Origin of the sequence: Nonomuraea sp. NPDC050022, from assembly GCF_044460705.1 — a bacterium.
Classification (GTDB): domain Bacteria; phylum Actinomycetota; class Actinomycetes; order Streptosporangiales; family Streptosporangiaceae; genus Nonomuraea.
The window spans coordinates 398,198-455,016 of sequence record NZ_JBITKE010000002.1; the positions used below are offsets into that span (position 1 = coordinate 398,198).

General features: G+C 68.9%; 50 protein-coding genes and 3 pseudogenes (2 of these 53 running past the window's edge). 32 read left to right on the forward strand and 21 right to left on the reverse strand.

Annotation, left to right across the window (positions count from 1 at the left end):
- From ACIBO2_RS08350 to ACIBO2_RS08380, 7 genes are all read left to right on the forward strand, one after another.
- On the forward strand, positions 1–688 hold the 3' portion of the coding sequence (locus ACIBO2_RS08350) for a TIGR01777 family oxidoreductase (RefSeq protein ID WP_358538723.1). The gene continues 206 nt to the left of window position 1, outside the view; the window shows 688 of its 894 coding nt (coding positions 207–894); the start codon falls outside the window, past its left edge; it ends in the stop codon at positions 686–688.
- Positions 689–737: 49 nt separating this feature from the next.
- Positions 738–1,475 (forward strand): Type 1 glutamine amidotransferase-like domain-containing protein, encoded by a 738-nt coding sequence (locus tag ACIBO2_RS08355; RefSeq protein ID WP_397295996.1) that lies wholly within the window; start codon positions 738–740, stop codon positions 1,473–1,475.
- A 38-nt stretch (positions 1,476–1,513) separates the two neighbouring features.
- Positions 1,514–2,206 (forward strand): lipoyl(octanoyl) transferase LipB, encoded by a 693-nt coding sequence (lipB, locus tag ACIBO2_RS08360; protein ID WP_358538728.1) that lies wholly within the window; start codon positions 1,514–1,516, stop codon positions 2,204–2,206.
- A gap of 59 nt (positions 2,207–2,265) precedes the next feature.
- Positions 2,266–3,300: a hypothetical protein gene (locus ACIBO2_RS08365; RefSeq protein ID WP_397295999.1), complete on the forward strand. Its 1,035-nt coding sequence runs from the start codon at positions 2,266–2,268 to the stop codon at positions 3,298–3,300.
- 87 nt (positions 3,301–3,387) lie between these two features.
- Positions 3,388–4,317, forward strand: coding sequence for a lipoyl synthase (gene lipA / locus ACIBO2_RS08370; RefSeq protein ID WP_358538733.1), 930 nt, complete (start codon positions 3,388–3,390; stop codon positions 4,315–4,317).
- Between the two features lie 275 nt (positions 4,318–4,592).
- Positions 4,593–5,273, forward strand: coding sequence for a DUF4191 domain-containing protein (locus tag ACIBO2_RS08375; protein WP_357944837.1), 681 nt, complete (start codon positions 4,593–4,595; stop codon positions 5,271–5,273).
- A gap of 35 nt (positions 5,274–5,308) precedes the next feature.
- The gene (locus ACIBO2_RS08380; protein WP_397296002.1) at positions 5,309–6,073 is read left to right on the forward strand and encodes a class I SAM-dependent methyltransferase; all 765 of its coding nucleotides are present in this window, start codon (positions 5,309–5,311) and stop codon (positions 6,071–6,073) included.
- A gap of 60 nt (positions 6,074–6,133) precedes the next feature.
- On the opposite strand, the gene ACIBO2_RS08385 is transcribed toward ACIBO2_RS08380, so the two are convergent.
- From ACIBO2_RS08385 to ACIBO2_RS08400, 4 genes are all read right to left on the reverse strand, one after another.
- The gene (locus ACIBO2_RS08385; RefSeq protein WP_397296004.1) at positions 6,134–7,072 is read right to left on the reverse strand and encodes a hypothetical protein; all 939 of its coding nucleotides are present in this window, start codon (positions 7,070–7,072) and stop codon (positions 6,134–6,136) included.
- A gap of 11 nt (positions 7,073–7,083) precedes the next feature.
- Positions 7,084–7,704 (reverse strand): TetR/AcrR family transcriptional regulator, encoded by a 621-nt coding sequence (locus ACIBO2_RS08390; protein ID WP_397296006.1) that lies wholly within the window; start codon positions 7,702–7,704, stop codon positions 7,084–7,086.
- 59 nt (positions 7,705–7,763) lie between these two features.
- A complete protein-coding gene (locus tag ACIBO2_RS08395) occupies positions 7,764–12,080 on the reverse strand; it encodes a GH92 family glycosyl hydrolase (RefSeq protein WP_397296008.1) in 4,317 nt (1,438 codons plus the stop codon).
- A gap of 63 nt (positions 12,081–12,143) precedes the next feature.
- The gene (locus ACIBO2_RS08400; RefSeq protein WP_358538745.1) at positions 12,144–12,605 is read right to left on the reverse strand and encodes an RDD family protein; all 462 of its coding nucleotides are present in this window, start codon (positions 12,603–12,605) and stop codon (positions 12,144–12,146) included.
- Between the two features lie 87 nt (positions 12,606–12,692).
- On the opposite strand from ACIBO2_RS08400, the gene ACIBO2_RS08405 reads away from it, so the two are divergent.
- The 6 genes from ACIBO2_RS08405 (at position 12,693) to ACIBO2_RS08430 (ending at position 18,514) form a co-directional block, all read left to right on the forward strand.
- Entirely contained in the window at positions 12,693–13,742 is a 1,050-nt protein-coding gene (locus ACIBO2_RS08405; protein ID WP_358538748.1) for a hypothetical protein, read from the forward strand.
- A gap of 95 nt (positions 13,743–13,837) precedes the next feature.
- On the forward strand, positions 13,838–15,262 hold the full coding sequence (gene glnA, locus ACIBO2_RS08410; protein WP_225298326.1) for a type I glutamate--ammonia ligase: 1,425 nt from the start codon (positions 13,838–13,840) through the stop codon (positions 15,260–15,262).
- A 120-nt stretch (positions 15,263–15,382) separates the two neighbouring features.
- A complete protein-coding gene (locus ACIBO2_RS08415; RefSeq protein WP_397296011.1) occupies positions 15,383–16,273 on the forward strand; it encodes an RNA polymerase sigma-70 factor in 891 nt (296 codons plus the stop codon).
- Between the two features lie 63 nt (positions 16,274–16,336).
- Entirely contained in the window at positions 16,337–17,083 is a 747-nt protein-coding gene (locus tag ACIBO2_RS08420; RefSeq protein WP_397296013.1) for an SDR family oxidoreductase, read from the forward strand.
- Positions 17,080–17,499 carry a hypothetical protein gene (locus ACIBO2_RS08425; RefSeq protein WP_397296015.1) on the forward strand — a complete coding sequence of 140 codons (420 nt, stop codon included), beginning with the start codon at positions 17,080–17,082 and terminating at the stop codon, positions 17,497–17,499. The genes ACIBO2_RS08420 and ACIBO2_RS08425 overlap by 4 nt, the downstream gene beginning before the upstream one ends.
- A gap of 31 nt (positions 17,500–17,530) precedes the next feature.
- Positions 17,531–18,514 (forward strand): hypothetical protein, encoded by a 984-nt coding sequence (locus ACIBO2_RS08430; RefSeq protein ID WP_397296017.1) that lies wholly within the window; start codon positions 17,531–17,533, stop codon positions 18,512–18,514.
- 49 nt (positions 18,515–18,563) lie between these two features.
- Here the strand turns inward: ACIBO2_RS08430 and ACIBO2_RS08435 are convergent, their stop codons facing one another.
- Complete coding sequence (locus ACIBO2_RS08435) at positions 18,564–18,824, reverse strand: winged helix-turn-helix domain-containing protein (RefSeq protein ID WP_358538762.1); 261 nt, start codon at positions 18,822–18,824, stop codon at positions 18,564–18,566.
- 93 nt (positions 18,825–18,917) lie between these two features.
- Between ACIBO2_RS08435 and ACIBO2_RS08440 the strand changes: the two genes are divergently transcribed.
- Both ACIBO2_RS08440 and ACIBO2_RS08445 read left to right on the forward strand, forming a co-directional pair.
- The gene (locus ACIBO2_RS08440) at positions 18,918–19,106 is read left to right on the forward strand and encodes a hypothetical protein (RefSeq protein ID WP_358538764.1); all 189 of its coding nucleotides are present in this window, start codon (positions 18,918–18,920) and stop codon (positions 19,104–19,106) included.
- A 159-nt stretch (positions 19,107–19,265) separates the two neighbouring features.
- Positions 19,266–19,601 carry a hypothetical protein gene (locus tag ACIBO2_RS08445; RefSeq protein ID WP_358538766.1) on the forward strand — a complete coding sequence of 112 codons (336 nt, stop codon included), beginning with the start codon at positions 19,266–19,268 and terminating at the stop codon, positions 19,599–19,601.
- Between the two features lie 96 nt (positions 19,602–19,697).
- Here the strand turns inward: ACIBO2_RS08445 and ACIBO2_RS08450 are convergent, their stop codons facing one another.
- Positions 19,698–19,940: a hypothetical protein gene (locus tag ACIBO2_RS08450; protein ID WP_397296019.1), complete on the reverse strand. Its 243-nt coding sequence runs from the start codon at positions 19,938–19,940 to the stop codon at positions 19,698–19,700.
- A gap of 1,570 nt (positions 19,941–21,510) precedes the next feature.
- Entirely contained in the window at positions 21,511–22,893 is a 1,383-nt protein-coding gene (locus ACIBO2_RS08455) for an MFS transporter (protein WP_397296021.1), read from the reverse strand.
- An 84-nt stretch (positions 22,894–22,977) separates the two neighbouring features.
- Here ACIBO2_RS08455 and ACIBO2_RS08460 point away from each other — a divergent pair, with 84 nt between their 5' ends.
- Positions 22,978–23,925: a LysR family transcriptional regulator gene (locus ACIBO2_RS08460; RefSeq protein ID WP_358538774.1), complete on the forward strand. Its 948-nt coding sequence runs from the start codon at positions 22,978–22,980 to the stop codon at positions 23,923–23,925.
- A gap of 33 nt (positions 23,926–23,958) precedes the next feature.
- Here ACIBO2_RS08460 and ACIBO2_RS08465 read toward each other — a convergent pair whose 3' ends face one another.
- The 3 genes from ACIBO2_RS08465 to ACIBO2_RS08475 form a co-directional block, all read right to left on the reverse strand.
- Positions 23,959–24,501 carry a GNAT family N-acetyltransferase gene (locus tag ACIBO2_RS08465; protein WP_358538776.1) on the reverse strand — a complete coding sequence of 181 codons (543 nt, stop codon included), beginning with the start codon at positions 24,499–24,501 and terminating at the stop codon, positions 23,959–23,961.
- 21 nt (positions 24,502–24,522) lie between these two features.
- Positions 24,523–25,521 carry a hypothetical protein gene (locus tag ACIBO2_RS08470; protein WP_397296024.1) on the reverse strand — a complete coding sequence of 333 codons (999 nt, stop codon included), beginning with the start codon at positions 25,519–25,521 and terminating at the stop codon, positions 24,523–24,525.
- A gap of 107 nt (positions 25,522–25,628) precedes the next feature.
- The gene (locus tag ACIBO2_RS08475; RefSeq protein ID WP_397296026.1) at positions 25,629–28,568 is read right to left on the reverse strand and encodes a bifunctional [glutamine synthetase] adenylyltransferase/[glutamine synthetase]-adenylyl-L-tyrosine phosphorylase; all 2,940 of its coding nucleotides are present in this window, start codon (positions 28,566–28,568) and stop codon (positions 25,629–25,631) included.
- 75 nt (positions 28,569–28,643) lie between these two features.
- On the opposite strand from ACIBO2_RS08475, the gene ACIBO2_RS08480 reads away from it, so the two are divergent.
- Positions 28,644–29,165: an HXXEE domain-containing protein gene (locus ACIBO2_RS08480; RefSeq protein WP_358538784.1), complete on the forward strand. Its 522-nt coding sequence runs from the start codon at positions 28,644–28,646 to the stop codon at positions 29,163–29,165.
- 79 nt (positions 29,166–29,244) lie between these two features.
- Here the strand turns inward: ACIBO2_RS08480 and ACIBO2_RS08485 are convergent, their stop codons facing one another.
- Positions 29,245–29,955 (reverse strand): type 1 glutamine amidotransferase, encoded by a 711-nt coding sequence (locus ACIBO2_RS08485; RefSeq protein ID WP_397296028.1) that lies wholly within the window; start codon positions 29,953–29,955, stop codon positions 29,245–29,247.
- A 54-nt stretch (positions 29,956–30,009) separates the two neighbouring features.
- Between ACIBO2_RS08485 and ACIBO2_RS08490 the strand changes: the two genes are divergently transcribed.
- Positions 30,010–33,426 carry a protein kinase gene (locus ACIBO2_RS08490; protein WP_397296030.1) on the forward strand — a complete coding sequence of 1,139 codons (3,417 nt, stop codon included), beginning with the start codon at positions 30,010–30,012 and terminating at the stop codon, positions 33,424–33,426.
- Between the two features lie 9 nt (positions 33,427–33,435).
- Complete coding sequence (locus ACIBO2_RS08495) at positions 33,436–34,281, forward strand: alpha/beta hydrolase (RefSeq protein ID WP_358538790.1); 846 nt, start codon at positions 33,436–33,438, stop codon at positions 34,279–34,281.
- 24 nt (positions 34,282–34,305) lie between these two features.
- Here the strand turns inward: ACIBO2_RS08495 and ACIBO2_RS08500 are convergent, their stop codons facing one another.
- Positions 34,306–35,025 carry a hypothetical protein gene (locus tag ACIBO2_RS08500; protein WP_358444275.1) on the reverse strand — a complete coding sequence of 240 codons (720 nt, stop codon included), beginning with the start codon at positions 35,023–35,025 and terminating at the stop codon, positions 34,306–34,308.
- 233 nt (positions 35,026–35,258) lie between these two features.
- On the opposite strand from ACIBO2_RS08500, the gene ACIBO2_RS08505 reads away from it, so the two are divergent.
- The 3 genes from ACIBO2_RS08505 (at position 35,259) to ACIBO2_RS08515 (ending at position 39,540) form a co-directional block, all read left to right on the forward strand.
- Complete coding sequence (locus tag ACIBO2_RS08505; RefSeq protein WP_358538855.1) at positions 35,259–36,515, forward strand: serine hydrolase domain-containing protein; 1,257 nt, start codon at positions 35,259–35,261, stop codon at positions 36,513–36,515.
- Positions 36,516–36,675: 160 nt separating this feature from the next.
- Positions 36,676–37,023: a hypothetical protein gene (locus tag ACIBO2_RS08510; RefSeq protein ID WP_358538793.1), complete on the forward strand. Its 348-nt coding sequence runs from the start codon at positions 36,676–36,678 to the stop codon at positions 37,021–37,023.
- Positions 37,024–37,206: 183 nt separating this feature from the next.
- Complete coding sequence (locus ACIBO2_RS08515) at positions 37,207–39,540, forward strand: hypothetical protein (RefSeq protein WP_358538795.1); 2,334 nt, start codon at positions 37,207–37,209, stop codon at positions 39,538–39,540.
- Positions 39,541–39,637: 97 nt separating this feature from the next.
- On the opposite strand, the gene ACIBO2_RS08520 is transcribed toward ACIBO2_RS08515, so the two are convergent.
- Both ACIBO2_RS08520 and glnA (ACIBO2_RS08525) read right to left on the reverse strand, forming a co-directional pair.
- Positions 39,638–40,117 carry a peptidoglycan-binding protein gene (locus ACIBO2_RS08520; RefSeq protein WP_358538797.1) on the reverse strand — a complete coding sequence of 160 codons (480 nt, stop codon included), beginning with the start codon at positions 40,115–40,117 and terminating at the stop codon, positions 39,638–39,640.
- Positions 40,118–40,371: 254 nt separating this feature from the next.
- Entirely contained in the window at positions 40,372–41,733 is a 1,362-nt protein-coding gene (gene glnA, locus ACIBO2_RS08525; RefSeq protein ID WP_358538799.1) for a type I glutamate--ammonia ligase, read from the reverse strand.
- Between the two features lie 152 nt (positions 41,734–41,885).
- Between glnA (ACIBO2_RS08525) and ACIBO2_RS08530 the strand changes: the two genes are divergently transcribed.
- Together ACIBO2_RS08530 and ACIBO2_RS08535 are read left to right on the forward strand one after the other, a co-directional pair.
- Entirely contained in the window at positions 41,886–42,431 is a 546-nt protein-coding gene (locus ACIBO2_RS08530; RefSeq protein WP_358538801.1) for a hypothetical protein, read from the forward strand.
- Positions 42,428–43,408 (forward strand): terpene synthase family protein, encoded by a 981-nt coding sequence (locus ACIBO2_RS08535; RefSeq protein WP_358538803.1) that lies wholly within the window; start codon positions 42,428–42,430, stop codon positions 43,406–43,408. Before ACIBO2_RS08530 ends, ACIBO2_RS08535 begins: the two co-directional genes overlap by 4 nt.
- On the opposite strand, the gene ACIBO2_RS08540 is transcribed toward ACIBO2_RS08535, so the two are convergent.
- Positions 43,399–44,451: a DUF5937 family protein gene (locus ACIBO2_RS08540; protein WP_397296035.1), complete on the reverse strand. Its 1,053-nt coding sequence runs from the start codon at positions 44,449–44,451 to the stop codon at positions 43,399–43,401. The two genes, ACIBO2_RS08535 and ACIBO2_RS08540, sit on opposite strands and share 10 nt — an antisense overlap.
- Positions 44,452–44,512: 61 nt before the next feature.
- On the opposite strand from ACIBO2_RS08540, the gene ACIBO2_RS08545 reads away from it, so the two are divergent.
- Positions 44,513–45,724, forward strand: a complete 1,212-nt coding sequence (locus ACIBO2_RS08545) for an MFS transporter (protein WP_358538807.1) — start codon at positions 44,513–44,515, stop codon at positions 45,722–45,724.
- Positions 45,725–45,782: 58 nt separating this feature from the next.
- A complete protein-coding gene (locus tag ACIBO2_RS08550) occupies positions 45,783–47,555 on the forward strand; it encodes an NAD+ synthase (protein ID WP_358538810.1) in 1,773 nt (590 codons plus the stop codon).
- 559 nt (positions 47,556–48,114) lie between these two features.
- Here ACIBO2_RS08550 and ACIBO2_RS08555 read toward each other — a convergent pair.
- Positions 48,115–49,005: an aldo/keto reductase gene (locus ACIBO2_RS08555; RefSeq protein WP_358538813.1), complete on the reverse strand. Its 891-nt coding sequence runs from the start codon at positions 49,003–49,005 to the stop codon at positions 48,115–48,117.
- Positions 49,006–49,175: 170 nt separating this feature from the next.
- Positions 49,176–49,871 (reverse strand): hypothetical protein, encoded by a 696-nt coding sequence (locus tag ACIBO2_RS08560; RefSeq protein ID WP_358538815.1) that lies wholly within the window; start codon positions 49,869–49,871, stop codon positions 49,176–49,178.
- A gap of 397 nt (positions 49,872–50,268) precedes the next feature.
- On the opposite strand from ACIBO2_RS08560, the gene ACIBO2_RS08565 reads away from it, so the two are divergent.
- Positions 50,269–51,261: a S66 peptidase family protein gene (locus tag ACIBO2_RS08565; protein WP_397296038.1), complete on the forward strand. Its 993-nt coding sequence runs from the start codon at positions 50,269–50,271 to the stop codon at positions 51,259–51,261.
- Here the strand turns inward: ACIBO2_RS08565 and ACIBO2_RS08570 are convergent.
- Entirely contained in the window at positions 51,215–51,682 is a 468-nt protein-coding gene (locus tag ACIBO2_RS08570) for an ATP-binding protein (protein ID WP_358538819.1), read from the reverse strand. The genes ACIBO2_RS08565 and ACIBO2_RS08570 overlap by 47 nt on opposite strands.
- Before the next feature lie 211 nt (positions 51,683–51,893).
- On the opposite strand from ACIBO2_RS08570, the pseudogene ACIBO2_RS08575 reads away from it, so the two are divergent.
- From ACIBO2_RS08575 to ACIBO2_RS08585, 3 genes and pseudogenes are all read left to right on the forward strand, one after another.
- Positions 51,894–52,016: pseudogene (locus tag ACIBO2_RS08575) on the forward strand (helix-turn-helix domain-containing protein); the annotation flags it as partial.
- Positions 52,017–52,128: 112 nt separating this feature from the next.
- Positions 52,129–52,716, forward strand: a complete 588-nt coding sequence (locus tag ACIBO2_RS08580) for a DUF5753 domain-containing protein (RefSeq protein WP_358538821.1) — start codon at positions 52,129–52,131, stop codon at positions 52,714–52,716.
- Complete coding sequence (locus tag ACIBO2_RS08585) at positions 52,703–52,927, forward strand: DUF397 domain-containing protein (protein ID WP_397296621.1); 225 nt, start codon at positions 52,703–52,705, stop codon at positions 52,925–52,927. Before ACIBO2_RS08580 ends, ACIBO2_RS08585 begins: the two co-directional genes overlap by 14 nt.
- Before the next feature lie 98 nt (positions 52,928–53,025).
- Here ACIBO2_RS08585 and ACIBO2_RS08590 read toward each other — a convergent pair.
- The 3 genes and pseudogenes from ACIBO2_RS08590 to ACIBO2_RS08600 all read right to left on the reverse strand — a co-directional run.
- Positions 53,026–53,550 (reverse strand): annotated as a pseudogene (locus tag ACIBO2_RS08590) (ISAs1 family transposase); the annotation flags it as partial.
- Positions 53,511–53,669 (reverse strand): annotated as a pseudogene (locus ACIBO2_RS08595) (transposase family protein); the annotation flags it as partial. The pseudogenes ACIBO2_RS08590 and ACIBO2_RS08595, both read right to left, overlap by 40 nt.
- A 292-nt stretch (positions 53,670–53,961) precedes the next feature.
- Positions 53,962–54,573 carry an RICIN domain-containing protein gene (locus ACIBO2_RS08600; protein ID WP_358551216.1) on the reverse strand — a complete coding sequence of 204 codons (612 nt, stop codon included), beginning with the start codon at positions 54,571–54,573 and terminating at the stop codon, positions 53,962–53,964.
- A gap of 175 nt (positions 54,574–54,748) precedes the next feature.
- On the opposite strand from ACIBO2_RS08600, the gene ACIBO2_RS08605 reads away from it, so the two are divergent.
- On the forward strand, positions 54,749–55,858 hold the full coding sequence (locus ACIBO2_RS08605) for a class I SAM-dependent methyltransferase (RefSeq protein ID WP_397296041.1): 1,110 nt from the start codon (positions 54,749–54,751) through the stop codon (positions 55,856–55,858).
- A gap of 164 nt (positions 55,859–56,022) precedes the next feature.
- Positions 56,023–56,819: the 5' portion of an ATP-binding protein gene (locus tag ACIBO2_RS08610; protein WP_358551212.1), read on the forward strand. 475 nt of this gene lie beyond the right edge of the window; 797 of the gene's 1,272 nt are visible here — the first part of the coding sequence; it begins with the start codon at positions 56,023–56,025; the stop codon falls past the right edge of the window.

Genomic DNA, 56,819 nt, shown 5'->3' on the forward strand with positions numbered 1-56,819 from the left:
CGCCGACCGGCGCTGGAGCGAGTCGTACAAGCGCGAGCTGGTGCGCAGCCGGGTCGACGGGACTCGGGTGCTCGTCGACGCGTTGCGGCAGTTGTCGAGGCCGCCTGAGGTGCTCGTGTCGGCCTCCGGGGTGGACTTCTACGGTGATACCGGGGATCGGGTCATCGATGAGTCCCAGGGGAAGGGCACCGGGTTTCTGGCTGATCTGTGCGAGCTCTGGGAAGGTGCCGCCAGGGCCGCCGAGGAGGTCGGTGTCCGGACCGCGCAATTGCGTACCGGGCTTGTATTGAGTGGGCGGGGTGGGGCGCTTGGGCGGATGCTGCCCATCTTCAAGATGGGGCTCGGCGCGCCGCTCGGGAGTGGGAAGCAGTACTGGTCCTGGATATCCGAGGACGACTGGGTTCAGGCAGTACTACATATCCTGAAAAATCGGGAATTGGTGGGGGCGGTTAATCTGACTTCGCCCAATCCGGTGAGCAATGCGGAGTTCACCACCACGCTCGGGAAAGCCCTGCGTAAGGGCACCGTACCGATGCCTGTCCCGGCCTTCGCGCTGAGCATCGGCCTGGGAGAGTTCGCGCGGGAAGGGCTGTTGCCCAGCCACCGGGTTCTGCCCGGGAAACTGTCCGGAAGCGGCTACGGATTCACCCATAGCCACCTCGACGAGGCCTTGAGCGACATAATCTAGCGCCATATTCTTAGGTGCTGTTCATCCTTTACCACGCGGGAGATGCAACATGACCAGGTCAGGCCAGTCGCACATTCTTGCCATCGGCGGTGGGTCGTTCCGCCAGACGGCGCGTTACGGCTTTCTGGAGGCGAGCCCGCTGCTGCGCTACGGCCTCGACCTGACCGGCCAGGACCGGCCGAAGCTGGGGCTGGTCGCCACCGCGATGGGCGACGACGCCGACTGGCTGCTGAAGATGTACGGCGCCTTCGCCGGATGGGACGTCGAGCTGAGCCATCTGACGGTGTTCCCGATGCCCAACGTCAAAGATCCCCGGGCGTGGATGCTCGAGCAGGACATGATCTATGTCAGCGGTGGCAGCGTGGCCAACCTGGCGGCCCTGTGGCGGCTGCACGGCTACGACGAGGCGTTCGAGGAGGCGTGGCGGTCGGGCGTGGTGCTGTCCGGGCAGAGCGCGGGCGCCCTGTGCTGGCACGTCGGCGGCAACACCGACTCCTTCGGTCCCGAGCTCAACGTGTGGGCCGACGGCCTGGCCTTCCTGCCCTACTCGTGCGGAGTCCACTACAACTCCGACCCGCAGCGCCGGCAACTGCTGCACCAGTCGGTGGCCAGCGGCGAGCTGCCCGAGGGCTACGCCGCCGACGAGGGGGTGGCACTGCACTACGTGGGCACCGATTTCATTCAGGCCGTAACCACCGATCCAGCCGGATACGCCTACAAAGTCGAGCATGACGGGGCCGAGGGGGCAAAGGAGTTCCGGATCGAGCCTCGGCTGCTCACCTCCTGAATTACCCTGGATGGGTGAGGGAACGGCACAATGGACACATGCGCCCCAAGCACGGGGTCGACCCCCACGCATTGGCCATCGTCCGTCTCGGTGTCGACGTCCCCTACGAGCAGGCTTGGCAGCTGCAACGCTGGGTGCACGGCAAACGGGTGGCCCGGGAGCTGACCGACACGGTCCTGCTCCTGGAGCACGCTCCTGTCTACACGGCGGGCAAGCGCACCGCCCCGCACGAACGCCCCTCCGACGGCACCCCCGTGATCGACGTCGACCGCGGGGGCCGCATCACTTGGCACGGTCCCGGCCAGCTCGTCGCCTACCCGATCGTCGAGATCGACGACGTGACCCGCTACATCTGCCGGCTCGAAGACACGATGATCCAGATTTGTGCGGACTTCGGCGTCACGGCCAGGCGGATACCGGGCTGGGCCGGGGTCTGGGCCGCGGGCGACCCCATCCTCGGCCTGCCCGACCGCCAGCTCGGCGCCGTGGCCATCCGCGTCTCACGCGGCGTCACGATGCACGGCTTCGCGCTCAACTGCGCCAATGATCCGCGGTGGTTCAGCCGGATCGTCCCGTGCGGCATCCCGGACGTGGGCGTCTCCTCACTGTCCGCCGAGACGGGCAGGCGGATCGTGGTCGAGGAGGTCATGCCGATCGCCGAGAAACGGCTGGCCGAAGCGCTGGGCCTGGAGCCGTACGACCTGCACGAGGAAGACCTCATGCGCCGCTGACCCACTGCCGGTCGCCGAATCACGGTGAAATCTGGCATTCGCCTGTTTACGATCAGCCTGTGAAGCGGTCTGTGCAGCAGTCTGCGACGTGGCTCGCGGCCCTGGTTCTCGCTCTCGTCGTGCACACCCTGACGCTGGCCTTCGTCGTGCTGGGCGGGTGGACGATCGTGGTCAACGCCCAGTTCGCCGCGGCGTGGGCGCTCGGTGCCCTGCTGATCGCCATCGGGTGGATGCTGCGGCCGCGCCTCGGCAGCCTGCCCGCCGATGCCGAGGTCCTCGATCCTTCCTCGGCCCCGCAGGTGTACGGCATGGCGGAGCGGGTGGCCGACCGGATCGGCGTCAAAGGCCCCCAGAAGGTGGCGGTCAGGGATCTGATCCTGGGCACCACGTACGCGCGCACCGGTCCGCTGCGGGTGCCCGTGCTGGTCATCGGGCTGCCCTCGTGGCTGGCCCTTTCGCCGCGGCAGCGGGTTGCGCTGCTGGCCAGGGCGTACGCGGAGCTGCCGACCAGCAGCGAGCTCATCGTGGACGGCGCGCTGGCGACGCTGGGCGCATGGCGAGAGGCGCTCATCGGAGCGGCGCCGCTGCGTGCGCGCGAGGCGGCCCACACGCAGATGGCCACCTCCCTCGGCGTGCTGAACTCCAACAGCACCGGCTACGAGGCGGTCAGCTTCCTGGGCCGGATCGTCGGGCGGGTGCTCGGCGGTCCGGTGCTGCTCACGGAGTACTGCCTGAAGCGGCTGGCCCGCTCCGACGACGCCCGCAGGCACGAACGGCGGCAGGCGAGGGCCCTGCGCGTCCTGACGGCCGAGGAACTGGCCGAGATCGACGGGCTGCTGGCCAGCGGCAGGTACGTAGCCCCCATGCAGGCGGCGGCCCTGCGCGGCGAGAGCGTGGCGTCGATCAGGCGGACCGCGCTGCTGGCCCCCGACAGCGCCCCCGACGGCGTCCGCGCCGCCGCGCCTGGCCCGGCGCTGTCCGGTTCCGTACTGTCCAGCTCGGAGCTGCTCGGCGCGGCCGAGTCGGACCGGATCGACGACGAACTGCTCCGCCACTACACCCGCGCCATCCGCGGCTTCGGCCTGATCATCTGAGCCGGCCAAGCCAGCCGAATCATCCGATGACCCGGCGAATGATGCCCCTGGGAGTGGGACAGGTTGGGCGAGACGTAAGCTGGGGCGGTGACCGTTGCTCCTGAAGGCCGAAAGCTCCTCCGCCTGGAGGTGCGCAACGCCGAAACCCCTATCGAGCGCAAGCCCCCGTGGATCAAGACCAAGCTGAAGACGGGCCCCGAATACACCGAGCTGAAATCGCTCGTGCGCCGGGAGGGCCTGCACACGGTCTGTGAAGAGGCGGGCTGCCCCAATATCTACGAGTGCTGGGAAGACCGCGAGGCGACGTTCCTCATCGGCGGCGACCAGTGCACGCGCCGCTGCGACTTCTGCCAGATCGACACCGGCAAGCCCAAGGAGTACGACCGGGACGAGCCGCGCCGCGTGGCCGAGTCGGTCGAGCAGATGGGCCTGCGCTACGCCACGGTGACCGGCGTGGCCCGCGACGACCTGCCCGACGGCGGCGCCTGGCTCTACGCCGAGACCGCGCGGCAGATCCACGCGCTGCTGCCCGGCTGCGGGGTCGAGCTGCTGGTGCCCGACTTCAACGGCGACCGTGAGCAGCTGGAAGAGGTGTTCTCGGCCAAGCCCGAGGTGTTCGCGCACAATGTCGAGACCGTGCCGCGGATCTTCAAGCGCATCCGGCCCGCGTTCCGCTACGAGCGCTCGCTGGGCGTGATCACGACGGCCCGTGAGGCCGGGCTGGTCACCAAGTCCAACCTGATCCTGGGCATGGGCGAGACGCGCGAGGAGGTCGTGGAGGCGATGCGCGACCTGCACGCCGCCGGCACCGACCTGCTGACGATCACCCAATACCTGCGCCCGACGCCCCGCCACCACCCGGTCGAGCGCTGGGTCAAGCCGGAGGAGTTCGTCGAGCTCCAGGCGGAGGCCGAGGCGATCGGCTTCGCGGGTGTCCTGTCGGGCCCGCTCGTCCGCTCCTCCTACCGCGCGGGCAAGCTCTACAAGCAGGCCATCGAGGCCCGCCAGAGCGCCTGAAGTTCCCTGGGCCGCCTCCGCCACGGAGGCGGCCTGGCCGCGTGACATCGGCTCCGCTGAATGGACGTGCAATACCGGTTTGGTAACGCACGTAGGCCGGGGTCTCACCGTCACGTCACGGCGCCCGGCCCCGCATCACCGGAGGAGCGTGCCCCTGGACAGGGCCCGGCCCCGTACGGCGGGTGGGGCCCACCGTGCTCTGCCGTAAAAGAAAAACCCCCGAACGACCAGAGGCGTTTTCGTATCCCGCTCGGTTGGTTTGTATTCTTCGAAGCATGGCAAAGTCCGAGGACCCAGAGAAGCCGGGACGCATCAAGCAGTTCCGCATGATCGCGCAGATCATCAAGCAGGCCAACCCCAAGGGGTTGCCGATCGTCTTCCTTTCGGCGGTCGGCACGCTGGCTGTGATCGTCGTGATCGGGCTGGTCACGGACTATCTGTGGTATTCGGTGTTCCTCGGCGTGCTCGCCGCGCTCACCGTCGGCCTCGTGGTGTTCGGGCAGCTGGCGCAGCGCGCCCAATATTCGATCCTGCACGGCCAGACCGGCGCCGCCGCCGCGGTGCTGCAGGGCATGCGGGGCAACTGGCAGGTCACCCCGGCCATCGCGGTCAACCGTGACCAGGACCTGATCCACCTCGTGATCGGGTTCCCGGGGGTCGTGCTGGTGTCCGAGGGGCCCGGCAACCGGGTGGCGAAGATGCTCGCGGCCGAGAAGAAGCGGGTCGCGCGGGTGGTGCTGGGCGTCGAGATCTACGACATCCAGTGCGGTGACGGCGAGGGGCAGGTGCCGCTGGGCAAGCTCCAGCGCCACATCATGAAGCTGCCGCGCAACCTGAAGAAGCCCTCGGTCAACGAGGTCAAGGACCGCCTGCGCTCGCTCCCCAAGAACATGCCGATGCCCAAGGGCCCGATGCCCAAGGGTGCCCGGGTTCCGCGCGGCCCCAAGATGCGCTAGTGCCGTCAGGGAGCGCACTGTCCGGGGATGAGTCGATGATGTCGGACTCCTCGCGGGCCAACCGCGGCTGGTGGGACGGCAACGCCGACGACTACCAGGTCGAACACGGCGAATTCCTGCGCGACACCGGCTTCGTGTGGTGCCCGGAGGGCGTCGACGAGGCCGAGGCGCACCTGCTGGGCGACGTACGCGGCCGGCGGGTGCTGGAGATGGGCTGTGGCGCGGCTCAGTGCGCGCGGTGGCTGGTCGGGCAGGGGGCCGAGGTCGCCGCGTTCGACCTGTCGCACCGGCAGTTGCGCCACTCGCAGCGGATCGACCTCGACACCGGCCTGCACGTCCCTGTGGTGCAGGCCGACGCCGAGGTGCTCCCGTTCGCCGGCGGGTCGTTCGATCTGGCGTGCTCGGCGTTCGGGGCGCTGCCGTTCGTGGCCGATCCGCTGGCGGTCTTCCGTGAGGTGGGCCGGGTGCTGAGGCCGCGCGGGCGGTTCGTGTTCTCGGTCAGCCATCCGATCCGGTGGGCGTTCCCCGACGACCCGGGGCCGCGCGGGCTGACCTCTGACCGGTCCTACTTCGACCGTTCGCCCTATGTCGAGACGGACGAGTACGGCACAACCACCTACGTCGAGCACCATCGGACGATGGGCGACTGGATCGGCCTGATCGTCGCCTCAGGACTGACCGTGACGGGCCTGCTGGAGCCCGAATGGCCGGCGGGCCACGACCGGGTGTGGGGCGGCTGGAGCCCGCTGCGCGGCAACCACATACCGGGCACCGCCATCTTCACCTGCACACGCCACTGACCCACCGCGCCTCCGCCGACCCGCCACGCGGACTCGCGCGACCGACCGGCCGCGCGGGGTTCAGGCGCGCCCGTACCGGGCCGCCATCGCGTGGAAGGCCGCCTTGGGCTCCCAGCGGGTCTCATCCAGCATCCGGACCACGCCGTACGCGCCCAGGTCGTCGTCGCCGAGCCGGTTGTAGGAGGCGAAGGTGAACCACAGGGCCGTGTCGACCCCCTCCTGCTCGAAGACGTCGAGCAGCTCGTTCAGGTAGCGGACCTGCTCGCCCTCGTCGCGTTCCGAGCCGTCGGGCACGTCCCAGGCCATACCCCCGCGCTCCCCCGCCCCCGTATAGGCGCAGGTGCCGAACTCGGTCACCACGACGGGCTTGCCGTGCTTGAAGTGCCCGCGCAGCTCCTCCACGAAGCTCCCGGCGTTGTACGCGGCCCGGTAGGCGTCCACCCCGACCAGGTCGAACGGCGTCCAGTCGACGAACTCCCACGGTCCGGAGGCGTACGTGATCCGGCCCCCGAACAGCGGCCGCACCGTCTCGGCGACCTCCCCCAGGAAGCCGTTGAAGCGCCCCATGATCGCGCCCAGCGACTGCCACCACTCCATGTCGGCCGACATCATCGCCCGCATGCGCTCCATGTAGTCGGCACCGGGCATGAACCCGTCGCAGAAGGCGCTGGTCTCGCAGCCGGCGACCAGCACCACCTCGGCGCCGCCGCGCCGGACGACCTCGGCTCGTTCGGCGCAGTCGGCGTAGAGGGGGATCACCTGCTCCGGCGTGAGGTCGACGGGGAACGGCGCGAACCAGACCTCCAGCCCGGCCGCGGCAGCCTGCTCGGCCGCCACGCTCAGCCGCTCCGGGTCGCCGCCGGACACGCGTACGGCCGCGCAGTGCAGCTCGTCGGCGATCACCCGCATCTCGCGCCCGACCGTCTCGGCGTCGAACGCCGCCCGGGACAGGCTCTCGCCCGGCAGAAACCCGATGTCATAGTTGATGCCTTTTTTCACGAAATATCCCCTTATTCTCCGGTGAAGCCGTGCTCTAGGAGGTCGAAGGCGAGCTCGACGTCGTCCGCCAGCCGGCCGCCCGCCTCGGCGATGGGCGTCCCCTCGACGAGCCGCTGAAAGAACCCCTCCTGCACCGTCGTGAGCACGGCCGTGACCTGCGCGGCCATGAGCTGGTCCCGCAGCTCGCACGCCCCGTCCGGCACTCCCCGCGCACTGGCCAGAGCGGCGGCCAGCTCGTATCGCTGCCCCGCCTGGGTCTGGTGCAGCCCCGCCATCAGCGCCGGGCTGGCCGAGATCACCCAGGCCCGGGTGAGCAGGCCCTCGACGTCGACCCCTTCCGTGTCCTCGGCGGCGAACGCCCGGTAGTGCTCGCGCAGCGCCTCGAGCGGCGCCTGTCCCGGCCGCCGCTCGTTGACGATCTTCGCCGTGTCCTCCTTGACCACGTCGAGGACGAGGCTCTCCTTAGTCGGGAAGTAGGTGAACAACGTGACCTTCGCGACCCCGGCCGCCTCAGCGATCTCGTTGACCGTCACGGCCTCGTAGCCCCGCTTGGCGAACATCCGCAGCGCCACCTCGGCGATGCGCCGCCGGGTCTGCTCCTTCTTCTTCTCCCTGAGTCCGGCCATCATCATGGGGACAGCATAAACCTTACCGGGTTCAATATCGAACCCGGTAAGGTTTTGTTATCGCGCTAGAGACCCTCGCACTGGCCGGCCGACGGTCCCAAGACCGTGTTGGACAGACCGTTCGCGGTCGGTGCCGGGGAATTGCCCGTGCAGGTCAGCGGCCCCTTGACCGTGCTGGCGGCGATCAGCGGCCCGCTGTCGCCGACCAGCGTCACCGGTCCGCCCACCACCGATTTCTCCACGGACAGTTCCTTCACCGAGGTCGCCGTGAGCGGCCCGCCCACGGAGGTGTCCACCAGGACCAGCCGCCCGGCGCCCACCGCGGTGACCGGTCCGCCGACCGTGGCGGCCCGCGCGATCAGCGAGGCGCCCTGCCGGAGGACGACGGGGCCGGTCACGTCCGCGCCCGCCGCCAGGCAGGTCACGCCGGAGCCGACCGTGAGGGGGCCGCTGTGGGTGCCGGTGACGGTTCGCGTGCAAGCCGGATCCGGTACTGCCAGCAGCTCCAGCTCGGCCAGCGTGCCGGAGACGGTGAGGCGGTACTGGGCGTACCGCCCGGGGCGGGCGATCTTGAACGGCCGGGTCTGCCTCGCCTGGTCGAACCTCTGGCCGTCCCGCTGGTCGATGACCGTCCAGGCCGTACCGTCGTAGGAGCCCTCAAGCTTCCACGACGTGGGTCCGGTGGCCGCCGAGGTGAGGGTGTAGAAGCTCACCTCGTCCCGCGCTCCCGCCTGAAGAGTGATATTTCCGGAAATGGTGGTTGTGGTTGCCGAGGTGTCGTCCGACAGCGCCGCCGGGCCCCCGGTGACCGGGATGTCGCGCATCGGGCGCGGCATCTCGCCGTCGGGCGTGATCGACTCCGGCGGCTCGCCCCACGTGGACGGCTTGGACCCCATCGCGAAGTCCAGTACGGCCCCACCGGCCAGCACGTCGTGCGGCAGCGCGGTCGACGTCCACGCCTTGCCGTTCACCTTGAGGCCCTGGATGTAGACGTTCTCGGCACTGTTGGCCGGGGCATTGATCACCAGGTCCTTGCCGCTGGGCAGATGCACGGTGGCCTTGGTGAACAGCGGCGAGCCGATCGCGTAGTCCTGGCTGCCGGCCTGGAGCGGGTAGAAGCCGAGGGCGCTGAAGACGTACCAGGCGGACATCTCGCCGTTGTCCTCGTCGCCCGGATAGCCCTGGCCGATCTCGCTGCCCAGATAGAGCCGCGACAGCGCCTCCCTGACCTTGGCCTGCGCCTTCCACGGCTGCCCCGCGTGGTCGTACATGTAAATGATGTGGTGCGAGGGCTGGTTGCTGTGGCCGTACTGGCCCATGCGGACGTCCCTGGCCTCGCGCATCTCGTGGATCACGCCGTTGTACGAACCGGGGAACGTGGCCGTCTCCTGGTCGGCGAAGAAGGCGTCGAGCTTCTTGGCCAGGCCAGCGCGCCCGCCGTACAGGGCGGCGAGTCCGGTGCCGTCCTGGGGCGCGTGGAAGGCCATGTTCCAGCCGTCGGTCTCGGTGTAGTCGTAGCCCCAGACGCGGGGGTCGTAGTCGGCCTTGGTACGGCGCCACTTGCCCGTGGAGTCGCGGCCCTGGAAGAAGCCCACCTCCGGGTCGAACATGTTGACGTAGTTCAGGGCCCTGTTACGGAAATATTCGGACTCCTCCAGGTAGCGGGCCTTCTCCGCGCCGGTGGCGTCCTTGGCCAGGGCCGCGGCCATGGTCGAGATGCCGAAGTCGTTGATATATCCGTCCATGGCCCAGGACAGGCCCTCGCCTACCTCGTTCAGGGCGGTGTACCCGCGGAAGATCGAGGTCTGCAGGCCCTTACGCCCGACGGCCGGGTTCGCCGGCACCACGGTGGCGTTCTTCACCGCCGCCGCGTACGCCGACTTGGCGTCGAAGCCGCGCACACCCTTGCTGTAGGCGTCGGCGAAGGCCACGTCCGAGCTGGTGCCCACCATGAGGTCGGCATAGCCGGGCGAGGACCACCGGGCGATCCAGCCGGCGTCGCGATACTGCTGGACGAACCCGTCGATCAGCTCGCCCGCCTCGGGGGCCAGCAGCGAGTAGGCGGGCCAGGTCGTCCGGTAGGTGTCCCAGAAGCCGTTGTTGACGTAGATCTTGCCGTCCACGATCTTGGCCCCGGTCTGGGTGGGGGTGTCCGGGCCGCTCCTGGCCGATACCGGGCTGGCGTACTTGTAGGCGGGCGCGGCGGCCGTACCGGTGTTCTCGAAGCCCGAGTTCGGATAGAGGAACAGCCGGTACAGGTTCGAGTACAGCGTCGTGAGCTGGTCGGGCGTGGCGCCCTCGACCTCGACCGTGCCCAGCTTGTCCGCCCAGGCGCGCTGGGCCCGCGCCTTGACCTCCTCGAACGTGCCGTTCTCCAGCTCCAGGTTGCGCTTGGCCTGCGCCACGCCGAGGAAGGAGGTGGCGATGCGCATCGTGACCTGCTTGGCGGAGAAGGCGGCATAGCCCGTCACGTTGTCGCGGCCGGCGCCGGTCAGCTTGCCGCCGCCGGTGGGCTGCTGGTCGAAGACCGCGTAGACGTACATCCGGGTGGCGCCCGCTGACAGGCCGCTGCGCGTGTCGGTGAAGCCGGTGACGACGCCCTGGTCGATGGTCAGCCCGCCGTCGTTGTTGTAGTTGTCGAAGATCAGGCTGCCGCCGTCGCCGGGGAAGGTGAAGCGGAAGACGGCCGCGTGGTCGGCGGGCGCGATCTCCGTACGGATGCCGTTGAGCAGGTCGACCCCGTAGTAGTACGGCCTGGCGGTCTCACCCGAGTGCAGGAACGGCGTGGCCCTGGCGACCCGGTCGGGGTTCGGCTTGGCCAGCAGCGACGGCATGACCTGGAAGGACTGCCGGTCCCCCATCCAAGGGCTCGGCTCGTGGCTGGCGGCGAACGCCTGGATGGTCGGGACGTTGTCGGCGTTGCCGTTGCGGTGATACTCGTACAGCCACGAGTTCGACCCGGAGCCGGTCATCGGCGTCCAGAAGTTGAACCCGTGCGGCACGGCCGTGGCCGGGAAGTTGTTGCCCCGCGAGAAGCCGCCGGTCGACTGGGTGCCGCGCGTCGTCACCACGTGGTCGGCCAGGCTCTTGACCTGCTGCGGCTTGGCGTTGACGAGCGTTATGTCGTCCACCCAGCCCTTGAACGGCAGCGGCCCGGCCAGCGCGTCGTAGGCGATCAGGATGCGCTTGATCCGCTTGCCCTTGGCGACGTCGCCGATGCGGGAGCGCTGGAAGTTCCACTGGTCGGCGTAGACGGTCTTGGACTCGCCCTGCGCCCGTGGCGTCAGCCCGATCCCGTGCTGATCCTCGGCCTTGAGGTCACTGAGGTACGTGCCGTCGGCGAAGGCCAGGTCCACACTCGCGTACGTGCTGGGGTAGCTCAGCGCGGCACCGGTGAACTCGGGGAACAGCACGTACGACAGCTCGGTGTCGGCCGTGACCTCGATGTCGGTCTCGAACACCTTGTTGGCCGAGTGGCCGCCGCCGCTGGTGGTCGTGCTGCCGGAGTAGCGCAGCGCCTTGAGGCCCGTGTAGCCGGCGCGGGGCTTGGCGGTGTAGCCGCTGCCGGGGCCGGGGCCGATCAGGCTGCGCATGTCGGAGGGCGGCTTCGGGGCGGTGTCGCCGTCCGAGAGCTGCAGCTCGGCGAGCTGGACGATCGTGCCCGAGCCGATCCGCGTGACGTTGAGCCGGTAGTAGAGGTAGGAGGCCGGGTGCGCGACGTCGAACTCGCGGGTCTTCAGCCGGGCGTCGAACACCTCTCCCGCCCGCGTGTCCACGGCCGTCCAGCTCTGCCCGTCCGCCGAGCCCTCAAGCGCCCAGTCGCGCGGGTCGCGCTGGGCGGCGTCGTTGGCGGAGGCCATGGCGTACCGGGTGACCGCGATGGGCTTGGACAGCTTCACCGACACCCAGCCCGTGCCGGTGAACGCCAGCCACTTGGTGTTGACGTCCCCGTCGAACAGGTTCTCCTTCACCTCGCCCGAAGGGGTGTTCTCGCCGCTGGCCGCGATGTCGACGACCTCGTCGGTGACGTTGCCCGGGATGCCGCCGGTGGTGGCGCCGGTGATCCCCTCGGCCTTCCTGCCCTCGTCGACCGCGTTGAGCCAGGTCGGCTGCGGGTCGCCGGTCTCGAGGGAGGAGTAGAAGAGCGCCCCTGGCGGGGCGGTACGTACGGCGGCTTCCCGTTTGGCGCCCGGAGTCGGCGTCACCTCCTCGATGGGCGCCGGCTGCGTGGGCGCCGCCGAAGGCGCGTCCGACGGCAGCGGTGACGGAGCTGGATCGGTCACTGTTGGTGACGTCGGCGGATCGGCCGTCGCCACCCCGGATAACCCGGCGAATCCCAGTACAGCCGCGGTCGCCACGACCGCAAGACGTGCTCTCTGCATGTCGCCCTCCTGACAACGTTGTCAACAGCAGACTCCGCGAAGACAACGTTGTCAATGGACGTTTCACATACGCACGACGACCGTGTTGGAGGCGCGGTCGTGCAGCCCCCGGTGGTCGCGATCCCAGATGAGCGCGGGCACGGCCAGGCAGAGCAGCACCGTGCGTGCCAGCACGGGCACCAGCCGGGGGCTGCCGCCGTCCATCGCGGCCACCCTGATCCCCGCGAGCCGGTGCCCGAACGTCTGCCCCATGAACCCGACGAGCAGGATGTACTGGATCGCGAACACCGCCACGGGCGCCCACGGCGACTCCGCCGGGTTCATCCGCAGCACGAGCTGGACCACGACCCAGGTGCAGATCATCCAGTCGATGACCAGCCCGGCGATGCGCCGCCCCCACCCGGCGACGGCGCCGCTCCCCTGCTCCGGCAGCCCCAGGCGCTCACCCGGATAGCCGAGATCGACACCCGCCGCCCTCACACCGCCCAGCCAGGTCTGCGTCCACCGAGGCTCGTTCCCGCTCATACCTCAACGGTATCCGGCCAGGGGGTCGGTCGGGATCGTGACCCAACCGCGCCACAAAGATCACCTTTCTCCCTCATCATGTACGCCATGCCGAACGGGGATGACTTAGACGCGCGCTTCAACGAGCTCGTCGCGCAGATCGATGAGGACGAGCGGCGCAGGATGCGCGCGGCGGCCAGCAGGGGAGCCAGGGCGCCGCGCTCGGACAAGGCCACCCGGCCACGGCGAGCGGGGCGGGGCCTGCTCGCGGCCGGTCTGGTGGCCGCGGTGATCGGCGGCGCGACCGTGATCGTCGCCGCCCGGCCCGACCTGCTGACACCACAGGCGGGAAGCCCGGGACCGGTCCCGGAGGAGACCCAACCGGTCATGGCGGCCCCGGAGGCGACCGGCGCCGAGATCGCGGCCCCGAAGCCGACCGCGGTGGACCCGTTCACGGGCTCCCCCGCCGAGAAGTACGCGGAGGGGGCGGCCGGCTTCGTCCTGCCCAAGGCCAAGGCGCTCGGCGGGCTGTCGAAGAAGGACGTGGCGAAGGCGCTGGAACGTACCCGCAAGCTCATGACCGCGGCCTTCCTCGACCGCAAGACGCTCATGGGCGGCAAGCCGAAGGCGTTCATGAAGCTGCTCGATCGCGAGCAGCGCGTCTGGTTCCAGAAGTACCTGGACCAGAAGAAGAGGGGCAAGGACGACTTCGACAGCCGTGGCTGGGTGACCAGCTTCGCCCCGAAGACCGCCGAGCTCTCCACCGGCGTCATCAAGGTCAACGGCAAGACGACAGTGGCCAAGGCCAAGAAGTACGGCCAAAGAGGCGCCGAGGTGAAGCTGAACTACCTCGTGGTCTATGCCGTGAACCGCCCCGGCCAGCCCACCACGACGATCCGCCTCGTCACCCACCGCGTCGGCAGCGTGTTCGTCTACCGCGAGGCGGGAGAGCTCGTTCTGTGGTTGAAGGACTGGGTCAGGACCAGCACTCCCGCGCGATGCGACGTGAACGACTTCTTCATCCACCCCTCCTACGACGACTCCGCTCCGGACGCGGTGGAACCGAGCGGCCCGCCGTCAAACCCCTACGATCTGGACGAGGAAAAGCACGGCAAAAAAGACGGTGAGGACAGCTGCTGGGCTTCGGACCCGACCTGAGTCCGCTTAACATGTGCGAAACAATCGAGACACCGATCGGAAACGGCCGCGACCTAACCTCGGCCTGATAGTCATGTCCCCAGGGAGGTTCGAGAGTGTTCAACTCCGCCGACGACGTCCTGAAGTTCATCAGTGACGAAGGGGTGCAGTTCGTCGATGTCAGGTTCACCGACCTGCCGGGGACGACGCACCACTTCACCTTCCCGGTAGAGAACTTCGGCGCCAGTGTCTTCACCGACGGGCTCATGTTCGACGGCTCGTCGATCCGCGGCTTCCAGGCCATCCACGAGTCGGACATGCTGCTGCTGCCCGACCCGTCCAGCGCCGTGCTCGACCCGTTCCGCCAGCACAAGACGCTCAACATAAACTTCTTCGTGCACGACCCGCTGACCGGCGAGGCCTACAGCCGCGACCCGCGCAACGTCGCCCGCAAGGCGGAGGAATACCTCAAGGGCACCGGCATCGCCGACACCGTCTACTTCGGGCCCGAGGCGGAGTTCTACATCTTCGACGACGTCCGCTTCGAGACGCGGCAGAACGCCGGCTATTACTACATCGACTCCATCGAGGGCGCCTGGAACACCGGCAAGGCCACCGAAGGCGGCAACCTCGGCTACAAGCCCCGTTACAAGGGCGGATACTTCCCGGTCCCGCCGATGGACCACTTCACGGACCTGCGCTCGGAGATGGTGCGCAACCTCATCGAGGCCGGCATCGACGTCGAGATGCAGCACCACGAGGTCGGCACGGCAGGCCAGGCGGAGATCGACTTCAGGTTCGGCACGCTGCTCAAGACGGCCGACAACCTGATGCTCTACAAGTACGTCATCAAGAGCACCGCCCTCGAATACGGCCACACGGTCACGTTCATGCCCAAGCCGATCTTCGGCGACAACGGCTCCGGCATGCACTGCCACCAGTCGCTGTGGAAGGACGGCTCGCCGCTCTTCTACGACGAGGTCGGCTACGCGGGCCTGTCCGACACGGCCCGCTACTACATCGGCGGCCTGCTCAGGCACGCGCCGTCGCTGCTGGCCTTCACCAACCCGACGGTCAACTCCTACCACCGTCTGGTGCCCGGCTACGAGGCCCCGGTCAACCTGGTCTACTCCCAGCGCAACCGCTCGGCCTGCGTCCGCATCCCGATCACGGGCTCCAACCCGAAGGCCAAGCGCATCGAGTTCCGCGTGCCGGACCCGTCGTGCAACCCGTACTTCGCCTTCTCGGCGATGCTGATGGCCGGCCTCGACGGCATCCGCAACAAGATCGAGCCGCCGGAGCCCGTCGACAAGGACCTCTACGAGCTGCCTCCGGAGGAGGCCCGCCAGGTGCCGCAGGTGCCCGGCTCGCTCCCCGAGGTCCTGGCCGCGCTGGAGGCCGACCACGACTACCTGCTGGAGGGCGGCGTCTTCACGCCTGACCTGATCGAGACGTGGGTGGCCTACAAGCGCGAGAACGAGGTCGACCCGATCCGGCTGCGCCCGCACCCGCACGAGTTCGAGCTTTACTACGACATCTAGAAGCCCGACCAGAACAGCCCGGAACCGACAGTCGGTTCCGGGCTGTTCCGCGTACAGAGGCTGTTCCGCGTACAGAGGTCGAATATCGGCCCGGCTCGGTGGCCTGGAAGGCTGGCGGGCGTGACTGGTGACGCGGTTGAGGAGTTCGAGCGGCACCGCTCGAACCTGTTCGGGCTGGCCTACCGGATGCTGGGTTCGGCCGAGGAGGCCGAGGACGTGGTCCAGGACACCTTCCTTCGCTGGCACCACCGTGCGGCTGTCGAATCGCCGTGGGCCTGGCTGGCCAAGGTGGCGACCAACCTGTGCGTGAACCGGTTGACGTCGGCGCGTGCGCGCCGGGTGAGCTATGTCGGTCCGTGGCTGCCTGAGCCGGTGCTGACCGCGGACGGCGCTCTGGGACCGCTGGACAGTGCCGAACAGCGAGACTTCGTCTCACTGGCCTTCCTGACCTTGCTGGAACGGCTCAACCCCGTGGAGCGCGCGGTGTTCGTGCTCCGTGAGGCCTTCGACTACAGCCATCGCCAGGTGGCCGAGGTCATCGACTCCTCCGAGGCGAACTCCCGGCAGCTGTACCGGCGCGCTCGCCTGCGACTCGCCGACGCTCCTGGGAGCGCCGAGCGCCCGATGGACCGGGCTCACCACCGTGAGCTGGTGAAAGGCTTCCTGGCGGCCGCGGAGGAGGGGGATCTTCCAGAGCTGGAGAAGCTGCTGGCCCACGACGTGACCGTGTGGGTGGACGGCGGCGGCAGGATCAGCGCCGCCAGGCGACCTGTCTTCGGCGCCAACCGGGTGGCGCGCTATCTGGTCGGCGCATCGCGCACCACCGGTCAGCGGATCCGGCTGTCGATCGCGGAGCTGAACGGCGCTCCCGGCCTGCTGGCCCTGGCCGGTGAGGAGCTGATCGGCGTGCTGGTGCCGGAGACGGCGGGCGGCCTGATCAGCGAGATTCGCATCATCGCCAATCCCGCCAAACTTCGGTTGTCACGTCGGGAAGGTCTGTCCGGTTCTTAATGGGTGCACCTGACAGCCGCGCGCGGCCATCAGCCTCGCGCTCTTCCACGAGAGTTGCCACCCATGACAGATCCGATCCTGGTGACGGGCGGTACCGGCCGGCTCGGCCGTAGGTTGGTTCCACGACTTCTGGCCGCCGGCCACGCCGTACGCGTGCTGAGCCGCAAGCCGCCGCGCGACGAGATGATGTGCCGCGGCGACCTGATCACCGGTGAGGGACTTGAGGATGCGGTCTCCGATACCGGCACGATCATCCACTGCGCGACCGGTAATGGCCACGCGGATCAGGAGGCCACCCGCAATCTCGTCCAGGCGGCCATGCGAACCGGTCGCCCCCACCTGATCTACGTGTCCATCGTCGGCATCGATCGAGTTGATATCTCCTACTATCGGGCGAAGCTGGCGTGTGAGCGGCTCCTGGAAGAGTCCGGGCTCCCGTTGACGATCCAGCGCGCCACCCAGTTCCACGAGCTCATCGCCTGGATGTGCGCGATCCAACGACGGCTGCCGATGATCATGATGCCCGCCGGGGTCAGCTTTCAGCCCGTCGACACCGGCGAGGTGGCCGCCCGCTTGACCGACCTGGCCGAGGCGTCACCGGCGGGCCGGGCGCCGGACATGGGTGGGCCTGAGGTGCGTACCGCGGCCGATCTGGCCCGCGCCTATGCTCACGCGCGGTCCAGCCGCCGGCCGGTGGTGCCGATGCCGCTGCCGGGAATCGGTGGGTTGCGCGGCTTTCGGGAAGGGAGACACCTGGCTCCCGACCATACCGTCGGGCAGATCACCTTCGAGCGGTTCCTCACCGCATGAGCGCGCGCATCTGGCTCCGCGCGGGCCTGGCGTTCCTGGCCGCGACACAGTTCGCCGTGGGCTGCTGGGCGCTGTTCTTCCCCCGCTCGTTCTTCGACATCCCGTTCGTGGGGATGCGCATGCCATACAACGCGCATCTGATGATGGACTACGGCGCTATGAGCCTGGCGACGGCGGTGCCGCTGGGGGTGAGCTTCTTCGTCGTACGGCGCGGCATGGTGCGCACGGCGCTTGCCGTGTACGTAGTGTTCGCCGTGCCGCACCTGGCGATCCACGTGCGACTGCTGCACCATCTGACGCCTGGAGAGCGCGTGCCGTTACTGCTCGCGCTTTCGGCGGCGGCCGTGATCCCGCTGGCCTTGTGGCCGCTCACCAACAGGCTCCAACCGGTGCGCGAAGCGCCGCATTCGACTTGAACCGATCACCGTATGCGATCATCGAACGCTTATGGGCAAACTGACATGGTTTCCACTGCCGTTCGGGCTCGTCGTGGTCGTCGTCAACTTCTTCGCCGTCCGCGATGTGAAGGGGCGCCTTCCCACCGGCCCCGTCGAGGCGAACGAGCACATAGCGCCCCAGGCGATCGACGCCTTCATCCCCTTCGCTCAGGGGCGGATCGCCCTGCTCGGGGCCTTCTTCATCGCCGCCACCATGCTGTTCGGCCTCGTCGAGTTCGGATTGAGCCGCCGGCCCGCGGGCCTCATGCTCGGGACAGGCCTGCTGAGCGCCGCCTACATGGCCGCGATGCCAGTCGTCTACGTCCTCAACCCGGTCACCGGCTACGACGAGGAGTTTCTCGACCCGTCGGGCGGATACGCCACGATGCCCTTCGACATGGGCGCGCTGTCGCCGCCGTGGTACCTGCCGCTGCTCGGCTTGATCCTCGTCACCGCCGCGATCGCCCAACTCCTCGCGGTGCGCGGCGTCGTGCGCCGCGACACGGCCCTTCCACCTTCTTCCCCCTGGAACGCGTGGCTCCTCCTGCTCCCGTTGGCGTTCCTCCTGGCCTTCGCCGCGGCCAACCTCGTGTCCGACCAGATCGCCCGCAGCGCGGCCCATCCCGGGTCCTTCTGGGAGGCCGACTACGCGCTACGCCTCATGTTGCAGATGTGGGCCTTCGCAGTCGTGCCCGCCGCCGGTCTGGCCCTGCACGGGATCCTCCTGCGCAGGCACGGCGTTCGCCCGCGCTCCCTGCTGCTCGTCGGCGTCTTCACGGTCGTCTACCTGTTGACGCTGCCACTCGTGGCTTGGGGCAATCTGCTGATGTACGCGGACGAGCAGTCAGGCTTCTCCGAGCACCTTCCCGGCTGGCGGGAGGAGGTCACCAACGGCATCCTCGCCGCCGCCGCCCTGGTCCAGCTCGCCACCGTCCCGCTGCTGGCTCGGCGCGGGAAAACCCAGATGACCGGCGCAGCCGCCGCCAGTAAGTGATCACCGTGTTGCGATGAATGCGCCGCAGTAGTTCCGGGCCGTTTCACGCCTAATGAGCCAGGCGATCCTCTGGGCGCGTGATGTAGGTCCCCTTCGCGGGCAACGTGACCACGAGTCCACGATCAGGGAATTCCTGTACAGCCCGCCTGATCGTGCCGAGCGCGACGCCGTACTCCTCGGCGAGGTCGCGCTCTCCGGGCAGCCTCGCGCCCGGCGAGAGTTCACCGGCCGTGATACGCGCGGCGATGTGGTCGGCTACCTGGACGTAGACGTAGCTGGGCCCAGCCGCTTCGGGGTCGAAAGCGGGCACGTTGCTGCTCAGCCGATCACCATAGAACTGTCCTGAGCGCGACCAGACGAGCGCACCGGATCACGTCGCAAGAGATCACCGCGGGGCGTGTGCATGACGGTAGATGCCCGCACCCTCGACGAGCTGGCCGACGCGCTCGACGACCAGGCGGCTGGTGGTCTGGCGTGGGTGCGTGTCACCGATCGCCTTGGACGACACCCTGTCGTGAAGGGGACGCACCGATTCCGCACTTGTGAGGCCGAGGAGCTGTGGTTGAAGATCCTGCTCGGTCAGGCCCGATAGACCGGCACGGCGGACACCTGGCCCACTCTTCGAGGCCGCGTCCCGGCAACCCCCCCAGATCACGGGGGATGTGGACGACCGGAATGCTGCCGACGATAGGAGTCAGCCGAACGAGTCGAAGCCGACTCGCCAAGAGCTCGTCAAGAGAAGGAGCCCCCCATGTCCCAAGAGACCGTCGGCGCCATCCCGACCATCGAAGCCGACGCCCACGCACCCGCCGACCGGACGGGTATCGCCGCCGACGAGGCTCACGGCCGCAACGAACACTTCAGCGCCGCAGGGGAGGTCATCCTCCGCGCGGCGCTGGCCGGGGTCACGCCGTTCACCCCGGTCACCGTCTCCATCACCGAGATCGACGCCAACGGTCACCCCTTCATCGGCGGCGCCCGCATGACCGTGCACAACGTCCGCGCCTTCGAGGACGGCGTCGACACCCGGGTCAGCATCGAGTTCGACCGGCCGCTGCAGGTCAGACTCAGCTACCTCTGGTCCTGACCGCACTCAAACTCTGGGAAAGGCCATCGGCTGCCCCCTGCAGCCGATGGCCATGCCGTTCGATCCCGGTCGGTACCCGCGTTCCGAGCGGGGCCTTCAGCCGGTCGAGTTCCTGTCCGTGCCGCGCGATGATCGCCCGATGAGCGTCAGCGCGCACATCACGGTTCCGGTGAGCGCGCCGATGATCAGCAGGATCACCAGCGGGTTGACGTATCCGGGTACCAGATCGGTCGTGGTTCCATCCCACCAATGGCACAGATGCCTGAGCGGAAACCATGTCCATGAGATGGACGGATCACCCAAAGGCTTGCCGACACGGTATTCGCTGGTGGGAGCCAACTCGAGAAATCGCCCAGCCCAGAATCCGTGCGCTTGACGTGCTCCTCACCCTGAAGAGGCGAGGATTCCTGTGCTGCTTACGCAGCAGTCCATGCCGTAGGCAGCACGAGCTGTGGAACAGGATGCTTGACGCTTCACCGACCCGCCTACCGGCAAGTCTCCACGTCCTGTCACCGCCCGTCCGGCGGCCTCGTCGTACCGATGAATCCAGAAAGTGATCTCACAGCCAGCTTGGTTATCGCTTGCCCGTTCGATCACAGAAACCTTACTGTAAGTGATCGAGACACCGCAAGCAGTTCCGATCACTGCACGCTCACGCCCCAAAGGGCACTCACGCGCAGGCCCACACCATCCCGCCTGAAGACGGGAGCACTGGCCCGCATCTCAGTAGACGATGAGCGCGCCGACAGTGGAGAGGAAGGCGACAGCGAACCAACGGGAAGCTCTCACAAATGCCCAACTTTATCCAACGCATCTCGCAGAACTACTGGAAACGGGATTCATGGTCCCGGCCGACCGACTTTCCCGGCGCCACTTCCCGCGCACCCCGTACTGTCAAGACATGGGCACGACAGACGACGATGACGAGCAGAAAGAACACAGGCGCCGCAGCGCCTGTTTCGGCGAGGGTGGTAACTGGGAAGAGCGGAACGGGAAAAGCGGCAAAGAGCGCAAGTGGACCAAATACCGCGCTTGCGGGGGGAGCCGTTGGCAATGACCCACCCCCTCACCTGCCCCGAATGTCAAGGCACCGGCGCAGATCGGAGCATTCCCGGGTATGTGCTCAAATGCATGTGCTGCTACGGCAGAGGCGTCGTAAGCAATCCTGACGATCCAAAAGACAACCCTCGACCCGCGCCGACGGCGCCACTCCCCGCGTGGCTGCATCCGGCGCTGGAGGGAACAGGGTTGTGCGGCTACTGTGTCGGCTCCGGCCTGGTCGCCCACGTCAACAAGGAGACCAGCCGTCTCACAGAAACACCCTGCCCAGTATGCGCGCCGGCGACGCCGCCCATCACCTTCTGAGCCGGATCTCTCCGAGGTCCTCGCCCGCCGTGGAGGCCGACCACGACGACCTGCTTGAGGGCAGCGTCTTCACGCCCCCTGAGCAGTCATACATATGTGCATGTTATGGGTGTACATGATGACTGACCGCGTGGAACCCGAGGAGACCTCAGTCACCGTGTCCGAACTTACGCGCAATGTCGCAGCCCTGATACGGCGAATGGAGCCGCACTCATAGCATTGTTCGAAGAATATGGGCCGGACCCCCAATGGGCCGAGTTGATCGAGGAGAGCCGGGAAGTCGTGTGGGGTGGCCGATGAAGGCCGCAAAGGTCCCTTTGAGCGCAAATGTCCTCTTCTCCCTAGAAAAGGGATTGTCTCTGGCGAAGGTGGTCGATCCGGACGACGACGTCGCCGTTTGGGTCGTGACCATCGGAGAACTCCAGCTTGGCCTGGAACGATCCGCCCGGCGTCCTGCCTGCGGTTCAGCAGTGACGGGACGTTGCCGGCGTTGACCGGCAACGTCGGTGCCAAGGGCGTCGCCCTGGTGGATGCGTCCGACAGCTCACTGCGACGGGATCGGGACAGGTTGTCGCGCTCGATCTACCGTCTGTCGGGCGCGGGTCGCGACACCGTAGCAGGCGCAGGTCAGTGCGGTCAGGATGGCGGCCACCGGCAGAGGGTGGGACAGGCCGCCGAGTACGGCCACGCCGAGCGTCGCGCCGACCTGGCGGGAGGCGTTGAGGACGCCGCCCGCCGTGCCCGCCGTACCGGCCGGTGCGCTGGTGAGGATGCCGGCCATCAGTGCGGGCAGTACGAACGACAGCCCGAAGCCCATCACGACCAGCCATGGCGCCAGGTAGTCGGTGAGCGAGACACCGGCCAGGCCGGTCGCCAGCAGGGCGAGGCCGCCGAGGATCGGGGAGCGGGGGCCGTAGCGGGCCACCAGACGGCCGGTGAGCAGCGGGTTCACCGTCATCGGTAGCGTGAGCGGCAGGAAGGCGAGCCCCGTGGCCAGCGGGGTCAGGTGGCGGGTGTCCTGCAGGAAGAGGGTCAGGACGAACAGGGCGCCGGAGAAGGCGAAGTTCGCCACCATGCCCGCGAGCAGTTCCGGCCAGGTCACCGCGAGCAAGCCGCCGGGCAGGACGGGGGCGTGACTGCGGCGCCCTGCGAACAGCCCGCGGCGCCCCACGACGGGTGGGCGGCGGTCCGCGCGCACCTCTCCTCGCTCCACGAATGCCGGGCGGCGATCCGCGAGCACCTTTCGTCGCTCCACGATCACCAGCACGGCGAGGGCGACCACGGCCGACACCCCGGCGACAGGCGACGAGTCGATCAGGGCTTCGGCGAGCAGACCGAGGACCACGCAGGCCAGCGCCTGCACCCACCAGTCGATGAGCCGATGCCCCCGGGGCGAGCGCACCCTTCTCATGGCCAGCAGGCTGACCAGGGCGATGGGCGGGTTGAGCAGGAAGACGGCGCGCCAGCCGTATAGGTCGACCAGGAGGCCGCCCAGCAGGGGGCCAGCGGCCAGGGCGGTGCCGGTGATGGCGGCCCACAGGCCGGTGGCGCGGGCGCGGGCGGCCGGGTCGGGGAAGAGTTCGGGCAGGAGGGCGAGTGAGCCGCCCGTACAGAGCGCTCCCGCCACGCCGAGCAGGGCGCGCGCCGCGACCAGCGCGCCGAGATGGGGCGCCGCGGCGCTCAGCAGTGAGATCACGCCGAAGACCGCCACACCGATCTTGAAGATCCGGGCGGCGCCGTACCGGTCGGCGACCGCTCCCCCGGTGAGCAGGGACGCGGCGAAGGCGACGGTGTAGGCGTTCACCACCCATTGCTGTCCGGCCAGTGAGCCGCCGAGGGAGGTACGGAGGTCGGGCAGGGCGATCGTGAGCACGGTCGTGTCGAGGATCACCAAGAAGTAGGCCAGGGAGAAACCGAACATCTTCATGCCCCGAAGCCTGCTAAAGCAGCATATTTCCCCTCAACAGGCGCGGCCGCAGGGGGCGTTCGGGAAAACCGTATGCTTGGCCGAATGGATCTGCGTCAGTTGCGGGGGTTTGTGGCGGTAGCGGGGGCGGGCACCGTCACCGGCGCCGCGAACAACCTCGGTCTCGCCCCTGCCTCGGTGTCCGAACAGGTGCGCAGGCTGGAAGACAGCCTCGGCGTCGCGCTCTTCGAGCGCACGCCCCAGGGCATGCGCCTGACCGGCCCAGGGGCCACCCTGCTCACCCGCGCGCAGGGCCTGCTCGACCATGCGGACGAGGTACGGCGGGCGGTGACGGGCGAACGCCGCCAGGTCCGGATCGGGGCGCTGGAGATGTTGGCCGCGGCCAAACTACCGGTCATCGTCCGCCGCCTGTCGCAGCGCCACCCCGACCTGGACGTGGAGGTGCGCTCATACACCAGGCAGGCGTTGCTTTCCGAGGTGGCCTGTGGCGAGCTGGACGCGGCGCTCCTGCTCGATTCCGGTCCGCGGATCGGCGGGCTGGGGTTCGCCCCGCCGCTCGACCTGGACTTTCTGGACGTGGACGAGGTCAAGCTGCTGCTGGTCGCGGCTCCGGATGGTGATCGGGAGACGCTGCTGGTGAGCGCGCCGGGGTGTTCGATCCGGCTGGCGGCCGATCAGCTCTTCGGCACGCAGGTGCCGCGCAGGGAGCTGACCAGCATCGCCATGGCACGTGAGTGGGCCAGGCAGGGGTTCGGCAGGGCGCTGCTGCCCGACTTCGCGCTGGAGGCGCACTTGACCGCCGGCACACTGGTTCCGCTCGACTTCGCGACAGAGACGGACCGCCCCTCCGGCACACTCACCCCGCTCGACTTCGCGTCGGAGACGGACCCCGCCCCTGGCACGCTGAGCCCGCTCGGCTCCGCGCCGGAGATGGGCCCCGCCTCCGACGCGCCGACCCTGGCTCTGCGGCTGGTCTGGCTGCGCAGCCGCGAGGCCGCCCTGCGCGACGTGCTCTACGCGATGAGCGCCTGACCCCCGACCAGACCACCCATAAGCCGGTACGTACTACGCCATGAGCGCCTGACCGCGCCTGAGCCGGTACAGGACGTGCGGCCGTTGCGGGCTGTCCGCCGGAACCCGCGGGTGATAGAAGTCGTCAGCTATGTCACGGGTCATGCCCAGCCGTTCCATGACCTTGCGCGAGCGGGTGTTCCCCACGGTCGTGATGGAGACGATCTCGTCCAGCCCCGCCACGTCGAACCCATACCGTACGGCCTCCCGGGCCGCCTCGATCGCGTACCCGTGCCCCCACGCCGCCTTGGCCAGCCGCCAGCCCACCTCGACCGCCGGGGTGAACGGCGCCTCGAACGTCTGCAGGACCAGCCCGGTGAACCCGATGAACTCGCCGCTCTCGCGCACCTCCAGCGCCCACAGCCCGTACCCGTGGGCCTCGAAGCCCGCCTCGATCCTGTCGACGAAGCCGTCGCTCTCCGACCTGGTCATCAGGGCCGGGAAGTGCTCCATGACCTCGGCGTCGGCGTTCATCGCCGCGAACGGTTCCCTGTCGTCGTCGCGCCATCTGCGCATGATGAGCCGTTCTGTCTCCATCGGCTCAACACTAGCCCAGATCTAACGACGGCCACGGAGGCCGGTGAGGCGGCGGAGCAGGTCCCACCAGAACGACGCGCCGAACAGCAACGCCACGAACGTCAGCGCATAGCCGGGCCAGTGGCTGAGCGTGGTGAGGCGGTCCCACCAGGCGGCGCCGTTCCAGTGGATGCTCGGGTCGCCCTCGGCCGGGATCGCGATGTTGACGATCGCATGGTCGAACACCATGACCAGCGCGGGCTGGCTCAGCGTCTCAGTGATGCACGGCATCGGGTTGGACTGCGCGCACCGCTCCTTGAGCTCGCTGTAGGCGTCGGGCCCCGCCTCGGCCACGGCCGTCACCGAGGCGCGGAAGGCGTTGTCGCGCAGCAGGGTCTTGGCGTACTCGAACCCGTCCATCGTGAACAGCAGCACCACCACCACGCCGAGCAGGGCGACCACCCACTTGACGTAGCGCTTGTAGAGCATCGACAGCCGCTGCATCTCGCCGTCGAACCACGTCTCCACACCCTGCCGGAAGCGGTCCATGTCGCGCTGCGCGGTGTCCCACACGCCCTTGAGATGGCCGTAGAGCGGGCTGCCCATCGCCTTGAGCTTGGCCAGCAGCCCCTCGACACCGTCCTTCTCGCCGGCGGCCATCTCCATCAGGGCCACCGCGAAGCGCTCCGGCGGGATGTTGGCGATGCTGGTGCGGCCCCGCTTCGGGTGGTCGATCTCCTGGACCCGCTGGTAGAGCAGCTGCGTCACGGCGTCGTCGGCCTTGGTCTCCTGCTCGGGCGCCTGGGCCGCCTCGACCGGGGCCGGCTGGTCGCTGTGGGCGGGCCGTGGATCACGGATGAACGGCAGCCGCGCGAACACGTCGGCCACCTTGGCCGGCAACCACGACTTCCCCTGCGCGTCGCTGCCGTCCATGGTGTCGCGCAGATAGGCCCACAGGAACTTGCTGCGGATGCCCAGCAGCCGTACGAGAGCCTCGTTCAGCCCGCTCACCAGCAGCGACAGCAGGAGGAACGCCAGCACCAGACCTAACGCGAGATCAACGTAAATGGAAAGCAAAATGGATCACCCCGCGCCTTGATACACCCGCCAGGGCCCGCCCGCACGGCCCGCAACCAACCTGTTACGGGTCAGGAACCGTAGAAGACCCGGTCGACCACTTGGCGGGCCCGCCGGGTCACCCGGCGGTAGTCGTCGAGGAAGTCCTCCGAGCCCTCCGGCGGATAACCGAGGATGCGCGCGATGAGCCTGCGCTCCCTGACGTCGGCCGGGACGCTGTCGCCGGGACGGCCCTTGACCAGCATGAGCGCGTCCCTGACGCGCGAGGCGAAGCGCCAGGCCGCCGCCAGTACGGCCGCGTCGGGGGCCGCGAGCAGGCCCTCCCCCTCAGCCGCGCGCAGCGCCTCCAGGGTACGGGTGGTCCGCAGCGCGGGGTGTCCGGCCGCGAAGCGGAGCTGCAGCAGCTGCGCCACCCACTCGACGTCCGACAGGCCACCGGGGCCCAGCTTGGTGTGCAGGGCGGGATCGGCGCCGCGTGGCAGCCGCTCCGCCTCCATGCGGGCCTTGAGCCGCCTGATCTCGCGTACGACGTCGTCGGACAGGCCTTCGGGCGGGTAACGCAGGTCGTCGATCACGGCGACGAACGCGGCGCCCAGCGCGGCGTCACCGGCCGAGAAGCGGGCCCGCAGCAGCGCCTGCGCCTCCCAAGGGGACGACCAGCGCGCGTAATAGGCCTGGTAGGAGGCCAGCGTACGGACGAGCGGGCCCTGCCTGCCCTCGGGGCGCAGGTCGGGGTCGATGAGCAGCGGCGGGTCGGGGGCGGGGAGGGCGAGCAGGCGGCGCAGCTCGTTGGCGACCGCGTACGCGGCGTCGGTGGCGTCGCGTTCGGAGGCGCCGGGCACGGGCGAGTGTACGAACATCACGTCGGCGTCGCTGGCGTAGGAGGACTCCATGCCGCCGAGCCGTCCCATGGCGATCACCGCGAACCTGGTCGGCAGCGCCCCCCGCCGCTCCACCTCGACCTTGCCGATCGCCACGTCCAGCGCGGCCTGGATGGTCACGTCGTTCAGCGACGACAGCGCCACCCCCACCTGCTCAATGCTCATAAGTCCGGAAATGTCGGCCACGGCCGTACGGAACAGCTCCCTGCGCCGCAGCGCACGTACCGCCGCCACCGCCGACTCCATGTCCGACCCGTGCCTCGACACGGCGGCCGAGGCCTCCTTCAGCAGCGCGTCCGGCGAGCGCGCGGCCAGGTCCTCGTCGGAGCCCAGCAGCCCGACGGCGTCGGGCGCGTTCAGCAGCAGCCCGGTCGCGTAGCGGCTGCTGCCGAGCAGCCGCGCCATCCGCGCCGCCACGGCCGTCTCGTCGCGCAGCAGCCGCAGGTACCACGGCGTGGTGCCGAGCTTGTCGCTCACCTGGCGGAAGCCGAGCAGCCCGGCGTCCGGGTCGGGCGTGTCGGCGAACCAGCCGAGCATGACCGGCAGCAGCGTCCGCTGGATCGCCGCCCGCCGCGAGACGCCCGTGGTCAGTGCGGCGATGTGGCGCAGGGCGCCGTTGGGGTCGACGTAGCCGAGCGCCGCCAGCCGGGCGGCCGCCGCGATGGTGGACAGCCGGGCCTCCGACTCGGGCAGCCGGGCCACGGCCTGCAGCAGCGGCCGGTAGAACAGCTTCTCGTGCAGCCGCCGCGCCTCCCTCGCGTGGCGCCGCCACCTGGCGGTGAACTCCCCCACCGGGTCGGCGTGCATGCCGAGCGCGCGCCCCAGCCGCCGTAGGTCGTCGGGGTCCGACGGCAGGACGTGCGTACGGCGCAGCCGGTGCAGCTGCAGCAGGTGCTCGACCTGGCGCAGGAAGGTGTACGCCTCGGCCAGCCCGCGTGAGTCGTCACGGCCCACGTAGCCGCCGCGGGAGAGCGCGGCCAGGGCCGGCAGGGTGGCCTTGCGCCGCAGCAGCGGATCCTGCCGCCCGTGCACCAGCTGCAGCAGCTGCACCGCGAACTCGATGTCACGCAGCCCGCCGGGGCCGAGCTTGATCTGCCGCTCGCCCTCGGCCCGTACGTGGGACTCGACGCGGCGGCGCATGGCCTGCACGTCCTCGACGAAGTGCTCCCGGGTCGCGGCCGACCAGACGAACTCGTTGACCGCCTCGACATAGGCCGAGCCCAGCACCAGGTCGCCCGCCACCGGCCGCGCCTTGAGCAGCGCCTGGAACTCCCAGGTCTTGGCCCAGCGCCGGTAGTAGGCCAGATGGCTGGCCAGCGTGCGGACCAGCGGCCCCGCGCGGCCCTCGGGCCGCAGCCCGGCGTCGACCTCCCACAGCGCGCCCTCGGGAGTGGTCGCCGTGCAGGCCCGCATCATGGCCTGGGCCAGGCGGGTGGCACCGCGCAGGGCCGCCGTCTCGTCGGCGCCTTCGCGCGGCTCGGCCACGAAGATCACGTCAACGTCGCTGATGTAGTTGAGCTCCCTGGCGCCCTGCTTGCCCATGCCGACCACCGCCAGCCGTACGTCGCTCGCGTCGACCTCGGCCCGCGCGATGGCCAGCGCGGCCTCCAGCGCCGCGCCCGCGAGGTCGGACAGCTCGGCGGTGACGTCGGGCAGCCCGATCTGCCCGGTGAGGTCGCGGGCGGCCAGATGCAGCAGCCGCCCGCGGTAGGCGACCCGCAGCGCCACCAGCGCGCCGGGATCCGACGCGGTGGGCTCGTCCTGCTCCGGCTCGGCGCCGACGGCGCGCAGCAACTCGGCCCGCGCGTCTCCCAGCTCGGGCAGGGCCAGCAGCCCCACCTGCTCGGGATGGCGTACGAGGTGCTCCCCCAAGGCGGCGCTCACCCCGAGCACCGCGAGCACCCTGCCCTGGAGGTCTTCGTCGGCGCGCAGCGTGTCGAGCACGCGGGGCTCACGCTCGGCCAGGCGGGTCAGTGAGGCGAGCGCCAGATCGGGGTCGGACACGGCTACCAGTCCTTTGAGCAGGTCGTCCAGCTCTGCCCCCGACTGTCGTACCAGGGTCGCGGCCCGCGCGCCGTCGGCGAAGCCGAGCTTGGCCAGGCGGGCGGCGGTGGACTCGATCCTCGGCACCACCCTATCTTGACAGCCCGCCACCCCTGAAGCCTAAAGTGGAACGCAACGTTGCGTTGTGTTTTGGGGGTCGGAATGGACGGCGTGCCGGCGACGGTGACGTGGGGGCTGCTCGCGGCCTGGGCGGCGCACGACGCGGAGGAACTGGCCACGATGGCCCGCTGGACCCGCGAGCACCGGCCCGAGCTGGAGCGGCGCTACCCACGGGTCCCGTGGCAGCGGCTGGAGATGTCCCAGCGGCAGGTGAACGTGGCGATCGGGCTCATGGGCGGCGTCATGGCCGGGGCGTCGGCCATGGGGGCGCGCACCGGAGGACGCAGCCCGGTGTTCCAGGCGGTGCTGGCCGGGTTCGGGCTGCACGGGGTGGGGCATCTGGTGCAGTCGGCGCTCGCGCGCGGCTACACGCCCGGCGTGGTGACAGCGCCGGTGGTGGTGATCCCGTTCACGGTGTGGGCGTGGCGGCGACTCAAGGCGTCAGGGGTGCCGACGGCGGGCGCCGGGTCGGCCCTGGCCGGGCTGGCCGCGCTGCCGCTCGTCCTGGGCGGCGTCCACGCACTCGCCCACGCGCTCACCCGGCCCCGTACCGGCCGCCGGTAACCCATCCGGCACGGCGGCCGGTGCGCGCGGACGTCAGCCGACGCAGACCAGGAACAGCCAGCGCGCGTCAGAGAACGACTCAGGACATGCCCTGAACCGGCTCGAGGTCCGCCCCCGCCCTGTCGGCGACCAGGCGCCCGAACGCCTCGGCCAACGGCCACCAGGTGGCGATGAGCGCCTCCTCGGCCGCGCCGACCGCCGCGTTCAGCTCGCCAGCCGCGCCGAGGCCCGAGGCCGTGGTCCACGAGGTGAAGATCTCCGGCGTGGCCTCGGGGTGGAACTGCACCGCCCAGGCCGCCGTGCCGAGCCGGTACGCCTGGTTCGGGTACGGTGTGCCCGTCATCAGCGGCACCGCCCCGTCGGGCAGCTGGGCTATCACGTCCTGGTGGAACTGGACGGCGACGGCCGTAGAGACACCGGACAGCAGCGGATCGGCGGCCGCGGCGGGCAGCGCGACCACCTCGCAGACGCCCACCTCCAGCCCCTCGCCGCCCCGCTCCACAGTGCCGCCGCAGGCCAGGGTCATCAGCTGCGCGCCGAGGCAGATGGCCAGCGTGGGCGTACCGTCCTCGACGGAGCGGGCCAGCAGGTCACGGGTGGCGGGCAGCCACGGGCAGCGATCGTCCTCCCACGCCGCCGTCTCCCCACCGAGCACGATCAGCCCGTCGGCGGCGCGCTCGGGAACCTCCTCGCCCAAGTACGGGCGTACGACGTCGCAGACCGGCCCCAGCCAGTCGCCCAGGTAGCCGAGAGTCGCGTCTGCCTCGTGCTCAATGACCGTAATCCTCATAAGGAGTAATTTATCCGCCCAAACTTTCTCCAAGCCGCATGCATCCAACTGCCCGTGGACAAGTTGATCGACGGGGATCCCCAGCGGCTGGGCAACTACTGGCTGGCCGGGCGGCTAGGCACGGGCGGCCAGGGCGTGGTCTACGAGGGCTACGCAGAGGACGGCCGCCGGGTGGCGATCAAGGTGCTGCACGGCGACCAGTCGGCGCAACTGGCCAGGGAGGCGACCGCGGCGCGCCGGGTGGCCGCGTTCTGCACCGCGAGCGTCCTGGAAGCCGAACTGGAGGGGCCCAGGCCGTACATCGTCAGCGAGTACGTCCAGGGCCCCAGCCTGCGCAAGGCCGTCACGGAGGGACGTCGCTTCGGCGGCGGCGAGCTGCACCGGCTGGCCACGGCCGTGGCGACCGCGCTGACCGCCATCCACGACGCCGGGGTGATCCACCGCGACCTGAAGCCCGACAACGTGCTGCTCGGTCCCGACGGGCCGCGGGTGATCGACTTCGGCGTGGCGCGGACCGCGGAGATGTCGCTCACCGCGACGGGCCTGGTGACGGGCACGCCCACGTACATGGCGCCCGAGGTATTCGGCGGGCAGCGGGCCGGGACGCCCGCCGACGTGTTCGCCTGGGGCGCGATCATGGTCTACGCGGCGAGCGGCACCGACCCGTTCGAAGCCGAGAACCTGGGCGCGGTCATGCATCGGGTGCTGTCGGCCCGGCCCGACCTGGGCGTCCTGCCCGCCACGCTGCGCCCGCTGGTGGCCGCGGCGCTCAGCAAGGACCCGCTGGAGCGCCCGTCCGCGCGCGAGCTGCTGCTGGCCCTGGTGAGCGCCGAGGGCGGCCTCGACACCGGCCTGCTGCTCGCCGCCGGCGGCAGGGAGGCCGCGCGGGTGGGCGCCCCCGCCCACGATCCCGCGCTGGGCACGCTGGCCGAGGAGGCGTACGCGCTGCTGTCCGCTGAGGAGCGCGAACTCGCGCCCGAGGTCTTCCTCCGGCTGATCACGGTGAGCGAGCAGGGCGGCCTCGCGGTACGGCGGGCCGAGCTGGCCGAACTCGTCGAGGGCCGGCCGCTGCCCGAGGTCTCGTCGGTCACCCGGATCCTGGAGGTGTTCGGCTACCTGCTGTCCAGGGAAGGCGAGGAGGTCTGGCTGGCCCGCCCCGCCCTGCCCCTCGCCTGGCCGCGCTTTCGCCGCTGGGTCGAGGCCAACCGGGACGGCCTGGCCGTACACAAGGAGATCCTGACCGCCGCGCAGCGGTGGGCTCGGGCCGGGCGCAGGGACGGCGACCTGTTGCAGGGCAGCAGTCTGGAGAACGCGCTGCGGTGGGCGGCCACCGCCCGCAGGAACATCACCCTGTCCACCGCCGAACGCGACTTCCTCGACGCGGGCGCCGGTCTGACCAGGCGCAGGAGCAGGCGGACCAGACTCGTCTCCATCAGCCTGGCGGCCCTGCTGGTGATCTCGCTGCTCGCGACCGGCCTGGCCGTCCAGCAGAGCGCGCTCGCCGATGAGCGGGCCGATCGGATCGCCGCGCAGCGCGACCAGGCGGAGGCGGCGCGGCTGGCGCAGTTCGCGGGCACGCTGCGCAAGAGCGACCCGAGGGCGGCGATGCTGCTGAGCGTGGCCGCCTGGCGGCTGGACCGAACCCCGCAGACCAGGGCCGCGCTGACCGCTTCGCTGGCGCAGCGCGAGGTCGCCGCCTTCAGGGACCCCGCCGCCTCGGGTGACGCGCTGCGGTTGCTGAGCCACGACGGCAGGACGCTGGCCAGCGTGAGCGACGACGCGGTCAGGCTCTGGGACGTACGCACCGGCAAGCGGAGCGGCGGCATCGGCCGGCTCGGCCTGGCGGGCGAGCGGCCGCTGACCGCCGCCCTCTCCCCCACCGGCCGGAACCTGCTGGTGGTCACCAACAAGCGGGCGCGGGTATGGGACCTGCGCACCGGCAAGGCCGCCGGGACGTGGACGTTCGGCCATGACGTGGGCGACGACACGGGCACACCGGTCGGCGTCCGGTACGGGACGACCGACCGGTACGCGCTGATCATCCTCGACCAGTACGAATACACCTGGGACCTGCGGACCGGCACCCGGGCGAAGAGCCCGCTCGCCACTCGCCCGGTCGTCTCACCCGACGGCAAGTCGGCGGTGCGGCTCGTGGGCGGAAAGCTGCGGATCACGTACCGCCCGGGCGGACAGACGGAGAATCTCGGGAACGAAGTGGACATCTGGAACGGCGGCGCGGTGACCTTCAGCGCCGACGGGCGGCTGCTCGCCTCGGCGACCGGGCAGGACATCCAGGTCTGGCGGGCATACGACCGGCTGCTCACCACGCTGACCCTGCCCGGCGGCACTGAGGACGATTCCGTGCCGCTGCCTCAGGTCGGCTTCGACGGCCACACCCTGCGCTATCTCAGCGAGGACCGCGTCCTCACCGTGGACCTGAGCGACTTCGCGGTGCGCGCGCCGAAACAGGCGCCCTCGTGGTCGTGGGCGAAGTTCGGTCCCGGCGCGCGGCAGGTCCTGAGCTCCGAGGACGGCTACCAGGTCTTCCTCGCCGACCCGCGCGGGTCACTCGGCGCCCCGGTGATGAAGAGGCCCGATTCCGACCCGGCGGACGCCGCGGCGATCAGCCCCGACGGGCGGCTGGCCGCGGTGGGCGGCATCAGCGGGTTCACGGTCCTCGACAGCGGCACGCGGCGCACGCTCGCGCAGGCGGCGCCCCGCGGCGACCTGGCGGAATACGAGACCACTTTCCTGGCCTTCAGCCCCGACGGCACGAAGCTGGCCACCGGGCTGGAGTACAGCGACCAGGACGTGTCCCGCCGCTACGCGGTGAGCGTCTGGGACTGGAAATCGAAGCGCCAGCTGTGGTCGGCGAAGGTGGGCAAGGTACGTGACGCCGACTTCTCCCCCGACGGCAAAGTACTGGCGGTGGGGTCCGGCGAGCAGTACCTGTTCGACGCGGCGTCGGGCCGGCGGCTGGGCAAGCCGTTCGGGGGCACCGGCCAGGGCACGACCGTCACCGACGTGGTCTTCACCCACGACGGCAGGTCACTGGCGGTGGCGGACTCCCGCGGTCGCGTGAGCGTCTACGACACCGCCACCGGGAAGCGGGCCCGCCAGGCCGCCCTGGGCCGGCTCGAGGGCGGGGACGTCGCGGTCAGGTCACCCAGCGAGGACGTGGTGGCGCTGGTCACGCGCGACCACCGTTTACGGCTCGTCGACCTGGCCGCCGGCGCGGACCTGGGCACTCTCGACGACGGCGACAGCAGCAACGGCGACCTTTACGGCCCGTCGTTCACCGTCGACGGCTCGGGAGTGCTCACCCTGGACGAGGCAGGGGCCCTACGCGAGCGGCCGGTCGAGCCGGGCAAGATGGTGGCCGCGATCTGCGCCCGCGCCGGCCGGTCGCTGAGCCCCGGCGAGTGGCGAAGCTTCGTGCCAGGACTGCCCTACCAGAAGGTTTGTCCTTAAGATCCGGCTATGAGACTCGACGAGGTCGACGGCCTGCGGGTCGCCACGTTCGGCACGGGACCACGCCTGATCATCGCGGTGCACGGGATCACCGCCTCGCTGATGGCCTGGGGCGCGGTGGCGCGGCTGCTGCCCGCCGACTGGTCTCTGGTCGCGATGGACCTGCGCGGTCGCGGGCACAGCGCCGCGCTGCCCGGCCCGTACGGGCTGACCCGGCACGCGGAAGACGTGCTGCGCGTGGCCGACCACGTGGGCGCGGGCCCCGAGGCCGTGCTGGCCGGGCACTCCATGGGCGCCTACGTCGCCGCGCTGGCCGGTGCCGAACGCGACTTCGCCCGCGTGGTGCTCGTCGACGGCGGCCTCCCGCTGCCGCTGCCCGAGGGCGCCGATCCTGACGAGGTCCTGGAGGCCACCCTGGGACCGGCCGTGGAACGACTGCGCCGGACATTCCCGACACCGGAGGCGTACGTCGGCTTCTTCATGGCGCACCCGGCCTTCCTCGACAACTGGAACGCCGACGCCGAGGCGTACGTGCGCTATGACCTGACCGGCACCGAGGGCGCACTGCGCTCGCGCGTGGCCGGTGAGGCGGTGCGCGAGGACGGGCGGTGGATGCTCACCGAGTCCGAGCGCATCGGCGCGGCGCTGAGCGCGATCAAGGCACCGCTCTCGCTGATCAGGGCGCCGCGCGGGCTGCTCAACCAGGACACCGGCATGCTGCCCGACGCGCTGGCGGCCACGTGGACCGCCCGCCTGCCGGGGCTCGCCGACGAGGTGATCCCCGACTGCAACCACTACACGATCATGTTCGACGAGCGCTGCGCGTCGGTCGTCGCCGACCGGCTCACGTCCTGAACCCTCCCTGGGCAGGGATGCGTCTCAGGCTTCGCGGGGAGCGATCCAGGTGGCGCGGGCAGCGGCCACGAGGGTGCCGTCGACCTCGTAGATCGCGCTCTCGCCGAACAGCTTGCGCCCCTCGCGGCCGGTCGCGCGGGCCACGACGGAGTATGCCCCGCCCGCGTACAGCCGCCGATGGATCTGTACGGCCAGCCGCCCGAGCAGCGCCGACTCGCCGGGCCCGAAGTGGGCCCAGCCGGTGATGCAGTCGAGCGCCGCCCCCACCACGGAGGCGGGCACACCGTCCTCGTCGGCCACCGTGAACGGCACCCGCCACCCGGCGGCCACCAGGTCGGTCCCCTCGACCGGGCCGGGGAAGATCCGCAGCCCGTCACCCGGCTCGCGCAGCCCGCACGCGAAGCACTCGGGGAAGGCGTGGCCCCGCCAGCCGGGGAAGCCGGCCTCGGCGCGAGCGGCGTCGTTGAACGGCACGAACTCGGGCGCCGTCAGGTCCTCGGCCACCGGGATGGCCTCGACCAGCAGCTTGTCGCCTTCGTGGAGGGACACCGTGTTGGCGACGTGCTCCAGGCACAGGTCGGTCTCCAGCGGGGTGGGCGCGTGCAGCGTGACCTCGACCGCCGATCTGTCGCCGCCCAAGGCCTCCGCCATGGTGCCGGCTATCCAGCCGCCGTTGGCGACTCCAGCCGGGCCCCTGAAACGCTCAGGAACGGTCAGCACGGTCTGCAGGGCAGCCGTCGTCATGCCACACCCTCCAACATCGCCCAAATGGCGAAATATCCGAAAAGTCGTTTTGGAACGAGCCGATTTCAACGGACGATCAGTTTCCCACACCCTGACGGGGTCTTTGCCCACCGCATAACCCTCGCGGGGCCGTAGAACTTCCCAGCGGGAGACCCGGGCTGCGCCGGATCCTCCATGTCCGTAAGATACGGGCCCAACTTTGCACGGATGTTACCTAGGAGTCAGAAGTGACAATGCTCACTCGCCGGATGCTCACTCGTAGGAGCCTGCTCAAAGCGGGGGCCATTGCCGTACCCGCCGCCGCGATGACGGCTCGGCCGGCGCTCGCCGCACCCGTTCCGGTGGTGGAGACGTCGGGGACCGCTCCCGCGTCCTTGGCCGGGTTCGACAACGTGATCAAGACCTTTGTGAAGGAACGCGAGATCTCCTGCGCCCAGCTGGCGGTCATGAAGAGCGGAAAGATCGTCCTGGCCCGCGGTTATCGCTACAGCACCGGCGCCCAGGCGATCCCCGCCGTCACCCCGACGTCGTTGTTCCGCATCGCCAGCCTGAGCAAGAACATCACCTCCGCCGCCATCATGCGGCTGGTGCAGGACGGCAAACTGAGCCTTTCGGCCAAGGTGACCACGCTGCTCGGCCTCACCCCCGCCGACACCCGGATGAACCAGGTCACCGTGCTCCGGCTGATGCAGCACCTGGGCGGCTGGGACCGCGACACCTCCAAGCAGGACCAGCTCTGGCTGGACCACACGATCTCGGCCGCGCTGGACGTACCGCTGCCGATCGGCCACGCCGAGATCATCAAGTACGCCACGGGCCGGCAGCTCGACTTCGCCCCCGGCTCGAAGATGGTCTACAGCAACTACGGCTACATGCTGCTCGGCCGGATCATCGAGAAGGTGTCGGGCATGTCGTACGAGACGTACGTCAAGACGAAGCTGCTCAAGCCCCTCGGCATCACCCGGATGCGCCTCGGCAAGAGCCTCAGGACCGAGGCCGCGGCCGGCGAGGTGATGTACCAGTCCCAGTACACGAACAAGACCGTCATGGACGAGTCAGGCACCGTCGTGCCGTACCCGTACGGCGGCTTCAACATGCCCAACCAGGACGCCAACGGCGGCTGGCTGGCCTCGGCCGTGGACCTCGTCCGCTGGACGCTCGCCTTCGACCGGCCGGGCACGGTGCTGAGCACGGCGTCGATCGCCAAGCTGTTCGCCAAGCCGGAGACCGGCGTCACCTCCTCCGGCTCCTGGTACGGCGGCGGCTGGTGGGTCCGGCAGGTGACCGGGCACCTCAACACCTGGCACAACGGCTCGATGCCGGGCACGTTCTCGTACCTGGCGCGGCTGCAGAACGGCTGGAGCTACGCGGCGGTGTTCAACCGGCGCGAGGAGACGGGGACGCCGGACTTCGACGTGATCGACGGCCAGATGAACGCCGTCAAGATCACCACCTGGCCGACGACGGACCTGACCTCGAAGTACTTCTGACCTGACGACGCGGCGCCCCTCGGCCAATCGAGGGGGCCGCGGCCGGTCGGCCCCACGAGGCCGTGGCCTGCGACTGAAGTATCCAGACGGGGGTAGTTCAGCAGGTGATGTGGACTGCGACGTCTCCCCGCCAGTGCCTCGCGCGTGTTGGAGGGAAGCCATGAAATTCATCATCGCCGCCGCCGGGTTGTGGCTGCTCCCCATGTTCGGAACGATCCCCGCCTGGGACGGCGACCGCCACCAGGTCAGCGAATCCCAGTACGAGGTCCTGCTGCATCAATGCAGGTACGCCAACACATCGCAGGCACGTTCGGAGTGCCGCGCGGCGGTCAGGGCGAACTACCGCGTCGGGGAGGTCGATTCCTCGCTGGATTGCCGCACCTATTCCAGCGTGACGGTGTGCGGCATGTTGCGGCTGAGCGCGAACGAACGCGCGTGCGTGCGGGACTCCGTGGCCAAGCACCTGTCCTATCGCCGAGCCGAAGTGGAGTGCTACGCGTTCCAGTGACCGCCGCGCCATCCACCCGGGCCGACGCTCGGGACTCAGTGATGCGCCGGTTCCGCGAGGGAGAGGAGATGTCCGCCGCGTAGATGATCACGATTTGGCGAAGCCCGCCGTACCTTGGCGATCACGATCATTAGATTCTGATCGAGCGCGAGAGGATCGAGCGCAAGAGGAGGGACAGCGACGATGCCGCTCGATCTCACCTCGTTGACCGAGGCCGGTCCGACGCTCCCGCACGGCCCGCTCGACGGGTCATGGCCGCCGGCACTGCTGCGGGCCTGCCGCCGGGCACTCCCGCGGCTCCGCACGCTGCCCGGCCCCGAACGGCTCGAGTTCCTGCGCGCGACCGCCGCCGCCGAGGAACCGGAGGCCCTGGCGGCATTGGACTCGGCAGAGCTGGGGACACGGACCCTGGAGCCGGGGACTTGGACCCTGGCGTGGGAGACCGGCGAACGACCCACGGCCTTCCACGTGTGCCCGGCCCGGCACGACGGCCCGGTCTGGGCGGTGGCGGTGGGCGAGTTCGAGGACCGCACGTTCGTGGCCAGCGGCGGCGACGACCACGTGGTACGACTTCGCGCCATGTTCGACCGGCCCAGGCCGAACCTGAAGAGCCAGCCCAGGCCGAACCTGGAGGGCCGTTCCGAGCTGGACCTGGAGGGTCATACGGCGAGCGTCCGCGCCCTGGCGTTCGGCGTGGTGGACGGCCGCCCAATACTTGCCGGCGGCGACGACGGCGGCACGATCCGTACCTGGAATCCGCTCACCGGCGCGAGCGGATTCACCCGCGACCTGATCGGCGGTTACCCGACAGCCCTGACCTTCGTCGAGGCCGAGGGCGGGCGGACGCTGCTCGCCGTGGCCATCGGCTTCCACAACCGCGGCTACCCGGAGGACGACGAGGACGGGCGCGTCGACCTGCTGGATCCGGCCACCGGCGAGCTCGTGCGCGCACTGCGCGCGGAGGAGCGGGACGCGGTACTCGACCTCGGTGTGGCGAAGCTGGGTGAGCGGACGGTGCTGGCCGCTCTGTCCCCGTACGAGCTGCACGTGTGGGACGTCGCCACCGGCGAGCGACTGGCGACGGCCGAACTGGACGACATCTGGGCGGACATGGAGCAGGACGGCCTCACTCCGCCCCTACTGATGGGCGAGTCGAACGGGCGGCCCGAAGCCGGTGTGGTGGTCCGCGTCGAACACCCGCCGGGCTACACGGTGCAAAGCCGCGAGCTGGTCTACCTGAAACTGGACGACCTCCGCGACAAATCCCGCGACCGAGGGTTCGACCGCGACCAGGGACCGGTGGCCATGACCACCCACGCCGGGCGGAACGTCATGCTCGTGGCGAACCACACCGACACCGGCAAGGAGTGGGAACGGCCCGCGAAGGCGGTGATCAGGCACCCGGGCCACAAGACGGACATCGACCTGGACGCCGACACCCGCCTGATCACGACCGCCGCCTTCGGGAGCCTGGCGGGACGTCTCTGCCTGGCCACGGGTGGGCTCGACGGGACGGTGCAGGTGTGGGACGCGCAGACGCCGCATCAGCACCGGCGGACCGGCTACGGCGGGTCGGGGCTGGCGCTGTTCACCACGGCGCGGGGCGCGCCCGCCCTGGCCGTCGGCACGCACAGCGACACCGTGCTCCTGGTGGACGCGACGAATGGGAAGAAGATCGGCTCGTTGGGCTGCCGCCAGAGCGGCCGTGGCCACGACTGCGACATATCGCCCTACGACCACTGCTGCCGAGGCTTGGCGGCCGGGCAGGTGACCGGTCGGCCGTACATCGCGAGCAGTGGCTGTGCCGCGTACGGCACCATGCTGTGGCAGCCGCTGAGCAAGATCCGCGGGATCGCGCGGAAGGACGACGCCGAGGGCGGCCGGGTCACCTTCGGCGGCCTGGACCACTCCTCACCCACCGCTCTGGCCTTCGGCGAGGTCGACGGCCGGGCGCTGCTCGCCGCCGGCGCCGAGGTGTGGGACCCGGTCACGCAGGAGTGCGTGGCCAAGCTGCCCAGGTGGGGGTTCGCGCTGAGCGAGAGTGCCTTCGGCCGGGCCGGGGATCAGCCGGTGCTGGCCACGCGGCGCGACAGCGAGGTGGACCTGTGGAACCCGCTGACCGGCCGGCACATCCGGACGCTCGGCGTGGACGACGCCGGTGCGGGCCTGGCCATGGGCCGGATCGCCGACCGCGATGTACTCGCCGTCGGCAGCGGGAGGTATGTGCACCTATGGGATGCTGCCGCCGGCGAGCGCCGGGAGTGGATCGCGCACACCTCGACCGTCACCTGCCTGAGCCTGGTCGAGCACGACGATCGGGTCCTGCTGGTGACCGGGACCGAGGACGGCACGGTGACGCTGTGGGACGCCGCCGCCCCGCGGCGCCGGGTGGCGGTGCTGGGCGCGTTCGCCCGCCCGGTACGCTCCGTGGCCGTGGCGACCATCCGCGGAAAACCGCACGTGTACGGCCAGTCCCACTACGGCCGCGTACTCGCCTGGCGCGTCGACACCGTTTGACAATGCGAGCGGCCCCTCACCGCATTTTGCCGGTGAGGGGCCGCCTTACCAGGACGAGGTCCGAACTAAACGAAGCTCCGACTTTCGGCAAGCGAGTTCAGATCGTCTCTACCCAGGTATTGGTCCAGGTGTTCCGCCCGACGCGACCGTCGACCACGAGCGCGTGCTCTTTCTGGAATTGGCGGCAGATTTCTTCGCTCTTTGGCCCGTAGCTCCCGTCGACCATGAGGGGCCAGCCGCGCTTGTTAATCTCGTCCTGCCACTGCCGCACATCCTCGCCGTTCATGATCGGCGGCTGCTTGAGGACGCGACCGGGGAACGGCGGAGCCACCGCGCTCGGGGCCGTCCACGTCTTGTCCCACGTCGTCTCGTCGACGACGCCGGTGACCTGGAGGTGCTTCTCGGCCTGGAAGTTCTTGCAGAGACGCTCGCTTTCCGTTCCATAGATCCCGTCTACTTTGATGTGCCAGCCGCGGTCCTGCATCCGCTGCTGCCATTTCTTTACGGCTTCGCCCTGCTGAGGCTTTTTGATGACGCCGGGAAATGGCGGTGCCTGCAAAGTCGGCGTAATGGTCACGAGTCGTCCTCCGTCGAGTCGTCGGCAAGGGCGGCGTTGGCCCAGCTTTCCGGGACAGGGTCATGACCCGTAATTCGCCGCCCTGATCCAGGTTTCCGGCAGGTGGATACCCGGCACCCTCGGCGGTACTCTGGGGAAGCCGACGATTTAACTCGTTCTGGAAAATGTCGATACGACCTGTTGACGCCAGGCACAGATACCGTCTGGCTCGAAGCTCGGGCGGCGCGTGTCACGAGGCACCCGCCGCCCCGCGCTTACAGGACCGGCAGGTAGCGGCCAAGCTCGAACTCGGTGACGTGGCGGCGGTATTCGCGCCACTCCGTCCGCTTGTTGCGCAGGAAGAAGTCGAAGACGTGCTCGCCCAGCGTCTCGGCCACCAGCTCGCTCTGCTCCATGACCGCGATGGCCTCGTCCAGCGACTGCGGCAGCGGCTGGATGCCCAGGGCGCGCCGCTCGGCGCTGGTGAGCGTCCACACGTTGTCCTCGGCGGCGGCCGGGAGCTCGTAGCCCTCCTCGATGCCCTTCAGGCCGGCCGAGAGGATCAGCGCGAAGGCCAGGTAGGGGTTGCAGGCCGAGTCGAGCGAGCGGAACTCGATGCGCGTCGAGCCGCCCTTGTGCGGCTTGTACATCGGCACGCGCACCAGCGCGGACCGGTTGTTGTGGCCCCAGCAGACGTAGGACGGCGCCTCGCCGCCCTGGCCCGCGATGGCCTCCGCGCCGCCCCAGAGACGCTTGTAGGAGTTGACCCACTGGTTGGTGATGGCCGTGATCTCGGCGGCGTGCTTGAGCAGCCCGGCGATGAACGAGCGGCCGGTCTTGGAGAGCTGGTAGTCGGCACCGGCCTCGTAGAAGGCGTTGCGGTCGCCCTCGAACAGCGACATGTGGGTGTGCATGCCGGAGCCCGGGTGCTCGGTGAACGGCTTGGGCATGAAGGAGGCCCAGATGCCCTGCTCCAGCGCCACCTCCTTCATCACCAGCCGGAAGGTCATGATGTTGTCGGCCGTCGTTAGCGCGTCGGCGTAGCGCAGGTCGATCTCCTGCTGGCCGGGCGCGCCCTCGTGGTGGCTGAACTCGACCGAGATGCCCATCGACTCCAGCATCATGATCGCCTGGCGCCTGAAGTCGTGGCCCGAACTGTGCGGGGTGTGGTCGAAGTAGCCGCCGGAGTCGATCGGCTCGGGGCGCTGACCCGGCTCGGGCCGGTTCTTCAGCAGGAAGAACTCGATCTCCGGGTGGGTGTAGAAGGTGAAGCCCATGTCGGCGCACTTGGCGAGCGTGCGCTTGAGCACCCAGCGCGGGTCGGCGTGCGACGGCGAGCCGTCCGGCATGAGGATGTCGCAGAAGATGCGGCCCGCGCCCGGCGTCTCGCTGCGCCACGGCAGGATCTGGAACGTCGCCGGGTCCGGCTTGGCCAGCATGTCGGCCTCGTAGACCCGGGCGAAGCCCTCGATGGCCGAGCCGTCGAAGCCGATGCCCTCGGCGAAGGCGCCTTCGAGCTCGGCCGGGGCTATCGCCACCGACTTCAGGAAGCCGAGAACGTCGGTGAACCAGAGCCGGATGAACCGGATGTCGCGTTCCTCGAGCGTGCGGAGCACGAACTCCTGCTGGCGGTCCAAAGCATCCCCTAGCGAAGACAGTACTGAGTTCCCTATCAGGATGCCGTGTCCGTGTTTCGCACACGTTACGTGGGGTCTCGGTGCGAGCCTCGCTGACAAAGAGCCCGGCCGGACCTATCGTGATCACGCAGTCAGTCTCGGGGGAGGCATTGGTGGCTATCGACCTGCTCAATCACAAGCTTGACAGGGCTTTCGACCACATCGACGCGGGCGGCGAGGGCGTCATCGAGCGGGTGGACCTGCTGGGGTTGGGTGCACGGCTCCTGGTGGGATTCGGAGAGTCCCCAACCTCGGTCACCGGCAGCGATCTCGTCGCCGGTTTCGATGGGATCTGGTCGACTCTGTCCGAAGTGCTCGGCCGGGACGCCGACTGCCAGATCTTGCGGGAGGAGTTCCGCGAAGGCATGACGGCGGCGTTCGTCGAGGGCGACCTGTACGACCCGGTGTTCCGGCCCGCCACGGCGGCCGTGGCCAGCCTCTGCGACGACGACGGCGACGGCCTGATCGGGCCCCGCGAGTTCCGTATGCTGCTGAGCGCCTTCGGCACCGCCTACGACGACGTGGACGAGGCGTTCGACCGGCTCGACCGGGTGGGCAGGGGTGTGCTGACCGTGGACGAGCTGATCGTGGCCGCCCGGCAGTATTACGTCAGCGACGACCCGAGCGCCGCGGGCAACTGGCTCTTTGGTCCCCTATGAGTACCGACGTGATCACCTCGGTACGCACCGCCCTGAGGTCCATGCTCCAGTGGAAGCCGCTGGCTCCCGGGCCGCGCCGCGGGGCGCCCGCCGCCACCACGCTGCTGGTGCTCACCGAGCGGGTGCCCGCCATGGCGGAGCCCTGCCGCATGCATCCGGCCGTGTACGCGATCGAGGCGGCCGTCCTTGACTGGGCCCGGCGGACCGATCTCCACGCCGGTCCCGGTGTGGGGTTCCACCGCATGGCGGGCCGCGCGTTCGCCGAGTTCGACGCGGCCGCGGCGGCGCTGTTCGCGCAGTGGCTGACCTGGCTGTTCAACCTCGACGATGAGCTCGACGAGGGGCCGGGCCGGCTGGAGGTCTTCCAGGGCCTGCTGGCGGGCGGCGCGGCCCACCCGCTGGAGGCGGCCTTCGCCGACCTGTGGCGGGTGACCAGCGCCCGGATGAGCGACCTGTGGCGGACCAGGTTCGCGGCCAATCTGCGGCGTCAGCACGACGCCTGCCGCATCGAGGCCGAGAACCGCGCCACGGGCCGCGTACCGACCCTGGAGCAGTATCCGGCGCTGCGCAGGGGGACCGTCGGCCCGTACCTCTACGACCTCGTGGAGCCGTGCCTGCGCGTGGAGGTGCCCGCGTGGGTGCACGCCTGCGAGCCGTGGCAGCGGCTCGTCGACGCCTGCACCGACGTGACCGCCTGGTGCAACGACGTGGCCTCACTGCCCAAGGAACGCGGCGACGGGCACAACCTCGTCGTGGTCGTGATGCACCAGCTCGGCCTGGACCAGCCGGAGGCCACGGCCTGGGTGCTCGACCGGATCGCCGAGCGCTGCCAGGACATGCGCGAGGCGGCCCGGAGCCTGCCGCTCGACACGCTCACGCCCAGGCTGGCGCGCGACGTGAGCAAGGTGGCGTGCGCCTACCTGGCCGCGCCGCGTGCCCACCTCGACTGGCTCCTGGAGTCGACCCGCTACACCTGACGACCGGCCATGGCGGGCGTGGGGACGGGCGTCACCGGCATCGCGGGCATGGGAGCAAGCGTGGGGGCGGGCGTGCTCGCGGCCAGCGTGTCGCCCGCGGCGGTGCGGCGGTAGACGACCTGCTTGCCGACGCGCATCCCGACGGCCAGCCCGCCACCGCTGAGCACGCCGAGGTGCTGGCTGACCGCGCCGGGCGTGAGCGACATGCGCCCGGCCAGCGCCGAGGTCGTGCTGGGCTCGGCCAGCGCGAGCAGGATCCGCGCCCGGCTGCGCCCGATGAGCGCCGCCAGCGCCTCGGGCGCGGGCGGCGGCCCCTGCTCCCACAGCGTCCCGACGCCCAGCACCGGATAGACCAGCATCGACTGGTACGGAGCCGACATCACGGCCACCGACGGCCAGTAGAACGCGCTCGGCACCAGCACCAGCCCGTCGCCGTGCAGCCCGTCGCCGTGCCTGTCCATCGAGCACCACGGCCGGTCGATGTGCAGCCGCTCCCCCGTCCACGCCACGGCCGGATCGAGCGCCGCGAACAGCTCGCGGGCACCGCCCTGGGCCAGCTGCCGCGACCTGCGCAGCACGTCGCGCTCCAGCAGCCCGTAGACGCGCGGCCAGAACTCGGCGAAGCACGCCTCCCAGTAAGCCCGCAGCGCGTCGGCGACCCGGGCCACGCCCGCCGCCGGATCATCCATGAACCGTTCGATCACCGCCCGGTCCGTTCCCCGTACCTGGGCCGCCTCGGCGCGGGCCCGTTCCGGCGGGGTGAGCCGTACGCGATCCAGCTCGGCGGTGAAGTCCGGCAGCGGTGTGTCGGGCGGCGGTGTGATGAAGTCGGCGAGATAGCCGCTCGGCGGGACGAGCGCGAACAACTCGGTCAGATCCAGTTCCGCGAGGCGGGAGCGCACGCACTTGATCCACGGCAGGTGGATCGACTGCCTGGCCGGGTCCTGCAGCGTACGCAGGCTGGCGACCAGCTCCCACATCGGCGAGAACGCGAACCTGATCCGCGCGACGTCCTCCGGCCGCATCACCCACATCACCGACATACCTTTTAGTGTGCCCTAAATCGTTCGCGGCCACCAAAGGCGAAAGATCAGGCTTAGTCCCGTGACTAGCACTGTGATTGAGAAGCAATCGTTCCTGAGGTCCCAGGTGGGCGGACTCCCCCGGCCGTTCTGGGCCCTGTGGAGCGGCACGCTGGTGAACCGCCTGGGCACCATGGTGATGCCGTTCACCGGCGTCTATCTGACACAGGCCAGAGGCGTCTCGGTGGCGGGCGCGGGGCTCGTGATGGCCGTGTTCGGCGCGGGGTCGCTGATCTCGCAGTTGCTCGGCGGGTGGCTGACCGACCGGATCGGGCGGCGGGCCACGCTGTCCGGCAGCATGATCGCCACCGCGGCCGCGATGCTGGCCCTGGGATACAGCACCTCCCTGGCCGCGATCACGACCTCGATGTTCGTGCTGGGGCTGGTGGTCGACGCCTACCGGCCCGCGTCCAACGCGCTGGTGGCGGACCTGGTCTCGCCGGTAGAGCGGCCCAGGGCGTACGGGCTGCTGTTCTGGGCCATCAACCTCGGCTACGCGGTCGGGATGACGGCGGGCGGGTGGCTGGCCCAGCTCGGATTCGGCTGGCTGTTCTGGATCGACGCCGTCAGCAGCGTGATCTTCGCCGTACTGGTCTGGCGGGCGGTCCCCGAGACCCGCACGGCCGAACGCGAGTCGACGGGCGGGTTCGGCGTGGTGCTGCGCGACCGGGTGATGGTCGCCTTCACGCTCGTCGTGCTGGGACAGGCGCTGGTGTACATGCAGACCGTGACCATGCTGCCGGTCGCGATGGTCAAGCAGGCAGGACTGTCCACCGGGGAGTTCGGGGTGGCGATGGCGCTGAACGGGGTGCTGATCGTCATCGTGCAGCCGCTGGTGTCCGGCTGGATCGGCCGCCTGGACGCCGCCAGGACGCTCGCGCTGGGGCTGGCCATCACGGGGGCCGGGTTCGCGCTGACCGCCTTCGTCACCGATGCCGTCTGGCTGGGCGTCACCATCGCCGTCTGGACGGCCGGCGAGATCATGACGGCGGGCATCGCGGGGACCATCGTCGCGGCGCTGGCGCCCGCGCACCTGCGGGGGCGGTATTCGGGGCTGTTCGGGTTCGCGTGGTCGGTCGCCTCGGTGCTGGCGCCGCTGGCCGGTGGGGCGCTGCTGGACGTGGGGCCGCAGGCCCTGTGGTTCACGGTGGGCGGCGTCGGGCTGCTGTCGGCGGTGGCCATGCTGGCGCTCGGCCCGGCGATCAGGCGGCGCGCCCTCCAGCCGGCTCTGTGAGCGAGCCCACTTTTCGTCGCTTGGACGATAAAAACGGCACCGTACTAGGCTGACCTTTGTGGCACATCTCCGTATCGCGCTGGCACAGACCAACCCGACCGTAGGCGACCTCTCCGGCAACGCCGACCGACTGCTCACGTGGACCCGCGACGCCGCGGACCGCGGCGCGCACCTGGTCGTGTTCACGGAGATGTTCTTGACCGGCTATCCGGTGGAGGACCTGGTCCTGCGCACGTCCTTCGTGGACGCCAGCATCAGGACGCTGGGCGAGGTCGCGCTCAGACTGCGGGAGGAGGGGCTGGGCGAGCTGCCCGTGGTCGTCGGCTACGTCGACCGGGCGGGGCTCGCGCCGCGCATCGGCCAGCCCAAGGGCGCCTCACTCGACGCCGCCGCGGTGCTCTACCGGGGCGAGGTCGTCGTCCGCACGGCCAAGCACCACCTGCCCAACTACGGGGTGTTCGACGAATACCGCTACTTCGTGCGCGGCGACCGGCTGCCGATCTTCCGGCTGCACGGGGTCGACGTGGCGATCGCGGTCTGCGAGGACCTGTGGCAGGAGGGCGGCCCGGTGGCCGTGGTCGGCCAGGCCGGTGCCGGTCTGCTGGTCGCGCCCAACGCCTCGCCGTACGAGAAGGAGAAGGACGACGTACGCCTGGAGCTGTGCGCGCGCCGGGCGCGTGAGGCCGGGTGCGCGCTCGTCTACGTCAACCAGGTCGGCGGTCAGGACGAGCTGGTCTTCGACGGCGACTCGATCGTGGTGGACGCGGCGGGCGAGCTGGTGGCGCGCGCCGGGCAGTTCCGCGAGGAACTGCTCGTGGTGGACCTGGACCTCCCGGTCTCCACCGCCGAGACCGGGTCGTTCCCGTACGACACGGGCGACGGCTCCACCATCACCGTGGACCGCCTGGTGCTGTCGTCCGACCCGGTCGAGCCGCGCGAGCCCGTGCCCGCGCCGGTGGCCGAGCGCCTGGACCCGCACGCGGAGGTCTACTCGGCGCTGGTGCTGGCCGTACGCGACTACGTGGTCAAGAACGGCTTCCAGTCGGTGATCCTGGGCCTGTCCGGCGGCATCGACTCGGCACTGACCGCGACCATCGCCTCCGACGCGATCGGGCCCGATCGCGTCCACGTGGTGCTGATGCCCTCGCGCTACTCCTCCGACCACTCCCTCGGCGACGCCGAGGAGCTGGTACGCAGGCAGGGCATCAACGCCCAGGTGGTGCCGATCGGCGAGATCGTCGACGCCTTCGAGAAGGAGATCGACCTGTCCGGGCTGGCCGCCGAGAACCTTCAGGCCCGCGTCCGCGGCACGATCCTGATGGGCCTGTCCAACGAGCACGGCCATCTGGTGCTGACGACCGGCAACAAGAGCGAGCTGGCGACGGGCTACTCCACACTGTACGGCGACTCGGCGGGCGGCTTCGCCCCGATCAAGGACGTACCGAAGACGATGGTGTGGGAGCTGTCCCGCTGGCGCAACGCCCACGGCGACCCATCGTTCCGCCTCGACGCCGAGCGGCCCATCCCGGAGAACTCGATCACCAAGGAGCCGAGCGCCGAACTGCGGCCCGACCAGCGCGACACCGACTCGCTGCCGCCGTACGAGGTGCTGGACCGGCTGCTGGACGACTACGTCGAGAAGGACATGGGCGTACAGGAGCTCATCACGGCCGGCCACGACCCCGCCCTGGTGACGCGCATCATCCGGCTGGTGGACACGGCGGAGTACAAGCGCCGCCAGTACCCGCCGGGCCCGAAGATCACCCCGAAGAACTTCGGCCGCGACCGCCGCCTCCCCATCACCAACAGGTGGCGCGAAACCACCTCCTAAGGCAAGGTCCTCGTCACGGGGGCGCTGCGCGCTCATGGGCTCGGGCAGCGCCTCCCAGGGGGCTGCCGCCCCCTTCGACCCCCGACAGGCATGGTCCTCGCTGCGCTCGGGCAGCCTCACTGGGGGCTTCGCCCCTTAGCGAGGGGGCTTGCCAGCCCCCTCGCGCTCCCCCGGCCCCAGGCCAGTTGGACACCTCTTTCCACCACCCAGAGCCGTCATGAACGCGCGCTAGTGGACTTCATCGACCTGGTGCGCGACCTCCATCTGGCCAACGCCGGCACCTGATCACCCGCAGCCCCATCAGCCCCGAAAGACTCCTGGGCGGACCCCACTACGCTCTGCGGCTCGCTCACCTCCCGACTCATGCTCACTTTTCGTGATTGCAGTAGCGCCGAGAGCAACGACATGTTGTCATTGGTCTCGCCCCTTCCCTCCGGACGAGAACCCCCGATGCCACCACGTTCCCGTGCCCGCGCCGCCGCACGCCCTCGGACACAGAAAGAGCCGCAGAAAAAGAAGCCAGCCCGAGAAGAGGAGCGCCCACGAAGTAGCCCAGCGCTTACGCCTCCGGGATGACGATCCCCAGGCTGATCGGGTCCCGCTCGTCGGGGTCCGGACCGCTGCGCACACCGGTGTCGAGCGCGTCGACGCGTGCGATCTCCTCTGCTGACAGTTCGAAGTCGAACACATCGAAATTCTCGGCGATGCGGGCGGGGTTGACGGACTTCGGGATGGCGGAACGCCCCTGCTGCAAGTGCCAGCGAAGCATGACCTGCGCCGGCGTCTTCCCATGCGCGACGGCGATCTGGCCCAGCACCGGATCGGAAAGCACGCTTCTGCGATGCTCACCCCAGCCGGGATAGAAGGTGATGCCGCCGATGGGCGACCACGCCTGGGTGAGGATGCCGTGCTCCGCGTCGGCCCGCTGCACCTCCGGCTGAGTGAAGTAGGGATGCAGCTCGATCTGGTTCACCGCGGGCACGACATCGGTGCGTTCGATCAGCTCGGCCAGGTGCCGGGGCATGAAGTTGCTGATCCCGATGGAGCGGACCTTCCCGTCGGACAAGAGCTTCTCCAGCGCTCGATAGGCGGCGATGGTCGCCTCGAATCCCTTCGGCGCCGGTTGATGCAGGATCAGCAGGTCGATCTGCTCCATACCGAGCTTCCCGGCGGCCTTGTCGAAGGCATGCAGAGTCTGGTCGTACCCGTAGTCGCTCACCCAGACCTTGGTCTCGATGAACACCTCCGAGCGGTCCAGCCCTGAACGGCGAATGCCCTCGCCCACCTCACGCTCGTTGCCGTACGCGGCAGCGGTGTCGATGTGCCGGTAGCCCGTCTTCAGCGCGGTCTCGACCGCCGCGGCGGTCTCTTCCGGAGACGACTGGAAGACGCCGAAGCCGAGAGCCGGCATCACGACGCCGTTATTCAGCTGGAGAGAAATAGTGGTCATGTCATCCACCGTAGGAAGCCTCGGCCGCGTGAGGGAGAGCACGCCAGTACCTCCCAGGCCAGGAATAGATGGAGCGCCGAGCTGACAGCTTCTGGCACCACCGGTCACGCCGGGCCCTTTCGCGGCCGTTGGGCCAGGGGCGTAAGGACGCGAAGAGTTCAGCGAGGCAGCTAGTGGAGTGCCGCCTCCGCCTTTTCATAGGCCTCCTGGGCGATCTGGGGGAGCAGTTTGGCGGGATTAGCGCGAGGGCGCGGTTCCTGATTCGGGATCCGGATCTCCAGCAGATAGCGCGAGGTCTGGATCACCTCCACCCAGTGCCAGATGGGGACCTTCCCGCTGCCGGTGATGCGATAGGCCCAGGCTCGTTCGCCCAGCTGTGGAACATCCATCGGCTGGATGTCTCCGGATCCGACGTCCGCATCGGACAGGTGGCGGCATCGCGCGGGCAGACTCGGATCCCCAAGTCGGTTCAGCATGTCCGGGGAGCCGGTGATGATCGCCTCGCTGAAGCCCGCGCCCTCGGGCCGTCGCAGGTGCTGCGTCCCTGGCTTCGGGATGGGCTCGCTGATCATGGTGACGGCCATCTGCACACCTGCGGTGTTGTACTTTTGCAACACCTCGAACCACATTCCGGCGGTCCACTTGTCACACTCCTCCGGCCCCACGAAAGGGCTGCTGATCTGGCGCTGTGGAATGAAAGTGGACTCCAGGTCGGCGACGGGCAACGCAACGACGGCACCCGGCACGTACGACCATTCCCGCACATCTCGGAAGCGAGTGAGCAGGGCCGCGGCCAGCCGTGGGTCGCCTGCGCCCGAATCAGGGTTGGGAGTTTTGTCGTCCTGCCCTCGTTTCATGATCCGCACATCCAGCCACGCCGACGCGGACGCACTCGGCGAAGGAGACACGGATAACGACGCCGACGCGGTCGCACTCGGCGGAGGAGACGCGGATGTAGCGGTCCGGGCTGCGATGTTGGCCGGTTGTACGCCACACCCAGAGGCGGCCACGCCCAATACTGCGGCGACCCACCTCACCGCCCTGTGACGTGTCATACTCCACCTCCCGAAGCCAGGCGCTCGAAAGGTCGAGGCCGAAGATCAATTATCAACCCTTTCCGGGCTGCGTCCGCGAAAGCGTTGATCTCCTGACCCCCCGCTGGCCGACGACGGGCACGCCTCCCGACTGGCCCACCCAATACGAGGCAGAGACAGCCAACAAATGGGAGCGCCAGATTGCCCCCGCCCCCGTTACACTCCGGCAATGATGGATGTGATCTTCCCTCCCAAGCTGACCGACGGCGACGTCGTACGAGTGGTGGCGCCGGCCGTGTCCCGCGCGTTCGTGATGGAACACGACCACACCGACATCATCAACTCCCGCTTCGCCGAACTCGGCCTGACACTCTCCTATGGCAGCCATGTCGACGAGCGAGACGCGTTCAATTCCTCCAGCATCGCCTCACGCGTCACCGACCTGCACGAGGCATTCGCGGACCCATCGGTAGCGGGGATTCTGACGGTCATCGGCGGCTACAACTCCAATGAGCTGCTGCCGTACCTGGACTGGCAATTGATCCGCGCCAACCCGAAAATCTTGTGCGGATACTCCGATATCACGGCGCTCCAGAACGCCATCCTCGCCCGCACCGGGTTGGTCACCTACTCCGGCCCGCACTGGTCGACATTCGGAATGCGAGACCACCTCGAGCAGACCTTGCGCTGGTTCACCTCGGTCATGTTCGACACCGCTCCGATCAGCCTGACCCCGGCAACCCACTGGAGCGACGATCTCTGGTTCCTCGACCAGGACAAGCGCGAGCTGACACCCAACGAGGGATGGTGGGCGATCCGGCCCGGCGTCGCCGAGGGGCGAATCGTCGGCGGCAATCTGTGCACCCTCAACCTGCTGCAAGGCACCGCCTTCATGCCGTCTCTCGACGACGCGATACTGATCATCGAGGACGACTTCGAGTCGCAGCCGGCGGCCTTCGCCCGCAATCTGACCTCGCTGCTACAACTTCCCGACGCTCCAGGGATTCGAGGACTGGCGATCGGACGGTTCCAGCGCGCCAGCAATATGACCCGCCCATTGCTGGAACAGATCATCGACGCCCAGCCGACACTGACCGGCATCCCCGTCCTCGCCAACATCGACGTCGGCCATACCAACCCCTTGGCCACCTTTCCGGTCGGCGGCCAGGCCCAGCTCACCGTCGCCAACGGCCAGACAAGCCTGACGCTCCTACGTCACTGACCGGGGGCTGGCCGAGGTCGGTCCACACGACACGATGGCCGGCCGTGGTGACGTACGTCCCCCAGCGCCCACCGGACAACTCCTGCACGATGCGCATCCCACGCCCGGACTCGCCATCAAGGGCCAGGTTCTCGGGAAGGTGCGGTTCAGAGGCGAGAGCTCCAGGATCGGCGACCTCGATACGGAGGCAGTCCACGCCCCGGCCGATGCTCTCCGTCACCCACTCGCGGTGCGGTCCCCCCTCCACGTGCGTGCAGGCGTTGGCGACCAGCTCGGTGACGACCTGTTGCGCGTCACCGAGCACCGGATGATCGGCTGCCAGCCACCAGGCGACGGCCGCTCGTGCGTGCCGTGGCGCTTCGAGGCTGCGGCGCAGCCTGGTCGCTCCGATGAGATTTGCGCCTTCTATTCGTACGAGCATGCAAATCACCGACTTTGTCCGTCGTCGCATTGGCTTTCGACATTACAAGATCGAGAGCCTTCCGTATTCGGAATACAGCCCAATCTCTGAATTCGCTTTCCAGAATGCCGCCCGCCAGCTACGTTATGCAGTTGACAATGTGCACACCTAACTCCCACCTCCCAGCCGGGATTGTGTGTGCACCCGTGAACATGAAGGTGGTGATGCGTTCATGGCCGCCGGCGAACTAACCCCAGGAGCGAGTGCGCTCACGCTTTTTGGCGCCGAACTACGAAGATTGCGCCACGAAAAGGGCATAACTCAGGAGCAAATCGCCGACGCGATCCACGTCAGCAAGAGCCTGGTGCCAGATCGAGAACGCCAACCGGACGCCGAGCCGCGAGTTCACCGAGGAAGTAGAGAGATTTCTGGGGCTCACGGGGGAATTGCTCCGGATCTGGCCATTGGTGACGAAGACGGCGAGCCCGGCATGGTTTCGCGAATGGCCGAAGATCGAGGCCGAGGCGCGCACCCTACGGACCTGGCAACCGCTGGTCATTCCCGGGCTTCTGCAGACTCGCGAGTACGCACGGGCTGTCCTGCGGGGGCAGCCGGGTATCTCCGAGGACCAGATCAACGAGACAATGGGAGCTCGCATGGCGCGCCAAGCGGTGTTCGAACGTCCCACCCCTCCCCTCTACTCGGCCCTCATTGACGAGGGCGTTCTCGCCAGGCCTATCGGCGGGCCGGAGGTGATGCGGGAACAACTCGAACATCTGGTGAAACTGTTGAGTCACCCGTGCATCACGCTGCAAGTGGTTCCGATGGCCGTGGTGCCCACGATCGGGCTGCTGGGCGGCTTCGTCATCGCCCAGCTACCCAAAGGGGCAGATGTCCTTTACCTGGACTCAGCAGCTGATGGCGAGGTAACGGATCGCGAAGACAAGGTGCGCACGGTTAGTGTCAGATATGACGCGATCCGGTCATGGGCTCAACCGGTGAACGAGACAGAAGCCGCAATACGCGAGAAGATGGTGACTTATGAACGTCCATGATGACTTGGCCGCTGAACTGGCAGCCGCCACCTGGCGCAAGGCCACCAAGTCCGGCGCCAATGGAGGCGACTGCATCGAGATCGCCCCTCTAGGCGGCGGCCGTGTGGCACTCAGAGACACCGAACGACCCGATTTGGCGCCGTACGTCGTAAGCGGCTCAGTCTGGGCGGCATTTATGGATGGCGCCAAGAACGGCGAATTCGACTTCTGACCCCAACGCCGGCGGCACCACGACAGCCGTACGTGCTCGAACCGCTTGCCGCGCCCGCCGGGCGAGTGGCACCTTGATCGCCATGACTGCTGTGCCCTCCACCTGGGTTGCAGGCTGGGCTGGTTCTTCTTGACGATCAGGATGTAGTGGGCGTTATTCTCGGCCACCAGGAAGGTGACGTGTTCGCGCTGGGTGTGCAGCGCGTCGGCGGTGAGAACGTACCCGTCCAGGTCAAGGCCTGCCAGCAAGGGCTGGAATCGGGCGATCTCGTTGGTTTTGCCGTTCACGTCGGTCTGTGCCAGCACTAGGCCGGAGCTGTGGTCGAACGCGGCCGGCAGGTGCACTGTGTGGTGCTCGTTACGGCGGGCGCCGCGCAGCGCCTTGCCATCCACCGCGACCGCCCGGCGCATCGGCCTCTCACCCGATGAGGTGGGTTTGGGCTGAAGCTGGGCATGCCGGCGAGCGGCGAGCCACGCAGCGAGGATGGCGTCGAAGGTGTCGGCGTCGACGATTTCCAGCACGCGGCGAATCGTGGCCTCATGCGGCGTTGGGCAATGCCGCTCACGCGATCGTGCCGAACCTCCAACGCGGTCTGTACCTGGCCAGGGGCATCGGCGATCCATTCGCCGATCGCGGTGAAAGACCGCGCTCCCGCCAATACCGCCGCTGCGGCAATTGTCAGGATCGAGGCCAGCGCGTGGCGGATGCCGCGCCGTCCACGCGAGTCGGGAACCAGTCGCAGCTAATCCAGCAGGGTCCCGCACTCAGCCGCAGCTACAGGGGCTGAGTCGCGGGCAGGCCCTGTGTAAGGTGCCGGCAAGCGCATTCACCTTTTGGCAGCTGTCAAGAACGCAGACCGCTGCGTGGGAGGTGTGCGCTGCGGCTGACGGGGCCCTGGAGCGGGACCGCTGATGACCGTGAGCGGTCCCGCTCATATGTCTTTCAGGTCTGGGCGATCCGTCTGACAGATCTGAGCGGCAGCCATAGAGCTGGGCGCCACCGGCCACGGCTCGGCTCCCGGGCGGCCCTTCATGTCAGTACACCGAATACGCCTTCCATATCTGGGCTTTGGTGTTGTTGCAGGTCCACAACTGAATTCTGGTCTCGTCCGCGAATTTTCCGCCCTTGATGTCGACACATAGTGTGCCCCCGTCGGGTCCGACGGGGACGAGTTCATAGTTGTTGGTGCCGTAATTAAAGTCCAACCTCCATAGATTGGAGTATGGCATGTTCGCCCCCGAGCACTCGTAGGCGTTCAGAAGCTGACCTTTGCTGGTACTGAGTCGGGTAAGACACAGGTCGGGATTGGTGGCCAGCGAAAAAACCAGGCCATCTCCGTAGTCAGTTTCGATGGTCTTGCTCATGATCCACCGCTGGGAGGCGTTGTTGGCCCTTGCTTGCCCGAGAGCCAGAACCGTGTTGTTCGTCGTCCTGCCGTTCGCCGTTCCTAGACGCCAATGTCCGCTGGGGGCGCCGTCGGCTTCGAGGTACACTTCATCGATGAGTCTCGACGTCGTGGCGGCGTGAGCGGTTGATGATGTAGTTGCTTGCCGGGTGACGGCCGTAGCTGCCGACGCAGGGGACGAAGCAACGCCGCTGCCAAGGGTTATCGCGGCAATGAGAGTAACGATTTTGCGCATGCGCATGCCCGGATTCCTCTCGCAGATGACGGCCTGACCCATTGATACTGTGGGACGCGATCTTCTGGTGCAAGCCTTTGCACGCTGATGCAATAACCCAGCTCACGCATACCGGCGGGTCTCCGGGCAGGCGACTCTTCTGCTCTTCTGCCATGACGTCGTCGAGGAGAAAGAGGCGGCCATGGACGCCTTGAACATCGACACCAGCCCGGAAGCCCGTACCGATCAGCTCGTCGAGCGCCTGTTGGACAGCACCATCGGCGCCCTCGAACTCTTCTCGGTCTACCTCGGCGCCGAACTCGGCCTCTACCGCGTACTGGAACAACGAGGTCCCCTGACCGCCGAGCAGCTCGGCGAGCAGGCCGGGATCGCGGCGCGTTACGCCCGCGAATGGCTGGACCAGCAGGCCGTGGCCGGCTTTCTGCAGATTGAACCGGACCTCCCCAAGGCCGCCGACAGGGAGCGGCGCTATCGCCTGGACCCCGCGTACGCCCGCGTGCTGACGCACGTCGACGACCCCGCGCACGTGGCGCCGTTGGCCCACATGCTCGCCGGGATCGGCGGCGTCCTGACCGAGGTGGCACATGCCTACCGCACCGGTGACGGCGTTCCCTACCAGGACTACGGCCACGCCTTCCGCCACGGCCAGGGCCACATCAACCGCCCCGCCTTCACCCACGAACTGCCCACGGGCTGGCTGGCCGCGATGCCGGACGTCGTGGCCCGCCTGGAGGCGGCGCCGCACCCGCACATCGCCGACGTCGGCTGCGGGCAGGGGTGGTCGACCCTGGCGATGGCCCGCGCCTTCCCCAGCGCGCGGGTGGACGGCCTCGACCTGGACGCGGCCTCGATCGCCGACGCCCGCCACCAGGCCACCGGGGTCGACCTCGAAGGACGCGTGCGTTTCGTGCACGCCGACGCCCAGCGCCTGCCCGACACCGGCCCGTACGACCTCGTACTCATCCTGGAAGCCCTGCACGACCTGCCCCAACCGGTCCAGGTGCTGCGAGCCGTCCACCTGGCCCTTACCCCTGGCGGCACGGTGCTCATCGTCGACGAGCGAGTGGCCGACCGCTTCAGCGCACCCGGCGACAAGATCGAACGGATGATGTACGGCTGGAGCGTCACCCACTGCCTGCCCGCACAACTCGCTGAGAAGCCTTCGGCGGCTACCGGCACGGTACTGCGCGCGGAGACCGTCGGAGAGTGGGCGCGTGAGTCCGGTTTCGCCCGATGCACCGTGCTGCCGGTCGACAACGACTTCTTCCGCCTGTACCGACTCGACACCTGAGCGGCGCTGTTCTGCCCCGCAGAACTCCGGCTCCGCGCGAATTCGACCCGGCCACTCGACAAGACAGCGAGCTCGCATGTCGCGTAGAGTGACTGAGGCTGCTTCTCTCCGGTTTTCTACGCAGAACAGCATGTAACCCTTGGCACCAGGAGGTCAGCCCGCCCATGCTGCTGAGTTTTCGCGTCGCCAACCATCGATCCCTTCGCGATGAGCAACAACTTCTGCTGACACCCAGCTACGAAACGGACTCACGGTCGCCCCTTACCGCCGAAGCCGTGCCCGTGATCGGCCTATTTGGACCAAATGCTTCGGGTAAGTCCAATGTAATAGACGCCCTTGTTTACATGCGTAACCTCGTCCGAGGCTCTCTTCGCGAATCCGAGCCTGGGGCAGGAATAAAGCGCCACCCCTTCGCCTTGGATCCTGCCGCTCTCGAGGAGCCCTCTACCTACGTGGTCGATCTGCTGATCGAGGGCGTGCGATACACCTATGGGTTTGCCGTGGACGATGCCCAGGTGGTCGAAGAGTGGATGTTCAGTTACCCCTTGAAAAAGAAGAGGGTGATATTTCAGCGAAGCTTGGACGACTACTCGTACGGAGACCACTCACCCGCATCAATGCGACAGGTAGCCGCGATCACCGAGACCAATGTACTGTTCCTGTCCATCGCGGCGAGATCAAGGCAAGAGGAAATTCGACCGGTCTACGATTGGTTCACAGAAATTCTGACCCGAAACCCTCGCCATTTCCGACCAGGGCGCCCCTCTACAGCCGAATCACTGGATCGCCTTGGCCTGCTGGACAGGATAACCGCCCTACTGCAGGCGGCAGACACTGGAATCGAGTCCGCCGAGATAGTCGAAGAGACCGATGCAGAGCTTGCAGAAAGATCCATGCGCCTCAAAGGGCCGGACGGATACACGCCAGAGCGCCGCAAGGATATATTCTTCAAGCATAAGGG

What these genes read in the sequence shown, in the direction of transcription:
- ACIBO2_RS08355 (WP_397295996.1), top strand. Translation starts at nt 738, where the DNA reads ATGACCAGGTCAGGCCAGTCGCACATTCTTGCCATCGGCGGTGGGTCG.
- lipB (WP_358538728.1), top strand. Translation starts at nt 1,514, where the DNA reads ATGCGCCCCAAGCACGGGGTCGACCCCCACGCATTGGCCATCGTCCGT.
- ACIBO2_RS08375 (WP_357944837.1), top strand. Translation starts at nt 4,593, where the DNA reads ATGGCAAAGTCCGAGGACCCAGAGAAGCCGGGACGCATCAAGCAGTTC.
- ACIBO2_RS08380 (WP_397296002.1), top strand. Translation starts at nt 5,309, where the DNA reads ATGATGTCGGACTCCTCGCGGGCCAACCGCGGCTGGTGGGACGGCAAC.
- ACIBO2_RS08390 (WP_397296006.1), bottom strand. Translation starts at nt 7,704, where the DNA reads ATGATGATGGCCGGACTCAGGGAGAAGAAGAAGGAGCAGACCCGGCGG.
- ACIBO2_RS08395 (WP_397296008.1), bottom strand. Translation starts at nt 12,080, where the DNA reads ATGCAGAGAGCACGTCTTGCGGTCGTGGCGACCGCGGCTGTACTGGGA.
- ACIBO2_RS08400 (WP_358538745.1), bottom strand. Translation starts at nt 12,605, where the DNA reads ATGAGCGGGAACGAGCCTCGGTGGACGCAGACCTGGCTGGGCGGTGTG.
- ACIBO2_RS08405 (WP_358538748.1), top strand. Translation starts at nt 12,693, where the DNA reads ATGCCGAACGGGGATGACTTAGACGCGCGCTTCAACGAGCTCGTCGCG.
- ACIBO2_RS08420 (WP_397296013.1), top strand. Translation starts at nt 16,337, where the DNA reads ATGACAGATCCGATCCTGGTGACGGGCGGTACCGGCCGGCTCGGCCGT.
- ACIBO2_RS08425 (WP_397296015.1), top strand. Translation starts at nt 17,080, where the DNA reads ATGAGCGCGCGCATCTGGCTCCGCGCGGGCCTGGCGTTCCTGGCCGCG.
- ACIBO2_RS08430 (WP_397296017.1), top strand. Translation starts at nt 17,531, where the DNA reads ATGGGCAAACTGACATGGTTTCCACTGCCGTTCGGGCTCGTCGTGGTC.
- ACIBO2_RS08440 (WP_358538764.1), top strand. Translation starts at nt 18,918, where the DNA reads ATGACGGTAGATGCCCGCACCCTCGACGAGCTGGCCGACGCGCTCGAC.
- ACIBO2_RS08445 (WP_358538766.1), top strand. Translation starts at nt 19,266, where the DNA reads ATGTCCCAAGAGACCGTCGGCGCCATCCCGACCATCGAAGCCGACGCC.
- ACIBO2_RS08455 (WP_397296021.1), bottom strand. Translation starts at nt 22,893, where the DNA reads ATGAAGATGTTCGGTTTCTCCCTGGCCTACTTCTTGGTGATCCTCGAC.
- ACIBO2_RS08460 (WP_358538774.1), top strand. Translation starts at nt 22,978, where the DNA reads ATGGATCTGCGTCAGTTGCGGGGGTTTGTGGCGGTAGCGGGGGCGGGC.
- ACIBO2_RS08465 (WP_358538776.1), bottom strand. Translation starts at nt 24,501, where the DNA reads ATGGAGACAGAACGGCTCATCATGCGCAGATGGCGCGACGACGACAGG.
- ACIBO2_RS08480 (WP_358538784.1), top strand. Translation starts at nt 28,644, where the DNA reads ATGGACGGCGTGCCGGCGACGGTGACGTGGGGGCTGCTCGCGGCCTGG.
- ACIBO2_RS08485 (WP_397296028.1), bottom strand. Translation starts at nt 29,955, where the DNA reads ATGAGGATTACGGTCATTGAGCACGAGGCAGACGCGACTCTCGGCTAC.
- ACIBO2_RS08495 (WP_358538790.1), top strand. Translation starts at nt 33,436, where the DNA reads ATGAGACTCGACGAGGTCGACGGCCTGCGGGTCGCCACGTTCGGCACG.
- ACIBO2_RS08500 (WP_358444275.1), bottom strand. Translation starts at nt 35,025, where the DNA reads ATGACGACGGCTGCCCTGCAGACCGTGCTGACCGTTCCTGAGCGTTTC.
- ACIBO2_RS08505 (WP_358538855.1), top strand. Translation starts at nt 35,259, where the DNA reads ATGCTCACTCGCCGGATGCTCACTCGTAGGAGCCTGCTCAAAGCGGGG.
- ACIBO2_RS08510 (WP_358538793.1), top strand. Translation starts at nt 36,676, where the DNA reads ATGAAATTCATCATCGCCGCCGCCGGGTTGTGGCTGCTCCCCATGTTC.
- ACIBO2_RS08515 (WP_358538795.1), top strand. Translation starts at nt 37,207, where the DNA reads ATGCCGCTCGATCTCACCTCGTTGACCGAGGCCGGTCCGACGCTCCCG.
- ACIBO2_RS08535 (WP_358538803.1), top strand. Translation starts at nt 42,428, where the DNA reads ATGAGTACCGACGTGATCACCTCGGTACGCACCGCCCTGAGGTCCATG.
- ACIBO2_RS08540 (WP_397296035.1), bottom strand. Translation starts at nt 44,451, where the DNA reads ATGTCGGTGATGTGGGTGATGCGGCCGGAGGACGTCGCGCGGATCAGG.
- ACIBO2_RS08555 (WP_358538813.1), bottom strand. Translation starts at nt 49,005, where the DNA reads ATGACCACTATTTCTCTCCAGCTGAATAACGGCGTCGTGATGCCGGCT.
- ACIBO2_RS08565 (WP_397296038.1), top strand. Translation starts at nt 50,269, where the DNA reads ATGATGGATGTGATCTTCCCTCCCAAGCTGACCGACGGCGACGTCGTA.
- ACIBO2_RS08570 (WP_358538819.1), bottom strand. Translation starts at nt 51,682, where the DNA reads ATGCTCGTACGAATAGAAGGCGCAAATCTCATCGGAGCGACCAGGCTG.
- ACIBO2_RS08585 (WP_397296621.1), top strand. Translation starts at nt 52,703, where the DNA reads ATGAACGTCCATGATGACTTGGCCGCTGAACTGGCAGCCGCCACCTGG.
- ACIBO2_RS08600 (WP_358551216.1), bottom strand. Translation starts at nt 54,573, where the DNA reads ATGCGCATGCGCAAAATCGTTACTCTCATTGCCGCGATAACCCTTGGC.
- ACIBO2_RS08605 (WP_397296041.1), top strand. Translation starts at nt 54,749, where the DNA reads ATGGACGCCTTGAACATCGACACCAGCCCGGAAGCCCGTACCGATCAG.